General features: G+C 68.2%; 58 protein-coding genes (1 of these 58 only partly in view). 32 read left to right on the forward strand and 26 right to left on the reverse strand.

Annotation, left to right across the window (positions count from 1 at the left end):
• Positions 1 to 203: 203 nt before the first annotated feature.
• Both N536_RS0130815 and N536_RS0130820 read left to right on the forward strand, forming a co-directional pair.
• A complete protein-coding gene (locus tag N536_RS0130815) occupies positions 204 to 686 on the forward strand; it encodes an NADPH-dependent FMN reductase (protein ID WP_029117134.1) in 483 nt (160 codons plus the stop codon).
• A complete protein-coding gene (locus N536_RS0130820) occupies positions 683 to 1,183 on the forward strand; it encodes a flavin reductase family protein (protein WP_036438230.1) in 501 nt (166 codons plus the stop codon). The genes N536_RS0130815 and N536_RS0130820 overlap by 4 nt, the downstream gene beginning before the upstream one ends.
• Here the strand turns inward: N536_RS0130820 and N536_RS0130825 are convergent.
• Positions 1,180 to 2,814 carry an ABC transporter substrate-binding protein gene (locus tag N536_RS0130825; protein WP_029117136.1) on the reverse strand — a complete coding sequence of 545 codons (1,635 nt, stop codon included), beginning with the start codon at positions 2,812 to 2,814 and terminating at the stop codon, positions 1,180 to 1,182. The genes N536_RS0130820 and N536_RS0130825 overlap by 4 nt on opposite strands.
• A gap of 133 nt (positions 2,815 to 2,947) precedes the next feature.
• Positions 2,948 to 4,261 carry an NtaA/DmoA family FMN-dependent monooxygenase gene (locus N536_RS0130830; RefSeq protein ID WP_029117137.1) on the reverse strand — a complete coding sequence of 438 codons (1,314 nt, stop codon included), beginning with the start codon at positions 4,259 to 4,261 and terminating at the stop codon, positions 2,948 to 2,950.
• 133 nt (positions 4,262 to 4,394) lie between these two features.
• Here N536_RS0130830 and N536_RS0130835 point away from each other — a divergent pair, with 133 nt between their 5' ends.
• A complete protein-coding gene (locus N536_RS0130835; protein ID WP_029117138.1) occupies positions 4,395 to 5,606 on the forward strand; it encodes a hypothetical protein in 1,212 nt (403 codons plus the stop codon).
• A gap of 10 nt (positions 5,607 to 5,616) precedes the next feature.
• Here N536_RS0130835 and N536_RS0130840 read toward each other — a convergent pair whose 3' ends face one another.
• Complete coding sequence (locus tag N536_RS0130840) at positions 5,617 to 6,564, reverse strand: sigma-70 family RNA polymerase sigma factor (protein WP_029117139.1); 948 nt, start codon at positions 6,562 to 6,564, stop codon at positions 5,617 to 5,619.
• 122 nt (positions 6,565 to 6,686) lie between these two features.
• Here N536_RS0130840 and N536_RS0130845 point away from each other — a divergent pair, with 122 nt between their 5' ends.
• From N536_RS0130845 to N536_RS39930, 5 genes are all read left to right on the forward strand, one after another.
• The gene (locus N536_RS0130845) at positions 6,687 to 7,451 is read left to right on the forward strand and encodes an SDR family oxidoreductase (protein ID WP_029117140.1); all 765 of its coding nucleotides are present in this window, start codon (positions 6,687 to 6,689) and stop codon (positions 7,449 to 7,451) included.
• Between the two features lie 28 nt (positions 7,452 to 7,479).
• Positions 7,480 to 8,217: a DUF899 domain-containing protein gene (locus N536_RS0130850; protein ID WP_036438232.1), complete on the forward strand. Its 738-nt coding sequence runs from the start codon at positions 7,480 to 7,482 to the stop codon at positions 8,215 to 8,217.
• Positions 8,214 to 8,630 carry a hypothetical protein gene (locus tag N536_RS39925; RefSeq protein ID WP_036438234.1) on the forward strand — a complete coding sequence of 139 codons (417 nt, stop codon included), beginning with the start codon at positions 8,214 to 8,216 and terminating at the stop codon, positions 8,628 to 8,630. Before N536_RS0130850 ends, N536_RS39925 begins: the two co-directional genes overlap by 4 nt.
• 45 nt (positions 8,631 to 8,675) lie before the next feature.
• Positions 8,676 to 8,975, forward strand: coding sequence for a hypothetical protein (locus tag N536_RS0130860; protein ID WP_051574879.1), 300 nt, complete (start codon positions 8,676 to 8,678; stop codon positions 8,973 to 8,975).
• Between the two features lie 132 nt (positions 8,976 to 9,107).
• Entirely contained in the window at positions 9,108 to 9,800 is a 693-nt protein-coding gene (locus tag N536_RS39930) for a cutinase family protein (protein WP_051574880.1), read from the forward strand.
• Between the two features lie 6 nt (positions 9,801 to 9,806).
• Here N536_RS39930 and N536_RS0130870 read toward each other — a convergent pair whose 3' ends face one another.
• The 6 genes from N536_RS0130870 to N536_RS0130895 are packed head-to-tail and all read right to left on the reverse strand — an operon-like array spanning position 9,807 to position 14,014.
• Positions 9,807 to 10,073, reverse strand: a complete 267-nt coding sequence (locus tag N536_RS0130870) for a hypothetical protein (protein WP_029117143.1) — start codon at positions 10,071 to 10,073, stop codon at positions 9,807 to 9,809.
• A complete protein-coding gene (locus tag N536_RS0130875) occupies positions 10,070 to 11,614 on the reverse strand; it encodes a radical SAM protein (protein ID WP_029117144.1) in 1,545 nt (514 codons plus the stop codon). The genes N536_RS0130870 and N536_RS0130875 overlap by 4 nt, the downstream gene beginning before the upstream one ends.
• Positions 11,615 to 11,619: 5 nt before the next feature.
• The gene (locus N536_RS43200) at positions 11,620 to 12,072 is read right to left on the reverse strand and encodes a hypothetical protein (protein WP_231514686.1); all 453 of its coding nucleotides are present in this window, start codon (positions 12,070 to 12,072) and stop codon (positions 11,620 to 11,622) included.
• Positions 12,069 to 12,854 (reverse strand): prolipoprotein diacylglyceryl transferase, encoded by a 786-nt coding sequence (locus tag N536_RS0130885; RefSeq protein WP_029117146.1) that lies wholly within the window; start codon positions 12,852 to 12,854, stop codon positions 12,069 to 12,071. Before N536_RS0130885 ends, N536_RS43200 begins: the two co-directional genes overlap by 4 nt.
• A 9-nt stretch (positions 12,855 to 12,863) precedes the next feature.
• The gene (locus N536_RS39935) at positions 12,864 to 13,331 is read right to left on the reverse strand and encodes an anthrone oxygenase family protein (RefSeq protein ID WP_081809461.1); all 468 of its coding nucleotides are present in this window, start codon (positions 13,329 to 13,331) and stop codon (positions 12,864 to 12,866) included.
• Positions 13,328 to 14,014, reverse strand: coding sequence for an NAD(P)-dependent oxidoreductase (locus N536_RS0130895; protein ID WP_029117147.1), 687 nt, complete (start codon positions 14,012 to 14,014; stop codon positions 13,328 to 13,330). The genes N536_RS39935 and N536_RS0130895 overlap by 4 nt, the downstream gene beginning before the upstream one ends.
• A gap of 76 nt (positions 14,015 to 14,090) precedes the next feature.
• On the opposite strand from N536_RS0130895, the gene N536_RS39940 reads away from it, so the two are divergent.
• Positions 14,091 to 14,603 carry a MarR family winged helix-turn-helix transcriptional regulator gene (locus tag N536_RS39940; protein WP_051574881.1) on the forward strand — a complete coding sequence of 171 codons (513 nt, stop codon included), beginning with the start codon at positions 14,091 to 14,093 and terminating at the stop codon, positions 14,601 to 14,603.
• Between the two features lie 37 nt (positions 14,604 to 14,640).
• Positions 14,641 to 14,967 (forward strand): hypothetical protein, encoded by a 327-nt coding sequence (locus N536_RS0130905; protein ID WP_029117148.1) that lies wholly within the window; start codon positions 14,641 to 14,643, stop codon positions 14,965 to 14,967.
• On the opposite strand, the gene N536_RS0130910 is transcribed toward N536_RS0130905, so the two are convergent.
• Positions 14,955 to 15,446 (reverse strand): MarR family winged helix-turn-helix transcriptional regulator, encoded by a 492-nt coding sequence (locus tag N536_RS0130910; RefSeq protein ID WP_029117149.1) that lies wholly within the window; start codon positions 15,444 to 15,446, stop codon positions 14,955 to 14,957. The genes N536_RS0130905 and N536_RS0130910 overlap by 13 nt on opposite strands.
• 135 nt (positions 15,447 to 15,581) lie before the next feature.
• On the opposite strand from N536_RS0130910, the gene N536_RS0130915 reads away from it, so the two are divergent.
• Together N536_RS0130915 and N536_RS0130920 are read left to right on the forward strand one after the other, a co-directional pair.
• Positions 15,582 to 16,514 carry an NADP-dependent oxidoreductase gene (locus N536_RS0130915; RefSeq protein ID WP_029117150.1) on the forward strand — a complete coding sequence of 311 codons (933 nt, stop codon included), beginning with the start codon at positions 15,582 to 15,584 and terminating at the stop codon, positions 16,512 to 16,514.
• A 98-nt stretch (positions 16,515 to 16,612) separates the two neighbouring features.
• Complete coding sequence (locus tag N536_RS0130920) at positions 16,613 to 16,975, forward strand: nuclear transport factor 2 family protein (protein WP_036438236.1); 363 nt, start codon at positions 16,613 to 16,615, stop codon at positions 16,973 to 16,975.
• 30 nt (positions 16,976 to 17,005) lie between these two features.
• Here N536_RS0130920 and sigJ read toward each other — a convergent pair whose 3' ends face one another.
• Positions 17,006 to 17,941 carry an RNA polymerase sigma factor SigJ gene (gene sigJ, locus N536_RS0130925; RefSeq protein ID WP_029117152.1) on the reverse strand — a complete coding sequence of 312 codons (936 nt, stop codon included), beginning with the start codon at positions 17,939 to 17,941 and terminating at the stop codon, positions 17,006 to 17,008.
• Positions 17,942 to 18,071: 130 nt separating this feature from the next.
• Here sigJ and N536_RS0130930 point away from each other — a divergent pair, with 130 nt between their 5' ends.
• From N536_RS0130930 to N536_RS0130950, 5 genes are read left to right on the forward strand one after another with little or no spacing between them, the layout of a single operon-like run.
• A complete protein-coding gene (locus N536_RS0130930; RefSeq protein WP_029117153.1) occupies positions 18,072 to 18,539 on the forward strand; it encodes a carboxymuconolactone decarboxylase family protein in 468 nt (155 codons plus the stop codon).
• 41 nt (positions 18,540 to 18,580) lie between these two features.
• Positions 18,581 to 18,796, forward strand: coding sequence for a hypothetical protein (locus N536_RS0130935; RefSeq protein WP_036438238.1), 216 nt, complete (start codon positions 18,581 to 18,583; stop codon positions 18,794 to 18,796).
• A complete protein-coding gene (locus N536_RS0130940) occupies positions 18,793 to 19,548 on the forward strand; it encodes a beta-phosphoglucomutase family hydrolase (RefSeq protein ID WP_029117155.1) in 756 nt (251 codons plus the stop codon). The genes N536_RS0130935 and N536_RS0130940 overlap by 4 nt, the downstream gene beginning before the upstream one ends.
• Positions 19,548 to 21,896, forward strand: coding sequence for a glycoside hydrolase family 65 protein (locus N536_RS0130945; protein WP_029117156.1), 2,349 nt, complete (start codon positions 19,548 to 19,550; stop codon positions 21,894 to 21,896). The genes N536_RS0130940 and N536_RS0130945 overlap by 1 nt, the downstream gene beginning before the upstream one ends.
• Before the next feature lie 24 nt (positions 21,897 to 21,920).
• Entirely contained in the window at positions 21,921 to 22,697 is a 777-nt protein-coding gene (locus tag N536_RS0130950) for a CDP-diacylglycerol diphosphatase (protein ID WP_029117157.1), read from the forward strand.
• Between the two features lie 6 nt (positions 22,698 to 22,703).
• Here the strand turns inward: N536_RS0130950 and N536_RS0130955 are convergent, their stop codons facing one another.
• Complete coding sequence (locus tag N536_RS0130955; protein WP_029117158.1) at positions 22,704 to 24,158, reverse strand: YdiU family protein; 1,455 nt, start codon at positions 24,156 to 24,158, stop codon at positions 22,704 to 22,706.
• 85 nt (positions 24,159 to 24,243) lie between these two features.
• Between N536_RS0130955 and N536_RS0130960 the strand changes: the two genes are divergently transcribed.
• From N536_RS0130960 to N536_RS39945, 5 genes are read left to right on the forward strand one after another with little or no spacing between them, the layout of a single operon-like run.
• On the forward strand, positions 24,244 to 24,804 hold the full coding sequence (locus N536_RS0130960) for a hemerythrin domain-containing protein (RefSeq protein ID WP_029117159.1): 561 nt from the start codon (positions 24,244 to 24,246) through the stop codon (positions 24,802 to 24,804).
• Between the two features lie 58 nt (positions 24,805 to 24,862).
• Positions 24,863 to 25,657, forward strand: coding sequence for an SDR family oxidoreductase (locus tag N536_RS0130965; protein WP_029117160.1), 795 nt, complete (start codon positions 24,863 to 24,865; stop codon positions 25,655 to 25,657).
• Positions 25,658 to 25,682: 25 nt separating this feature from the next.
• Positions 25,683 to 26,162 carry an SRPBCC family protein gene (locus N536_RS0130970; RefSeq protein WP_029117161.1) on the forward strand — a complete coding sequence of 160 codons (480 nt, stop codon included), beginning with the start codon at positions 25,683 to 25,685 and terminating at the stop codon, positions 26,160 to 26,162.
• A complete protein-coding gene (locus N536_RS0130975) occupies positions 26,149 to 27,762 on the forward strand; it encodes an NAD(P)/FAD-dependent oxidoreductase (protein ID WP_029117162.1) in 1,614 nt (537 codons plus the stop codon). The genes N536_RS0130970 and N536_RS0130975 overlap by 14 nt, the downstream gene beginning before the upstream one ends.
• 14 nt (positions 27,763 to 27,776) lie before the next feature.
• Positions 27,777 to 28,145, forward strand: a complete 369-nt coding sequence (locus N536_RS39945; RefSeq protein WP_051574882.1) for a DUF6766 family protein — start codon at positions 27,777 to 27,779, stop codon at positions 28,143 to 28,145.
• Between the two features lie 34 nt (positions 28,146 to 28,179).
• On the opposite strand, the gene N536_RS0130985 is transcribed toward N536_RS39945, so the two are convergent.
• Positions 28,180 to 28,467, reverse strand: a complete 288-nt coding sequence (locus tag N536_RS0130985) for a GlsB/YeaQ/YmgE family stress response membrane protein (RefSeq protein WP_029117163.1) — start codon at positions 28,465 to 28,467, stop codon at positions 28,180 to 28,182.
• 109 nt (positions 28,468 to 28,576) lie between these two features.
• Here N536_RS0130985 and N536_RS0130990 point away from each other — a divergent pair, with 109 nt between their 5' ends.
• Both N536_RS0130990 and N536_RS0130995 read left to right on the forward strand, forming a co-directional pair.
• Positions 28,577 to 30,217 (forward strand): ATP-dependent DNA helicase RecQ, encoded by a 1,641-nt coding sequence (locus tag N536_RS0130990; RefSeq protein WP_029117164.1) that lies wholly within the window; start codon positions 28,577 to 28,579, stop codon positions 30,215 to 30,217.
• 29 nt (positions 30,218 to 30,246) lie between these two features.
• The gene (locus N536_RS0130995; protein ID WP_029117165.1) at positions 30,247 to 31,590 is read left to right on the forward strand and encodes an APC family permease; all 1,344 of its coding nucleotides are present in this window, start codon (positions 30,247 to 30,249) and stop codon (positions 31,588 to 31,590) included.
• On the opposite strand, the gene N536_RS0131000 is transcribed toward N536_RS0130995, so the two are convergent.
• Both N536_RS0131000 and N536_RS0131005 read right to left on the reverse strand, forming a co-directional pair.
• The gene (locus tag N536_RS0131000) at positions 31,542 to 32,693 is read right to left on the reverse strand and encodes an acyl-CoA desaturase (protein ID WP_029117166.1); all 1,152 of its coding nucleotides are present in this window, start codon (positions 32,691 to 32,693) and stop codon (positions 31,542 to 31,544) included. The genes N536_RS0130995 and N536_RS0131000 overlap by 49 nt on opposite strands.
• A gap of 34 nt (positions 32,694 to 32,727) precedes the next feature.
• The gene (locus tag N536_RS0131005) at positions 32,728 to 33,801 is read right to left on the reverse strand and encodes a ferredoxin reductase (protein ID WP_029117167.1); all 1,074 of its coding nucleotides are present in this window, start codon (positions 33,799 to 33,801) and stop codon (positions 32,728 to 32,730) included.
• Between the two features lie 120 nt (positions 33,802 to 33,921).
• On the opposite strand from N536_RS0131005, the gene N536_RS0131010 reads away from it, so the two are divergent.
• Complete coding sequence (locus tag N536_RS0131010) at positions 33,922 to 35,139, forward strand: CdaR family transcriptional regulator (protein ID WP_231514687.1); 1,218 nt, start codon at positions 33,922 to 33,924, stop codon at positions 35,137 to 35,139.
• Positions 35,140 to 35,241: 102 nt separating this feature from the next.
• Here the strand turns inward: N536_RS0131010 and N536_RS39950 are convergent, their stop codons facing one another.
• The gene (locus tag N536_RS39950) at positions 35,242 to 36,093 is read right to left on the reverse strand and encodes a maleylpyruvate isomerase family mycothiol-dependent enzyme (protein WP_155948814.1); all 852 of its coding nucleotides are present in this window, start codon (positions 36,091 to 36,093) and stop codon (positions 35,242 to 35,244) included.
• 171 nt (positions 36,094 to 36,264) lie between these two features.
• On the opposite strand from N536_RS39950, the gene N536_RS0131020 reads away from it, so the two are divergent.
• From N536_RS0131020 to N536_RS0131030, 3 genes are all read left to right on the forward strand, one after another.
• Complete coding sequence (locus tag N536_RS0131020) at positions 36,265 to 39,561, forward strand: LuxR C-terminal-related transcriptional regulator (protein WP_369798488.1); 3,297 nt, start codon at positions 36,265 to 36,267, stop codon at positions 39,559 to 39,561.
• 364 nt (positions 39,562 to 39,925) lie between these two features.
• Positions 39,926 to 40,144 carry a hypothetical protein gene (locus N536_RS42435; RefSeq protein ID WP_155948815.1) on the forward strand — a complete coding sequence of 73 codons (219 nt, stop codon included), beginning with the start codon at positions 39,926 to 39,928 and terminating at the stop codon, positions 40,142 to 40,144.
• A gap of 430 nt (positions 40,145 to 40,574) precedes the next feature.
• Positions 40,575 to 41,852 carry a wax ester/triacylglycerol synthase domain-containing protein gene (locus N536_RS0131030; protein ID WP_029117172.1) on the forward strand — a complete coding sequence of 426 codons (1,278 nt, stop codon included), beginning with the start codon at positions 40,575 to 40,577 and terminating at the stop codon, positions 41,850 to 41,852.
• 2 nt (positions 41,853 to 41,854) lie between these two features.
• Here N536_RS0131030 and N536_RS0131035 read toward each other — a convergent pair whose 3' ends face one another.
• A complete protein-coding gene (locus tag N536_RS0131035; RefSeq protein ID WP_036438241.1) occupies positions 41,855 to 43,018 on the reverse strand; it encodes a hypothetical protein in 1,164 nt (387 codons plus the stop codon).
• A gap of 51 nt (positions 43,019 to 43,069) precedes the next feature.
• Positions 43,070 to 44,005 (reverse strand): NAD(P)/FAD-dependent oxidoreductase, encoded by a 936-nt coding sequence (locus N536_RS0131040; RefSeq protein ID WP_029117174.1) that lies wholly within the window; start codon positions 44,003 to 44,005, stop codon positions 43,070 to 43,072.
• Positions 44,006 to 44,082: 77 nt separating this feature from the next.
• On the opposite strand from N536_RS0131040, the gene hrpA reads away from it, so the two are divergent.
• Genes hrpA through N536_RS0131055 form a run of 3 tightly spaced genes read left to right on the forward strand, consistent with a single transcriptional unit; the run spans position 44,083 to position 48,968 of the window.
• Positions 44,083 to 47,979 (forward strand): ATP-dependent RNA helicase HrpA, encoded by a 3,897-nt coding sequence (gene hrpA / locus N536_RS0131045; protein ID WP_029117175.1) that lies wholly within the window; start codon positions 44,083 to 44,085, stop codon positions 47,977 to 47,979.
• A 3-nt stretch (positions 47,980 to 47,982) separates the two neighbouring features.
• Positions 47,983 to 48,207: a hypothetical protein gene (locus tag N536_RS0131050; RefSeq protein ID WP_029117176.1), complete on the forward strand. Its 225-nt coding sequence runs from the start codon at positions 47,983 to 47,985 to the stop codon at positions 48,205 to 48,207.
• Positions 48,204 to 48,968, forward strand: coding sequence for a hypothetical protein (locus N536_RS0131055; RefSeq protein ID WP_029117177.1), 765 nt, complete (start codon positions 48,204 to 48,206; stop codon positions 48,966 to 48,968). The genes N536_RS0131050 and N536_RS0131055 overlap by 4 nt, the downstream gene beginning before the upstream one ends.
• Here N536_RS0131055 and N536_RS0131060 read toward each other — a convergent pair.
• From N536_RS0131060 to N536_RS0131095, 8 genes are all read right to left on the reverse strand, one after another.
• Entirely contained in the window at positions 48,965 to 49,231 is a 267-nt protein-coding gene (locus N536_RS0131060; RefSeq protein WP_231514688.1) for a long chain fatty acid-CoA synthetase, read from the reverse strand. The genes N536_RS0131055 and N536_RS0131060 overlap by 4 nt on opposite strands.
• A 104-nt stretch (positions 49,232 to 49,335) precedes the next feature.
• Entirely contained in the window at positions 49,336 to 50,043 is a 708-nt protein-coding gene (locus tag N536_RS0131065; protein ID WP_029117179.1) for a hypothetical protein, read from the reverse strand.
• Positions 50,040 to 51,038 carry a peptidase gene (locus N536_RS0131070; protein ID WP_369798489.1) on the reverse strand — a complete coding sequence of 333 codons (999 nt, stop codon included), beginning with the start codon at positions 51,036 to 51,038 and terminating at the stop codon, positions 50,040 to 50,042. The genes N536_RS0131065 and N536_RS0131070 overlap by 4 nt, the downstream gene beginning before the upstream one ends.
• Positions 51,014 to 51,988 (reverse strand): hypothetical protein, encoded by a 975-nt coding sequence (locus tag N536_RS0131075; RefSeq protein WP_029117181.1) that lies wholly within the window; start codon positions 51,986 to 51,988, stop codon positions 51,014 to 51,016. The genes N536_RS0131070 and N536_RS0131075 overlap by 25 nt, the downstream gene beginning before the upstream one ends.
• Positions 51,979 to 52,452 (reverse strand): hypothetical protein, encoded by a 474-nt coding sequence (locus tag N536_RS0131080; RefSeq protein WP_029117182.1) that lies wholly within the window; start codon positions 52,450 to 52,452, stop codon positions 51,979 to 51,981. The genes N536_RS0131075 and N536_RS0131080 overlap by 10 nt, the downstream gene beginning before the upstream one ends.
• Positions 52,442 to 53,314 carry a DUF58 domain-containing protein gene (locus N536_RS0131085; protein WP_029117183.1) on the reverse strand — a complete coding sequence of 291 codons (873 nt, stop codon included), beginning with the start codon at positions 53,312 to 53,314 and terminating at the stop codon, positions 52,442 to 52,444. Before N536_RS0131085 ends, N536_RS0131080 begins: the two co-directional genes overlap by 11 nt.
• Before the next feature lie 22 nt (positions 53,315 to 53,336).
• Complete coding sequence (locus tag N536_RS0131090) at positions 53,337 to 54,338, reverse strand: MoxR family ATPase (protein WP_029117184.1); 1,002 nt, start codon at positions 54,336 to 54,338, stop codon at positions 53,337 to 53,339.
• 94 nt (positions 54,339 to 54,432) lie between these two features.
• Entirely contained in the window at positions 54,433 to 54,840 is a 408-nt protein-coding gene (locus N536_RS0131095) for a RidA family protein (protein ID WP_029117185.1), read from the reverse strand.
• A 54-nt stretch (positions 54,841 to 54,894) separates the two neighbouring features.
• Here N536_RS0131095 and N536_RS0131100 point away from each other — a divergent pair, with 54 nt between their 5' ends.
• Positions 54,895 to 55,056 carry the beginning of a GAP family protein gene (locus tag N536_RS0131100; RefSeq protein ID WP_029117186.1) on the forward strand. It continues 525 nt past the right edge of the window, so only the first 162 of its 687 coding nucleotides appear in the window; the start codon lies at positions 54,895 to 54,897; its stop codon lies off the right edge, out of view.

A 55,056-nucleotide genomic window follows, 5' to 3' on the forward strand; every position in this document is an offset into this window, starting at 1 on the left:
CGCCGGGGCGGCGTGTTGCGTACGACACCGCACGGTCGGGGAGGGAGGGGAGGGGGGGGGGGGGGGGGGGGGGGGGGGAGGGGGGGGGGGGGGGGGGGGGGGGGGGCCAGGCAGGGGCCAGGCCCGGGTAGCCGAGCCGCGGCGCAATACAAGCTTTACCCTCCGGTGTAGAGGTTGTCGCCGGTCGGATGGAGGATTCGGACATGTCTGTCGTAGTGGTAGGAAATCCCAAGCCGATGTCGCGGACGCGTGCCGCTGCAGAATTGGTCGCCGAGAAGCTGACCGGCGTTGCGCCGCAACACGTCATCGACGTCGTCGACCTCGGCCCAGCGCTACTCGGCTGGGGCGATCCGAAGGTGGCGGAGGCGAAGGAAATCGTCAAGTCCGCCGACTTCCTGGTGGTCGCCTCCCCGACGTTCAAGGCCACCTACACGGGCCTGCTGAAGCTGTTCCTCGACCAGTTCGGCCAAGGTGAACTCGGTCAGACCACGACGTTCCCCCTCATGCTCGGCGGTTCGTACCACCACGCGCTCGCTCCCGAATTGACGCTGCGCCCAGTGCTCGTCGAGATCGGCGCGAGCTGCCCGGCACCGAGTCTGTATCTGCTCGACTCCGAGTACGACACGTCGCCGGACCTCGAGAAGTGGCTCGAAGTCGCCCGTCGCTTCGTCACGGTGTCGTCATGATTACGGCGGTCGACGACCAGTTCGACCAGGCGCTGCTGCGCCAGGCGTTCGGCTGCTTCCCCAGTGGCGTGACGGCGTTCTGTGGTCTCGTCGACGGCGTCGCCGAGGGGATGGCCGCGAGCTCCTTCACCTCCGTCTCGCTCGACCCGGCCCTCGTGTCGGTGTGCGTCGCCAATACGTCGGCCACCTGGCCGAAGTTGGCCACGCTCACGCGACTTGGGCTCAGCGTGCTGGCCGGCGATCACGCCCCCATTGCGCGGTCGCTGGCGGCGAAGACCGGCAACCGGTTCGACGAGGTCGACTGGATGGCCACCGACAGCGGCGCCGTGTTCGTGCACGGGGCGACGCTATGGCTGGAATGCGCGCCGTTCAAGCGCATCGAGGCAGGCGACCACGAGATCGTCGTGCTGCAGATCGTCGCCTTGGCGATGAACCCAGACGTCATCCCGATGGTGTTCCACCGCAGCAAGTTTCACGGACTGGCCCAAGCGGGCTAGGCCCGCTTGAGGGACTGCGGCCAGAAGATCGGAGGGTAGAACGAGTTGTCCTCTACCCCCGTCACGTAGCTCTGCGCGATCGTCGAGTTCGGCGGAATGCACAGCGGGATCCAGATCGCCTCGTCGAGAATGATCTGGCTGCAACGCTGGTAGATCGCCTGCGCATCCTCCGTCGTCGGCTTCTTCACGGCCTCGTCCATCAACGCGTCGAGTTGCGGGTTCGAGTACTGGAAGAAGTTCAACGGCTTGGCGTCGGTGCGCAGCAGGATCCGGAACGTGGTGTCGAGGTGCAGCGCGTCGCCACCGAGGAATGACACCAGCATGTCCGGCCGCTTCTCCGCAGGCTGGTTGGCCAGGTCGAACTCCTCCGCGACGGGCATCGTACGCACCGTGACGTCGAACCCGAACGCCGCCAGTTGATTCTGCAACAGCTCAGCCATCTGTTGGCGCGGCGCCCCGCCGTCCGCACTCCACGCCAGGTCGATCTTCTTCGACGCCAGTCCCGGCACCATCGCCTTGACCGGCCCCGCGTCCACCGCGGACGGGAACGGGGCCAACGCGGCGGCAAAGGTGTTCTCCGGCCACATCCCCTCCTGCACCTTCGTCAGGCCACCCCACGAGGTGTCGACGACGGCCTTGCGGTCCAAGGCCGTCAGGACTGCTTTGCGCAGCGCCTTGTCGGCGAAGATGCCCGAGTTCGGGTTGAGCCAGATCGCCTCGCCAACACCACCGAAGGAGTTGACGACGGTGAACTTCGAATTCTTCTGGTACTGCAGCACATCCGGGATGGCGAACCCCTTCGTCACCATGTCGAACGCACCGGAGTCGAGCTGCAGCTTCTGGGTCGAGATGCTCGGCGTGATGTCGATGCGGATGGTCTTGAACACCGGCTTCTCGCCCCAATAGTCCTCGAACGCCTCCAGCGTGTAGTGGCTACCGGGGACGATCTCCTTGAACGTGTACGGCCCGGTTCCTGCGTCATTGGTCGTCAGCCACTCCTGGGCGAGGTCGTCGCCCTTCGCGTACTTCGCCACCGTCGTCGGGCTCACCGCGAACGGCTGCCACGGACATGCCATGTAGTGCATGAAGGCGTTGTTGGGTTCCTTGAGCGTGACGACGAACGTCGTCGGGCTTGGCGCCGCGGTCTTGGCCACGCCGGTCACCATGTACGCCGGCCCCTGGTTGACCTTCCCGCGCCGCTCGAAGCTCTTCATCCACGCGTCGGCGTCGGCGATCGTTCCGTCGTGGAACTTCACGTTCGGCTGCAACTCGAACGTGTACGTCAGCTGATCGTCGGACACCGTCCACGACTTCGCCAGGCTGGGCAGGAACGTCGACGTGCCCGGCTTGTAACGGACGAGGCCCTCGTAGGCCGCCTCCATGACCTGAACGCCCTCGCCCTCGTACATGATGTCCGGATCGGGCACCTGCATGTCGGCGAGGAACGGCAGCCGCAAATTCAGTGTGCCGTTGGACGATCCACCACCACTGCCGGCGCCACCACACGCCGCGATCAGGGATGCGAGTCCGATGCCGCCGACCGTGAGGCCACCTGCCTTCAGGAAGGAACGGCGGTTCCATCCGGCCGGAGGGGTGGACGGGTTGCTGAGTGGGTGCGCCTTGTCGAACACGAATGCCTCCTGCTTGGGGTTCAAACCCTTGATCGGGGAGCACGGCACTCGCTGGCGTGCTTGGAATGAAACGATTGAATCGGCGTCGCGTGACGCATCCGCTTCGCGTCAGTGCCTCTGGTATTACGCCGGTTCAGAATTCGAGGAGGTTCTCCCGGAACGTGCTGTGGTTGTAGCCGTCTCGGATGAGGCCGCGCTTGCGCAACGCCGGGGCGAGACCGTCGGCGATCTCGGCGATGTTGCGGCGGGTGACGGTCGGCGACAGCAGGAAGCCGTCACCGCCGACCTCTTCCATCGCCTCGCCCATCTTGGCGGCCACGGTGTCCGGTGATCCGACGAACGCCAGCCCGGCGTGGGTGTCGACGGTGGCGATCGCCTCGCGCAGCGTCTTGCCGCGGGCGCCTTCGACGAAGGTGCGCAGTGTGCTCGTCTCGCCGTTGCCCCACACGTCGGGGACTTCTTCGTCGAGATCGAAGGTGGAGAAGTCGAATTCGCCTCCGGAGGTGTAACTCAGCCCCCACAAAGCCCTTTCGATGGCCTGATCGCTCCAGCGTGCGGCCTTCATGTCCTCCTCACGGGCCTGCGCGACGCGGTCGCTGTCGCCGAGGATCGGATCGATGAGGAAGAGGATCTTCAGCGTGCTCGGGTCGCGCCCGTACTCCTTCATCCGGCGGTGCATGTCGAGCCGGAAGGCCTTCATACCCTCGATACTGGTGCCGTGCGCGAGCATCGATTCGGCGTACTTGGCAGCCAGGTCGCGGCCTGCGGGGGACGCTCCCGCCTGCACGATGACGGGCCGACGCTGCGGACCGGGAATGGTGTTGAGCGGCCCCCGCGTACGGAAGTACTTCCCCTCGAAGTCTATCGGGTGCACCTTCGTGTGATCGGCATAGCGGGGAGTTTCCTGGTCCACGAGGACGGCGCCGTCCTCCCATGAATCCCACAGCGCCTCAACCGCTTCCATCCACTCCTTGGCCATCTCGTACCGTTCGCCGTGCAGCATCAGCGCGTCGTAGCCGTACTGTTGCGCCGCCCGTGACGAGCTCCCGGTGACGACGTTGAGACCGACCCGGCCTTCGGTGAGGTGGTCGAGTGTCGTCATCGTCCGAGCGGCCATGAAGGGGTGGTAGAAGCTCGTCGACAGCGTCACCGCGATGCCGATGTGCTTGGTGCGCTGCGTCAGCAGCGGAATCAGCGGGACGGGATCGCACTTCGGTGCCAGCAGCCCGTACTTGAGCGTTGTTTCCATGGAGCGGCCGTAGGCGTCCTCGACCATGCTGGTGTCCTCGACCAACAGGTAGTCGAAGCGGGCGCGCTCCAGCGACGCAGCCAGGTCGACGAACAAGTCGCCCCGCATCCAGTCGTGGCCCGTGTTGCCCGCCCAGGGGTCCTGCGCCCACGTCTGCACGCTGAAGCCACTGCCCATGAACCAACCCAGATGAAACATCCACACCTCCGTAGGGTGCGACCAATGTGTCGTGCGGTTGTTTCGGCGCAACGGATGAACGATTCCGCCAGCATTACGCTGCCCAGGGCCAGCGCCCACTAGGTTGGACGCCGGATCGACGACAGGAGACACGATGCGCCTTGGTGTGAAGTTCGCTGCCCTCGTTGGCTGTGCGTTGACGGTGGTCGCGTGCACCAAGACCGGGAGCACCGATGCCACCAGCGCGGCCCCCGCCACCACGACCTCGCCGCCCGCGGCACCAGCCATCGTGAGCCCCAAGCTCCTCGACTTTGGTAGTTACCCGATCACGCCCCGGGCGCCGCTCGGCACCGCGGGCAATCCCACACGGGGGTTGGCCGTCGACGCGCAGCACTTGGCGGACTTCGTCATCGGGCCGTGGGAGGTCGACCCCAGTCTGGTGAACCCCTACCTGAACAGCTTCTACGTCCTCACCGCCACCAACGCCATGCAACAACTCGGCCCGGAGGGGATTGCGGCGGCGGCAGACCGGCACGGCATGGTCAACGGATTCGCCTCGGCCCGCGACGCACCCGACAAGGCCGCGATGATCAACGCCGTGCTGCGCTTCCCAAGTCCGGAAGACGCAGCGGCCGCCAGCCCCGAGATGGGCGACGCCGTCGTGCAGCAGCCGATCCAGGGTGTCACCCCGAAGGCCGTGGCGATTCCGGGCCATCCCGACGCGGTCGCCTTCACGTACCCGTTCACCAAGCACGGCTCCGACAAGACCGCGGCGGCCATCCGGTCCTTCACACCGCACGGCCCCTACGTGCTCATGCAGTTCGCCCAGTCGATCGACGGCGTCGACGCCGCGGCAGGCATGGTCGCCAAGGCGATCGACGCGCAGGGTCCCCTGATCGACCAGTTCAAGGCGACGGATCCCGCCGCACTCGAGACCGTTCCGCTGGATCCCACCGGCCTGCTCGCTCGGACGCTGCCCGCGACGTCGGGTTCGTCCACCGCGAAGAACGCCGTCTACGACCGGCGCGGGGCCATGCACCTGCAGAGCAATCCGGTCGCGTCGGGCAAGTTGTTCGACGAGGCCGGGATATCCGCCGTGGCGATGGCGGGGACCAACGTCTACGAGACGAAGGATCCGCAGGCAGCGGTGACGGTCGTCGACGCGTTCGGCAAGGAGGTGGGTGCCGAGGGCACGAAACCCGCCGACGCGGTGCCCGCCCTTCCTGCGAGCCTCTGCATGTCGTTCACCAGCGGCTTCTACTGCGTCGCACCGGCAGGCCGGTACGCGATCGAGGCAAGAGGCGAGCAGCTGCGTGACGCACAGCAGCGGCTGGCCGCCCAGTACATCATCCTGACGGCGCAGTGACCTAGCACGCCTATCGGGTGGCCGGCATGCCGAACGCCGCGAACAGCGTCGGCTCGAGAAAGACGGTGATGGCGCTGATACCGCCTGCGCCCGTGGTGATCACGTGGATGGAATGGGCGGCGAGGACGCCGTCGCCATCGCGGCGATACTCGGCGACGGCGGGCTGTGCGTTGGCGGCCGTCGGAATGAGCAGTAGCTCACCTGGTTTCGCGAAGGCGCGCTTCTCGAGGAACCGAGTCACCGCATCGCGACCGGTGAACCACACTGGCATGGGCGGCATTTCGAGCCGGACGTCGGTGCGGAGCAGTTCGGTCAGCGCGTTGAGGTCGGCGTTTTCGAACGCCGCGCAGTAACGGTCCAGCAGTTCGCTTCGCGCGGCGTCCTCGGGCTCGCTGGCGAGTTCTTCGGTCGGGGCGACCTCGTCGAGGTGGGCACGCGCCCGCTGCAGCGCGCTGTTGACCGCGGCCGGTGTGGTTTCGAGGAGCTCGGCAACCTCGGCGGCGCTGAACTGCACCACATCCCGCAGGATCAACACCGCTCGCTGACGGGCAGGCAGTTCCTGCATGGCCGTGACGACCGCCAGCCGGATGCTCTGGCGCGCGATGAGTGCGGTTTCCGGGGTGAAGGTATCGGGCAGCGGCTCCACCCACTGGTAGGCGTTGGCGTCACCGTCGAGACCCGTATCCGGGTCGACGGAACCCTCGCCGAGCCCCGCGGGCAGCACGCGGCGGGCGCGGCTCTCCAAGGCACGCAGGCACGCGTTCGTCGCGATGCGATACAGCCAGGTCCGCAGCGCCGCACGTTCCTCGAACGCCTCGTAGCTGCGCCACCCGCGCAGGTAGGTCTCCTGAACGAGATCCTCGGCGTCGTGCACTGACCCCAGCATTCGGTAGCAGTGCGCGATGAGTTCTGCGCGAAACGGCGCCGCCTGCTCGATGAACTCTTCCTGGACCGGCACGGTGGTCTCCTCTGTCGAGATGCGGGGCGGAAAACCCCACGTCAATGCAGATACGTCCGGTGGACGAAATTCATCGGCGGCCGCACCGATGACTTCCGGCGATCCAACGTATCTCAATTGGTATGGATGAAATAGCGAAGGCCGACGGCCTTGTCGGCACCACCGCGATCGTCACCGGCGCGAGCCGTGGCTTCGGTCGCGCCATCACCGCGGCACTGGTCGCAGCCGGTGCGAACGTCGTCGGAGTCGCCCGCACCAGGGAACGTCTCGACGAACTCCGCGACGAACTGGGCGACGCTTTCACGCCGGTCGCGGCCGATGCCGCCGATCCGCTGATCGCAGAACGGCTCGTCGACGAATACCTGCCGCGGACGGTCGTGCTGTGCGCCGGCGCAGCTCCCAGAATGAGCCCGCTGCAGGAGCAGACGTGGGAGAGCTTCAGCGCCAACTGGAACGTCGACGTGTCACAGGCGTTCCACTGGACCCGGCAAGCGCTGCTGCGCCCGCTGGCGCCCGGCAGTTCGGTGATCGCGATCTCCAGCGGCGCGGCCGTCAATGGCTCGCCGTTGAGCGGTGGCTACGCGGGAGCGAAGGCCACGGTGAAATTCATTACCGGCTATGCCGCCCTGGAGTCGGAACGGGCCGAGCTGGGGATCAACTTCGTGTCGATCCTGCCGCAGTTGACCCCGTCCACCGACCTCGGCGCCGCGGGCGTGCGGGCCTATGCCGAGCGACAGGGCGTCGACGTCGACGCCTTCGTCCAGTCCATGGGTCCCGCGCTCACCCCGCAACAGGTGGGCAAGTCCGTCGTCGACGTCGCGAGCGGCGCGCAGCGCTACCACCGAGCGAACACGCTCACATCAGCCGGCCTCGCACCGCTGGCCTGAACGCATCACCAACCGAAGGGAAAACACCATGAAGACACCACCAATCGTGTCGCCGCAGGACTGGGAAGCCGCCCGCCAGAAGCTGCTCGTCAAGGAGAAGGAAGTGCTGCGCGCGCACGACGCCCTCGCGGCCGAGCGTCGCCGGATGCCCTGGCTGGCCGTCGAGAAGTCGTACGCATTCGAGGGGCCGCAGGGCAAGGTTGGCCTACTCGACCTGTTCGAGGGTCGCAGACAGCTCATCTTCTACCGCGCCTTCTTCGAACCCGGCGTGCACGGCTGGCCCGACCACGCCTGCCCCGGCTGTTCGATGATCGCCGACCATCTCCCGCACGTTGCGCATCTGAACGCCCGCGGCACCACCCTCGTCTACTGCTCGCGCGCACCGCAGCCGGACATCGCGCGGTTGAAGGAGCGGATGGGCTGGGACGTGCCCTGGTACACGATGACCGACGACTTCGACGCCGACTTCGGGGTGGATGAGTGGCACGGCACCAATGCGTTCATACGGGAAGGAGACCGCGTGTTCCGCACCTACTTCATCAACAACCGCGGTGACGAAGCCTTGGGAACGACCTGGAGCTACCTCGACATGACCGCACTCGGCCGCCAGGAGAACTGGGAGGACTCGCCGGAGGGTTATCCGCAGACCGCGCCCTATGAGTGGTGGGCATGGCACGACGGATACGACGCGTCCGCCGAGGTTCAGGAGGAGTGGAAGGCCCGGTCGGCGGCGGCCCTGGAACTGCTGCGGGGTGACGCCGGGTGAGGGTCCGCGCCGGTGTCTACGGGCGGCGGGCAGCCGCGATGCTCGCCGCGGGTTCGGCCGTCCTGCACGGAATTTCGGTCGGACATGCGGGCACCGTCGTGGCCGCGGGCCTGATGCTGGTGATGGCAGCGGCGTGCCTGTACTGCGCGGGCGAGCTCTGGATGCGCGGGAAACTGCGGGCCTGGACAGTGGTTGCGGTGATGAACCTCGCGATGATCGCCATTCACATGCCGGCGTCGGCGGGGCACCACCACGGTGGCGGTGTCACCGCAGTGGCGTCGATGCACCCGTCGACCGCCATGAGCGTTGCCACCACGCTCGCGGCGGTCGAGGCCGCCGTCGCCACGGTGGTGCTGCTGTACAGCTCACAACGCCGTCGACCGCAGTGTGAACAGGTTGTGACAACCTGGTGAATCGCGGGCCTCGTCCGGGCAACAACCGGTGCTTAGCGTCTGCGCATGCACAGCACCGGCGCGGCCAGGGTGGTTGGTCCAGCCTCCCATGCCCGGCATGCCGATCTGCAGCAGGCGGAGTACTACCAGAACCTGCTCGACGAGATGCGGGCCGAGGTCAACGCGGAGTTGGCCGCGCATCGCGCTTCACGGGCCAGGCGTGAGCACGATGGCGACGTGTTCGGAATAAGTCGCCTGCACCGGATCATCCGGTTGAAGGAAACCGAACTCGTGTCGATCAATCAACTCGCTGACGCGCTCAGCATCAGGTTTCCGACGTCGCAGACCTACCAGCCCGAATTCTGACGCCCTTCCGGCTACCCGGCTGAGAAAGGTCGGGTTAGCCCCCATGGTCTACCTCGTTGTCGTGGTGTGGAATTCAAATCGCCACCGTGACGTTTGAGCCAGTGGCTGCCACAGACGACCAAGGAGATAGTCATGACCGGACGGGTATTGACCACGGTGAGCGGCAGCCTGTTGGCCGCAGCGAGCCTGATCGGACTCGCGCCGGCCGCATCAGCGGCGCCCTCTTGCCCTGACGTGCAGGTGGTGTTCGCCCGCGGCACCGGCGAACCCGACGGTGTCGGTCGGGTGGGTCAGGCGTTCGTCGACGCCCTCCAGCAGGACCTCAAGGGCAAGACCGTTAACGTGTACGCGGTGAATTATCCTGCGTCGTACGACTTCTTGAAGGCAGCGGACGGCGCGAACGATGCGAGCGCCTACGTTCAGGCCACGACGGTCAGCTGCCCAGACACGAGCATTGTGCTCGGCGGGTACTCGCAGGGAGCGGCCGTCATGGACTTCATCACCGCGGCGCCCGGTCCGATACTGGGATTCGACAATCTCATGCCTCCCAACGTCGCCGACCACGTGGCCGCCGTCGCGGTGTTCGGCAATCCCTCCGACCGGATCGGCCGCCCACTCACGTCGCTGAGCCCGCTCTACGGTGCCAAGACCATCGACCTGTGCAACGGCGCCGACCCGGTGTGCTCCGACGGTGACGACCGCGCTGCACACAGCCTCTACGTGCAGTCCGGATTGGCCAGCCAGGCAGCATCTTTCGTGGCAGATCGGCTCGCCGGTCACGCCACCCCGCCGGTGGCCGCGATCGACGTCGCCTCCGGCGGGTAGAACGGCTCACCGAATGATGGGCCAGAAGCCGTTGACGATCGACACGGCGGCGACGACCGCAATGATGCCGAGATAGCCGATCACCAAGCGGGTGTCACGCAGCGCGCATTTGCTGTGCAGCAGTCCCGCTCGGCGGGCGCGAACGTAACCGATCAGGCCGAGCATCGCGAAGGCCGCAACCGCCCACGCGCCGAGCAGCCAGGCGAGCAGTGCCACCGTCGCGTAGACGCACAGCCGCAGCGGATCGTACGGCGTGTTCGCCTGCTGACTCATCGAACCGCGGTCAGCGGCAAGGCTTGTCGCGCCGCGATCGACAGCCTCTGTCTGCCGAGTTCGGGCCACGCCTGCACCGCGCAGAACGGTGCGCACTGATCCTGGTCGGCCCGGGTTCCGACGTGTACGCAGCATTGCAATAGCCGTTCCTCGATCATCGTGGACATGTCCATGAAGGGTTTGACGGTGATCCGGACGACGCGCTCGCCGAGCAATCGCCGGATCTTGCGCCGCCGGCCGGGAAGTGCCGACGAGGCCAGGGTCAGCAGTGTCGACATGCCGAGATCGCAGTTCTCGCAAATGTTCTGCCAGACGTCGCCGATCTGCGGATGTGACAGCGACGACTGCTCCGAGAGCAGGCCGAGCAACGATTCCTTCACCGCCAGCCGCAACTGCTGCGGGATCTCGGCGTCGGCGATGCGGTTGGCCACCAGGCCGAGCTTGTCCTTGAGGCTGTCCGGGCCGATCAGTGAAACCAGCGACCGCCACTGACGGCCGTCGTCGCGGATCAGGTATCCAACCGAGCAGCAGTGCGGGTGTGAGCACGGCAACGCGGTGAGGTCACGCCACGTGACCATCCCGTCGGTCTGCGGCCCGAGCCGTTTCAGCACCCCGGTGTGGGTGAGTCGATGAAGGGGATCGATGTGCCCCGACCGTCCTGAGCCGAACTGTGGCTGGATCGTGAGTCCGCCGACGTACGGAGTCTCGAGGGCGAGCCGAACCATGTCTCCGATCTCGCCGTCGTTGACGCCGAGCGCGACCGTCATGACGAGGGTGGTGAAGATCTCGCGCTGCGACAAACGTTGCAGCGCATGCGTCTTCGTACGGCTCAGATCGCCACCGCGGTGGAAGCGGTGCGCCGTTGCCGACAGACCGTCGTACTGCAGGTAGACCTCGACGCGCTCCCGATGTTCGGTGAGCAGGTCCAGCAGCTCGTCGTCGCCGGCGATGCGTACGCCGTTGCTGTTGATCAGGATCCGGGTGATCGGCCGGGCCGTCAGCTCGGTCAGCAGCTCGCGGAGGTGGGGATGTAGCGTCGGTTCGCCACCGCTGAGCATCAGCACGTCGAGCCTGCCGTTCTCGCGGGCCAGCCGCTGGTCCACGTTGGCGAGCACATCGGCTACCGGGACCACGTTGCGCAGATCGGGGGAGGAGTCGGTGAAACAGGTGGGGCAGCGCAGATTGCAGGTCTCTGCGATGTCTTCGAGCAGGATGCAGGTGTGCTGCGTCTGCATCTCCGGCAGCCCGCGCAGATAGGCGGAAGGAACCGGATCGAAGTTGCCCGCCACGTCGGGGGTGTGGGCCTTGGTGGGTGCCGTCCACTCCTCGAGGTAGGCCAGGATCTCGGGATCCTCGTCGTACAGTGTGCGCACCAATCCATGTGTGGCACAGCCCCGTTCGAGCCATACGCGGCCCTCGTGCTCGGTGAGCCGGCCGCTCAGCCGCATGACGTCGGTCAGCGGCCGCTCGGGTGCTTCGTCGTGGCAGCGTGGGCAGAACGCCGTGACGTAGCGCAGCAGCCGGTCGCCCCGCAGGGCCATCCCGGTCATATCCCGGAGTAGATCGCGGGGTTGAGGCCGGTGCAGATCCCCACGGTGAACACCGACGTGAGCGCCCAGCCGATCATCAAGCCCAGGCCCAAGCCCTTCGCGAAGGGACTGCGCACCGCGAGTAGGCCACCGCCGCCACCGAACGCGATGAGGGCGAGTAGCACGGCGGTGCCGATGAGGATGCCGGTGGCGTCGCCGCTCGTCGACGTCCCGGCAACGGCGAACGCCGCAAATCCGACGACGAAGTTGACGGTGAAGTAGATGGCCACACCGGCGAACACCATGCCGATGTGGATCCGAGACTTGGGCTGAGGTGGCGGTCCACCGTACGGGTATCCCGGGGGCGGTCCCGGGTAGTACGGGTACCCGGGCGGCGGTGGATATCCCGGTGGTGGGCCGTCGTTGCCGGGGGTCTCGCCGTTCGGCGGCTCTGAAGGTGGCTGCGTCATACCCGCACTTCCTGATCGCGGACGGGGTGGCGATAGTATCCGTGCCGGTTGCCGTACCACATCCGAATGCCCAGGATCGCCAGCGAGGGCAGCAGAAACCATTGCGGCCGAGTCAGATCCAGCCACACCGTCTCGTTCGCCCGGACGAACTCCACGAAGAACCGGAACACCGCGTAGCTCGCGATGTAGATGACGAACAGCTCGCCGGGTCGGGAGATCCTGTTCCGCAGCCAGAGCAGGACGGCGAAGGCCAGGAGTTGGAAGGCGATCTCGTAGAGGAACGACGGGTGCATCGCCTGGCCCGCAAGACATCCCGGGCACTCCGGCGTCGTGGCCGGTGCGTGGACGCCCCACGGCAGCGTGGTGGGACGGCCCGGCGCCTCGGTGAGGTGACAGCCGATCCGTCCGATCGCCATGCCCAGTGCCACCGCCGGCGCGAAGAGGTCACCGGTCTTGCCCCGGTAGCCGCCGATCCGCTTGGCGATCAGTACGCCCAGATACGCCCCGACGAGCCCGCCGAGAATGCTGCGCGAGCCGAACGCCCATGCCTGCGCCAGGCTGGGATTGGAGCTGAAGTCGAGGTGCTGCGCCCAGCCCGACAGGCGCATCCCGATGGCTCCGCCGACGAGTGCGCCGGTGACCGCGACGACCGACTGCTCGTTGACCGCGCCGCGGCGCCGGGCCTCGATCACGAACACGACCATCGCCGCCGAAACGCCGAGCGCAACGAACAACCCGTGTACCGGCACTGCGATGGGCCCGACGTGCCACGCGGGATCCATTCGCGAAACCTAGCGGCTGAATCGCACCACCCGCAATGCCGCGGTCAGCAGCGCGAAGGCCAGCGTACTGGTGCTGGTACGGACGACATGGGCCAGTTGCCAGCGGTCGCGCACGCTCGACCAGTCCCTCGGCGGGGACGCGACGGACCAGCCGGCTTGGACGGTGTTGATGGGAACGCTGATCGACACACTGATCACGACGGTCACCACCAACAGGAGGACCGCCGTCAGCACGAGCCATCGGCCCTCGTCACGACCGCGGAGCACGGTCAGCGCGAGGACGGCCGCGGCGACGAGGGCAGGTATCAGCAGGGCAGTGGCCAGGTCGTCGAGGTGCTCGAGTTCGACGAGGCGCACCTGGGTGTAGACGGCGGCCCCGAAACCCCGCAGCGTGGCCTCGAATACCAGGACGGTGAGGAGGAATCCGGCGAACAGCCCGCTGAACAGGACGGCCGTGACCGCTGCCGCCTTCGTCACGATGCCGCCTCGCGCCGGATCATCTCCCACAGGCTCGGCGTGCTCTCGGTGGTCGAGACCACGACCGTGCGGCGCGCGGTCGACGGGTCGGCTGCCAGCGACACCAGATAGTCGGCAAGGTCGATGCGCGCGGTGAACGCGCCGACGGCGTCGACCTCGCCTGCCACGTAGCCCGTGGGCTCGGGCAGGTCGAACAAGCCCGACGGGCGCACGATCGTCCAATCCAGACCGCTGTCCCGCACCAGGTCCTCCATGCGGCGCATGTCGTCGTACACCGTCTTGCCGATCGTCTTCGTGATGATCGGCTCGACGACCCGCAGCATCAGCGGAACGCGGGTTCGGTGGGTGGGGTACGCGGCCGACGAGCTGACCACCACCAGCCGCCGGGTACCGGCCGCGCGCATGCCGGCCACGATGTTGGCCGTGCCCACCGAGTAGACGTCGACCGGCTCGCGGGTGAACGTGCCACCGAGCGTCGAGACCACGGCGTCGGCCGATGCGACGACCGCGGCGACGGCCGGTGCGTCGCGGGCGTCGGCCTCGGCGACCGTCAATCCCGGCCCGCTGAGCGGGAACTCGCGCGGCCGACGGGTGACCGCCACGACTTCGTGGCCCGCATCCAGGGCTATCGCAGTAGCCAGACGGCCGGTCGGACCGTTGGCGCCGAATATCGCCAGCTTCATGGCACCTCCAAATAATCATCACTGATAGTGATCATCACCATACGTGACAATCACGTGGAGTGCTAGTGTGCGGTGCATGAAGGATCGGCCGACCGGCATCGCGGCGCTCGATGAACGCATTCCGTTCCTGCTGTCGCAGCTCGGTGCCCACCTCGCGAGCGAGTTCCACCGCCGGATGAGTGGTGTCGGCGTCGAGCCCAGGCACTACGCAGTGCTGATGGCCTTGGCCACCGAGGACGGCCAGTCTCAGCGCCAGCTCTCGGCCCGGCTCGGGATCCACCGCAACGCGATGGTGGCCGTCGTCGACGCCCTCGAAGCCGACGGCTTGGTCAAACGACGGGCACACCCCGACGACCGGCGCGCCTTCGCAATCACCCTCACCGCGAAGGCCCGCAACCTGTTGCCCGACCTCGACAAGGCGGGCAGCGCACTCGAGGACGCGATCACCGCGCCACTGTCGGCAGCTGAGCGAAACACCTTGCGCGACTTGCTGCAACGGATCGCCGGCGGCGCGGGCCTCATCCCGGGCGTTCACCCCGGCCTGGCCGACGGTGCGATGAACCTCGTGCGCGAGGGCGCGAATCGCTAAGGTTCGTGGCGACAGCCGTTACGAAGTGGGGTCATGCATGAACCGTCCAGACATCTTCGATCGCATCCCAGCCGACCTCGTCACCATGGGCGTCTACGGCGAGCCGATGCAAGTCGATGGAGCCACCGTCATTCCCGTCGCCAGAGTCGGGAGGCGGTTCGGGGCGACGCCGGTCGGTGTGTTCGTCATCCGAGACGGTGACGTCACGTGGAGTCCGGCCGTTGACAACAACCGCGTCGCGCTGATCGGCGTGATCACCGGACTGGCGGCGGCGGTGATAGCCACCCTGGCTGTACTGCGCCGCCCGCCGTGGCCGGATCTCGTTCTGACGGGCCCACTTCCGGATCGGTTCTACCGGCGCTGAGCCTTCTTGCGCGGGGCGGCCGAGCGGGGTGGTTGGTCACGCATGTGGTCGCGGACGCGACTCATGAGGTCGTCGAGGACGTGCACGTCCTGATCGGATAGCGCGCCGTACAGGAGTTCGCGCACGACCTCGATGTGGCCGGGCAGCACCTTGGTGACACGCGCGCGGCCCGTCTTCGTGATGTCGACGACGGTGGCGCGCTGGTCGTGCGGACTGGCGTCGCGGGTGATGAGGCCCGCCTTCTCCAGTAGACCGGCCTGATGGGTGAGGCCGCTGCGGCTGTAGACCACACCGTCGGCCAGCTCGGTCATCGTGAGGGGCCGCTCGGCGTCGACCAATTTGGCCAAGATCTCGAATTGCACGTAGCTGAGGCCGCCCTCGGCCTGCAGTTGCTGCTGCACCGAGTACTGAAGCAAGCTCGCGGCCTCGGTGAAGGCGAAGTAGGCGCGCATCTGCGCGGGCTTCAGGGGTTTGGCCACGTCACGAGCATAATGCTTCGATCTCGAAGCAACGTGGCGACCATCACACCGAGCGTCGGAATTGCTTCGACCTCGAAGCAAGTTACTCCTGGTGCAACTGCTTCGACATCGAAGCAACCGACTAAGGAGAAGATCATGAAGGCTGTTCAGTATCACCGTTACGGCGACAGCGACGTTCTGCAGTACGAAGACGTGCAACGGCCCGCGCCGGGTGCCGGACAGGTACTCGTGAAGGTCGCCGCGACCTCGTTCAACCCGGTCGATGCGGGTATCCGCGGCGGGTACCTGTCCCAGGTGTACGCGATCGCCTTCCCACACGTGCCGGGCGTCGACGTCGCGGGCACCATCGCCGAAGTTGGTGAGGGAGTGGCGGATTGGAACGTGGGCGATGCCGTCGTGGGAATGCTGCCGTTGGACGGCGACGGGGCAGCCGCGGAGTACGTCATCGCGCCGGCCGAGGTGTTGACCGCTGCGCCGAAGTCGGTGCCATTGGCCGATGCCGCTGCGCTGCCCACCGTCGGGTTGACGGCGTGGCAGGCACTGTTCGAGGTCGCCGGGTTGCAGGCCGGCCAGACGATCCTGATCAACGGCGCGGGTGGAGCGGTCGGTGGCTACGCCGTCCAGCTCGCCAAGCAAGCCGGCGCCCTCGTCACCGCGACCGCATCGCCGCGCAGCGCGGACCGGCTGCGCCGCTACGGAGCCGATCGGATCATCGACTACATCGACTTCGCGGCCACCCCGATCGTCGTCGACGGAGCGCCGTTCGACCTCGTGCTCAACCTGGTGAGCACCTCACCGGAGGAGACCGAGGCACTCGTCGGCCTCGCCGCGGACGGTGGATTCCACGTCGGCACCATGACGGCGGGAGAGGATCCCGAGCAGCGCGTCCGTACGCAGCGCGTGTTCGTGCGCAGCGACGCCGCGCAGCTGGCCGAACTGGTCAACCGCGTCGACGCCGGACAGTTGGCGATCGACGTCGCCGACCGCCGCCCGCTGACCGATGTCGCTGCCGTGCACGACGCCTCCGACGCCAACCGCCTGCCCGGCAAGACCATCCTCGTTCCATAAGCGCAGCTTCTGGTTTGTAGAAGAACAATCTCTTGGACTTCTGGTTGTGACGTGGGCACGCTGGAGTCGTGGAACGAAATCGAGACGAGAGGACGATCATGACCAACCGTGAGAAGGCTATGCGGCCCGAGGATTTGACTCGCCTGTTCGTCGAGCGCTCCAACGCCGGCGACGCAGAGAGTGTCGCTCTGCTCTACGAGGAGGACGCGGTGCTGGCCTACCCGCCGGGTGGCCAGACCGTGGGCAGGGCCGCGATTCAGGCCCTGTGGGAGAAGGTTCTCGAGAGCCGGCCCCACTTCGAGCAGGAACCGCCGCTGCCGACCTTGGTGTCGGGTGACATCGCTCTGACGTCGACCCCGCCCAAGGACAAGGCGGGCGCCCGCGCGCAGGTGGTGCGCAGGCAGGCCGATGGCAGTTGGCTGCGGGTACTGGATCAGCCCGAGTTCAACCCGGTCGGCTGACGCTTCGCGAGATTGGACCCACGCAACTAGTCACTCGCACTTTTGTTGCGTGGCTTCAATCTCGCGGACGGGGTCGGTCCAGGTGCGCAGCTTCTCGGGATTGCGCATGGCCCAGATGCGGGTGATCCGGCCGTCGGCGACGTCGAAGGCGAACACCGTCGCGGTGACTCCGTTCAGCTGGGCCACCAGACCGGGCTGGCCGTTGACCGTGCACTCCAGCAGCGTCAGCTGGGGCTCGCGGCCGGCGAAGTCGACGTAGGCGCGGGCGATCTGCTCGCCGCCCTCGATCGGCAGCAGGTGAGCCTTGACCAGGCCGCCGCTGTCGGCGATCGCCGTGGCCTCGGGGTCGAGCAGCCCGACGAGGGCGTTGATGTCCTTGGCTTCCCACGCCTGCTTGAAGTCCTTGACGATGTCGGCACGCTGGGCCGTCGGAGTAGACGATGCCGTGCCGATGCGACGGCGGGCGGAGGAGGCCAGCTGGCGGCAGGCCGCCGGGGTGCGGCCGACGACCTCGGCCACTTCGGCGAACGGGTAGCGGAAGACGTCGTGAAGGATGAACGCGACGCGTTCGGCCGGGGTCATCGACTCGAGCACGACGAGGAACGCCATGCTGATCGACTCGTCGAGCGTCACCCGATCCGCCGGGTCGGCGTCGTCGCCCGTCCGCCCGCCGATCCACTCCGTCGACGCGGGCACCGGCTCAGGAATCCACTCGCCGACGTAGCGCTCCCGTCGTGCGCGCGCGGAACCGAGCAGGTCGAGGCAGATGCGGCTGGCCACCGTCGTCAGCCAGCCGCCGGGTGATTCGATGGCTTGCTGCTGCTGGGCAGACATGGCGTACCACCGGGTGTAGGTCTCTTGGACGACGTCCTCGGCGTCGGCCACCGACCCGAGCAGCCGGTAGGTGAGGTTGAGCAGCTGGCGCCGCTCGCTCACCACGTCACTCAACCTCGGATCGTCGCTCATGTCTTCAACCTTCCCTCGTCTATCAGTACGACGAAATAGGCCGTTGAACCGTGAGGTTCGTGCCTCGCCTGACATTTCGCGGGGCTGCGTCGTCGGACGAGTAAGAACCCACATAGCGAAGGAGAACATCATGGAAGCTCGACTCGACATCTTCGCCAACGGCCCGGCGATGAAGGCCGTCAAGCACCTGGTCTCGGCGGGCAAGGCGTCGGCCAGCCCCCTGCCGGAGGCAACCCAGGAGCTGGTGAAGATCCGGGCCAGCCAGATCAACGGCTGCGGATTCTGCCTCGACATGCACACCAAGGACGCCGCGGCGGCGGGGGAGACGTCGGTGCGGCTGAATCTGGTCGCGGCATGGCGGGAGGCCAACGTCTTCACCGAGGCGGAGCGGGCCGCGCTCGAACTCACCGAGCAGGGCACCAGGATCGCCGACGGCGGTGGCGTCACCGACGATGCATGGGCGAACGCCGCCAAGTACTTCGACGACGACCAGCTCGGGGCACTCGTCGCCCAGATCGCCGTCATCAACGCGTTCAACCGACTCAACGTCATCACCCAGCAGCCCGCCGGCGACTATCGACCCGGGCAGTTCGACTGATCATGAAGATTCAGTTCGTCGCCGGTGGGTAATCACACCGCATGGTTGTGCAGGAAAGGACCGAAGAGGTACCGGCGACGGAGATCACCAAGGGTGACGAGATCGCCGACGAGTTGGGCAAGCGGTGGCTGAAGGTGTCCCAGGTCCAGGTGGCGTCGGCCGCCCACGACGGCGTGTTTTGCTTCTACGGGGACGGTCCCGACGACCGCGCCACGTTCGAGGGCCACGAGCGGGTGCGCCGCAAGGCGAAGGCGTGAGCGAGGCGCCCTCGCTCGGTCTGCCCGACCACGTTCGTGCATGCCTGTTCGACCTCGACGGGGTCCTCACTGACACGGCCAGCGTGCACCGCAAGGCCTGGAAGTCGATGTTCGACGACTATCTGCGCGTACGGGCCGAGCGTGACGGCGAGCCGTTTGTGCCCTTCGACGTCGACGCCGACTACCGGTCCTACGTCGACGGCAAGAAGCGCGAGGACGGGGTGCGGTCGTTCCTCGCCAGCCGCGGCATCACGCTGCCGGAGGGCGACCTCGACGACGGTCCGGACGCCGAAACGGTGAGCGGGCTTGGCAACCGCAAGAACGCGAAGTTCCAAGAGGTCCTGCACGGCGACGGCATCACGGTGTTCGAGGGTTCGCGGCGGTATCTCGAAGCGGTGTGCGGGAAGGGGCTCGCGGTCGCGGTGGTGTCGTCGAGCGCCAACACCCGCGAGGTGCTGGAGGTCACCGGTCTGGACCGGTTCGTGCAACAGCGCGTGGACGGGGTCACCATGCGCGAGGAGCACATCGAGGGCAAGCCCGCACCCGACTCCTTCCTGCGCGGCGCACAGCTGCTCGACGTTCCCCCGGCGGCGGCGGCCGTCTTCGAGGATGCGATTGCCGGCGTACAGGCTGGCCACGCCGGGCACTTCGGCGTGGTGATCGGCGTCGATCGCGTCGGTCACGCGGAAGCGTTGCGCCACAACGGGGCTGACGTCGTCGTCGCCGATCTCGCGGAACTGATCACCCGGTGATGATCGACGACGACGCCTACCCCGTCGAACCGTGGCACGTGCGGGAGACCGCGCTGAACCTCGACCTGATCGCCCAATCCGAGTCGGTGTTCGCGCTGTCCAACGGCCACATCGGCCTGCGGGGCAACCTCGACGAGGGGGAACCGCACGGCCTGCCCGGCACGTACCTCAACTCGTTCTACGAGACGCGGCCGCTGCCGTACGCCGAAGCGGGCTACAGCTACCCGGAGGACGGGCAATCGCTGATCGACGTGACCAACGGCAAGGTGCTGCGCCTACTGGTCGACGATGAACCCTTCGACGTGCGCTACGGCGAACTCGTCGAGCACGAGCGCGTGCTCGACTTGCGTGCGGGCACGCTCGGGAGGGTGGCGCGCTGGCGCTCACCCGCGGGCAAGCAGGTGCTGATGCGCTCGACCCGACTGGTGTCACTGACGCAGCGCGGCGTCGCGGCCATCGAGTACGTGGTGGAAGCGGTCGACGAATTCACCAGGGTCACAGTGCAATCCGAGCTCGTCGCCAACGAGGCGCAACCGCGGCCGTCGGCCGACCCCCGGGTGGCGGCGATACTGCTCAACCCGCTGGAACCGGTAGCCTACGAGACCGCCGATCGGGGTGCGCTGCTGATCCACCGCACCAGGGGCAGCGGCCTCATGATGGCCGCGGCGATGGACCACCTGGTCGAGGTCCCCGGCCGCGTCGAGGTGGACACCGACGCCGGAGACGACTGGGCGCGCACCACGGTGATCTGCGGGCTGCGCCCCGGGCAGCAGTTGCGGATCGTGAAGTACCTGGCCTACGGCTGGTCGAGCCTGCGGTCACAGCCCGCACTGCGCGACCAGGTGGCCGGCGGCATCGCCGGTGCCCGCTACACCGGTTGGCAGGGCCTCCTCGACGCGCAACGCGCGTACCTCGACGACTTCTGGGACAGTGCCGACGTCGAGGTGGAGGGTGACGCGGATTGCCAACAGGCGGTGCGGTTCGGCCTCTTTCACGTGTTGCAGGCCAGCGCACGCGCGGAGCGGCGCGCGATCCCCGGCAAGGGGCTGACGGGCACCGGCTACGACGGGCACGCGTTCTGGGACACCGAGGGCTACGTCCTGCCGCTGCTGACCTACACCGCTCCGAAGGCCGCGGCCGATGCCCTCCGATGGCGGGCGTCGACGCTGGATCTGGCGCGTGAACGGGCCACCGAACTGGACCTCGCAGGCGCCACGTTCCCGTGGCGCACCATCCGCGGTCAGGAATGCTCGGCGTACTGGCCGGCGGGCACCGCGGCGTGGCACGTCAACGCGGACATCGCGATGGCGCTGGAGCGCTACCGCGTGGTGACCGGCGACGACTCGCTGGAATCGGAGTGCGGACTGGCCGTTCTGGTCGAAACCGCAAGGCTCTGGCAGTCATTGGGCCACCACGACCGCCACGGCGTCTGGCACCTCGATGGGGTGACCGGTCCCGACGAGTACACCGCGGTGGTGCGCGACAACGTCTTCACCAACCTGATGGCGGCCCAGAATCTCCGCGTCGCGGCCGAGGCGTGCCGGCGCCATCCCACGGCGGCCCAGGAACTCGGCGTGACCAACGAGGAAACCGCCGCGTGGCGCGATGCCGCTGACGCCGCACACATTCCGTACGACGACGAGCTCGGGGTGCACGAGCAGTGCGCCGGATTCACCACGTTGCGGGAGTGGAACTTCGCCGAGAACACCGTGTATCCGTTGCTGCTGAACGAGCCGTACGTGCGGCTGTACCCGTCGCAGGTGATCAAGCAGGCAGACCTGGTCCTGGCGATGCACTGGCAGGGCCACGCATTCACCGCGGAGCAGAAGGCCCGCAACGTCGACTACTACGAACGGCGCACCACACGGGACTCGTCGCTGTCGGCGTGCACGCAGGCGGTCCTGTGCGCGGAGGTAGGACATCTCGAGCTCGCGCACGACTACACGTACGAGGCGGCGGTCATCGATCTGCGCGACCTGCACCACAACACCCGCGACGGCCTGCACATGGCATCGCTGGCGGGCGCGTGGATCGCCCTGGTCGCCGGCTTCGGCGGCCTCCGCGACGACGAGGGCGTGCTGACGCTGAATCCGCAACTGCCGCGCGGTATCTCGTGTCTTCGGTTTCGACTGCGCTGGAGGGACTTTCGGCTCATCGTCGACGTCAACCACGATGAGGTGCGCTACGTCCTGCGGGACGGGCCGGACGGCATCCTGACCATCCGCCACGGCGACGAGGACGTCGAGCTCACTACGCGCGCCCCGACGACCGTCCCCCTGCATCCGCGCACCCCGCTGCTGGACCCGCCACCGCAGCCGCCTGGGCGGGCGCCGATTTCGCGCCGCTGAGGGTGCCAATGCGAAGATCGACCGATGGCCAACCGCTGGACCAAGGCACTCCTGGCAGTGACACTGATCGTGGCGGCGTCGACCGCTTGGCCCAGCGCGGCGGGCGCCGATCCCAATGCGCTGTGGAACATCGTCGACGGCAGCTGCGTGCCCGACCAGGAGCAGCGCGGCGACCCCGCCCCGTGTGCGCAGATCCAACCGGGTGAATACGCCGTCCTCAAGGACCTCGTTGGTCGGACGCAGTTCCTGCTCATCCCGACCGAGCGCATCGACGGCATCGAGAGCCCTCAGCTGTTGGCTCCGGATGCGCCGAACTACTTCGCGGCGGCCTGGCACGCGCGTTCGTTCGTCGACGAGCGGGCCGGGATGGCCGTCCCGCGCGACTGGATGAGCCTGGCGATCAACTCCGCCCAGGGCCGGTCACAGAATCAACTGCACATCCACATCGATTGCGTCCGCGCCGACGTGTACGAGGCGCTGGCCGACCACCAAGCGCAGATCGGTCCCGGCTGGGCGCCGTTCCCCGTGCCGTTGGCCGGACACACCTACGACGCGATCTCCGTCAGTGGCGAGGATCTAGGCGTCAACCCGTTCACGCTGCTGGCCGACGGGCTCCCCGGCGCGCGCTCGCACATGGGCGACGAGACGCTCGTCGTCGTCGGCACGGTCGGCGCCGACGGACGGCCGGGTTTCGTCGTCCTCGCCAACGAGGCAGACCCGGCGACGGGTGACTTGGCCAGCGGCGAGGAACTGCAGGATCACGAGTCCTGCCCGCCGCGCGCGCTGGTCAACGGCAAGTGAGAGTGCTCAGGTGCCGCAGAAGGTCCGGTACTTGCCGAAGTCCTCGGGTGCGGGTTCGGCATACCGCTCCAGACCGGGCCGCTCGTCGTACGGCGCGGTGACGGCGGCCAAGAGCCCGTCGAGCGGGCCCGGATCGCCATCGGTGGCGGCATTGAGGGCCTCCTCCACCAGGTGGTTGCGCGGGATGTAGACGGGGTTCACCCGGTCCATCGCGTCGGCGTCCGGGCCCAGTGCGCGCCAGCGGGCCAGCCACTCGTCGAACCCGGCGAGGTCGATGAACAACCCCCGCGCGGGCTCGGTGTCGCCGCGCGCCGCCCGGCCGAGATGACGGAAGAATGAGGTGTAGTCGACGTGGCTTTCCCGAAGTAGCGCAAGCAGGTTGCCCACCAGCTCCTCGGCGTCGACGTTCTCGGGCAGGCCGAGCTTCGCCTGCATCCCGGCCCACCAGGCCGCGTCGTAGCGGGTGCGGAAACCGCCGAGTGACTCCGTCGCGAGTGCCACGGCCTCTTCGCCGTCGGCGGCGAGGAGCGGAAGCAGCGTCTCGGCGAACCGCGCGAGGTTCCACTCGGCCACCGCCGGCTGATTGCCGTACGCGTATCGGCCGGCGTAGTCGATCGAACTGAAGACCGTCACGGGGTCGAAGGCCTCCATGAACGCGCACGGCCCGTAATCGATGGTCTCGCCCGAGATCGTCATGTTGTCGGTGTTCATCACCCCGTGCACGAACCCGACCAGCATCCACCGTGCCACCAGCGACGCCTGAGCGGCGAGGACGGCTTCGAACAGTGCCAGGTAGCGGTTTTCGGCGTCCGCGGCACCGGGATGGTGCCGGGCGATCGCGAAGTCGGCGAGGCGCCGCAACAACTCGAAGTCCCCGCTGTTCGCGGCGAACTGGAAGCTCCCGACGCGCAGATGGCTGCTTGCGACGCGGGCGAGCACGGCACCGGGCAACGGCGACTCCCGCTGCACCGTGCGACCGGTCGCCACCACGGCAAGCGACCGAGTGGTCGGGATGGCCAGTGCGTGCATGGCCTCGCTGACCACGTACTCGCGCAGCATCGGTCCGACCGCGGCGAGGCCGTCACCACCGCGCGCAAACGGCGTCCGGCCGGATCCCTTCAGGTGTAGGTCGCGGCGCCGGCCGTCGGCACCGGCGAGCTCGCCAAGCAGCAGCGCGCGTCCATCGCCAAGCCGAGGGACGAAGCCGCCGAACTGATGCCCGGCGTAGGCCTGCGCGACGGGCGTGGCGCCGCTGGGAACGTGCGTGCCGACCAGCAGGCCCAGCCCGTCGGGACTGCGCAGCCAGGCCGCGTCGAGACCGAGCTCCGCGGCCAGCGCCTCGTTGAGCGCGAGCAGCCGCGGCTGCGGTGCGCCCTCGGCCTGCCAGCGGACCGCCATCTCCGGCAACTCGCGGGCGAAGTGGTCGTCGAGCACGACGGGGGTGGTGGATGTGACGCTCACCCCGTCCAGACTACGGAGCCGCGACGTCTAGTTTCGGCTCGAGCGGCGCGGGTAATCCGGGCGGATCCGCACCGAGGAGGACGTCATGGCCGCAGCCGAGCATCGCAGCATCATCGACGAGATCCTGGAGGATCACCGCGAAGTCGAGGAGTACTTCAGCCAGATCGAGGACAACGGCGATCCGCGCCTACGCGGTGCGCTCGTCGAACGCGTCATCACCGAGTTGGTGCGCCACTCCGTAGGCGAAGAGCAGTACGTCTACCCAGCCGCGCGCAAGATGCTGCCCAACGGCGAGGAACTGACCGAGCACGAGATCGAGGAGCATGCCGAAGCTGAGGAGGTGATGCGGAAGCTCGAGGGCACCGATGCGGACGATCCCGCCTTCGACGGGTTGGTCCAACAGCTGATCAAGGACGTCCGCCACCACATCGAGGACGAGGAGAAAGACCTGCTGCCGCAATTGGCCGAGGCGTGCGACGCCGCCGAACTCGGGGAATTGGGCGCGAAGTTCGCCCACGCGAAGAGCATCGCGCCCACCCGGCCGCATCCTTCGGCGCCCGACCGGCCACCGGCCAACCGGATCCTGGATCCCGGCGTTGGGCTCATCGACCGCATGCGCGACGCGCTCACGGGGCGCAACACCTGATCGGACGGCGTTTGACGCAGTGCCGTTTGACGCAGTGCCCTCGGGGTAGCCCGCACCCATGGTCGACAGCAAGCTCGCCCTGATCACGGGCGCCTCCAGCGGGATCGGATTCGAACTCGCCCGCCTCTTCGCCGACGACGGCTACGACCTCGTGGTGGCGGCCGACGAACCCGAGATCACCGATGCGGCCGTCGAGTTGACCGCGGCGACCGGGGTCGACGTCCGGCCGGTGCAGGTGGATCTGCGCTACCCCGAGGACGTGGTGCGCCTCTACGACACCGCCACCAGCGGCGGTCGCGCATTGGATGCGGCGGCGCTCAACGCCGGAACGGGCAGGGCCGGCCGGTTCGTCGACGACGACCTCGAAACCGACCTGGGCATAGTCGATTTGAACGTGAGGTCGGCGGTGCAGTTGGCCAAGCTGGTGCTGCGCGACATGGCGGCCCGCGGTTCGGGCAAGGTGCTGTTCACTTCATCGCTGGTGGCCATGATGCCGGGTTCGCATCAGACGATCTACAACGCGTCCAAGTCGTTCATCCAGTCGTTCGCCGAAGCGCTGCATGACGAGTTCCGGGACACCGGGGTGACGGTGACGGCCTTGATGCCGGGACCGACCGACACGTGGTTCTTTCACCGCTCCGACATGCTCGACACCGTGTTGGGTTGGATGCCGTTCAAGGACGACCCCGCCGACGTCGCCAAGCAGGGCTACGACGCCCTGATGCGGGGCGATCGCAAGGTCGTCGCCTCCTCCATCAACAGCAAGGTGATGGGCGTGGCAGGCCGGGTGCTGCCGGATTCGGTGAAGGCAGTTGCCAACCGATTGATCGTTGCTCCGATGGGGCGCCGCTGACGTGACGAATCCGAGAGGAGTTGGGATGACACTTCCCGAAGAGGCTGAAAGCTCGTTGACCGTGAAGCGTGACACCACCGCCACGCGGCAACAGGTGTGGAACGTGATCGCGGACGGCTGGACCTACTCCCAGTGGGTGGTTGGCAACAGCAGGATGCGGGCCGTCGACCCACAGTGGCCCGCGCCGGGCAGCACGATCCGGCACTCCATCGGTATCTGGCCGCTGGTGATCGACGACCTGACCGTGTCGGAGGCGTGCAAGCCGCTCGAGGAACTGGTGATGCTCGCCAAGGGCCGACCGTTCGGTGCGGCGCGAATCACCATGCGCCTGTTCGACATCGAGGGCGGCGGCTGCCGCATCGAGATGGCGGAAGTTCCGGTGAGCCCACCCTTCAGTTGGTTGCCCAAGCGCGTCGCGCTGGCCGCTGCCGTGCCGCGCAACCGCGAATGCACCTGGCGGTTGGCGGCGCTGGCCGAACGTCGGCGGCCCGATGACGTCGAATAACGACGCCGTCGACGCCGTCGTGATCGGCGCCGGCCACAACGGACTGGTGGCCGCGGCGCTGCTCGCCGACGCGGGGTGGGACGTGCTGGTGCTCGAAGCGCACGACGAACCCGGCGGCGCGGTCAAGAGCGCCGAGCTGGTGCCCGGCTACGTCAGCGACCTGTACAGCGCGTTCTATCCGCTGTCGGTGGCCTCACCCGCGCTTCGTGACCTCGGGCTTGAAGATCACGGCCTGCGGTGGACGCACGCACCCGCCGTCGTCGGGCACGCACGCGACGCGACCGACGAAGACGCCCCCGTCATCTACCGCGACATCGACCGCACCGCAGCACAACTCGATGACTTTCAGCCCGGCGACGGGCGACGCTGGTGTGACCTGTTCGAGCAGTGGCAACGCATCAAGGAACCCCTGCTGGCGACGCTGTTCGCGCCGTTCCCGCCCGTGCGCGGCCCGGTCGGGCTGCTGCGCAAGCTCGGTACCGCCGACGCGCTGCGCCTGGCGCACCAGCTGCTCTTGCCTGCGGGCGTGATGGGTGAGCAGCTCTTCGACGGCGAGGCAGCGCGATTGCTGTTGCTGGGCAACGCAATGCACGCCGACGTTCCCATCGACGCGCCCGGCAGCGGCGTGATGGGCTACCTGCTGATCATGATGGCGCAGGACGGTGGGTTCCCCGTGCCCGTCGGTGGGGCGGGACAACTGGCCGCGGCACTGGTTCGTCGCGCCGAGTCGGCTGGTGCCCGTATCGAGTGCGGCCGACAGGTCACGTCGATCGAGGTCCGCGGCGACCGGGCGGACGCCGTGCGCACCGCCGACGGAGCAGAGGTGAAGTGCCGCAGAGCCGTCATCGCCGACACGTCCGCGCCGCAGCTGTACCGGAATCTCTTGCCGGCCCACACCGTACCGTCGACCTTGCTGCGCGACTTGGAGCACTTCGTCTGGGACACACCGGTACTCAAGATCAACTATGCGCTCGACGAACGCATCCCCTGGCGGTCGAAGAGTCTGTCCGACGCAGGAACCGTCCACCTCGGCGCCGATCACGACGGCCTCATCCGGTGGATGGCCGACCTCAACACGGCCACGTTGCCGCAGCGCCCGTTCATGCTGTTCGGCCAGATGACGACCGCAGACGCCAGCCGCTCGCCGGCCGGCACCGAAAGTGCCTGGGCCTACACGCATCTGCCGCGGGGACTGGCCGACGACGACTCCGCCGAGCAGCTCGCGGAGTCGGTCGACCGGGTACTCGAGGAGCACGCGCCCGGTTTCGCCGACCACGTGATCGGCAAGACCGTCCAACGCCCGTCCGACTTGGAAGCCAGCGACGCCAACCTGCACACCGGTGCCGTCAACGGCGGCACCTCGCAGCTGTATCAGCAGTTGATCTTCCGGCCCACTCCCGGATTCGGCAGGGCGGAGACGCCGGTGCGCAACGTGTTCCTCGGCAGCGCCGGCGCGAGTCCCGGCGGCGGCGTGCACGGCGTCTGCGGGCGCAACGCTGCCCGGGCTGCCCTGGCAGCAGACGGCGTACGAGGCTGGCCGCGTCGGCGGATCAATCGCGCGGTGTCAAAGCTTTTCACCCCGGCACGTGGCGAGGAATGACGAAAGGACGGTAAATGCGACACATTCGACGGTGGGGCGCGGTGTATGTCCTGCTACTGCTATTCTTCGGCTCCTGGCTGGGGCAGTTCCTCAGCCAGTTGAGTGAATTCCGTAGCGAACAAGCAATGCACGGTCAACCGTTCATGTGGTCGGAGTACTGGACCTCGTTCATGGCGAGCACGCTGGAGAACTGGCAGAGCGAATGGCTGCAGCTGGTCTTCCAGGCCATCCTGCTGCTGGGCGCCAAGCACTGGATCTTCAAGGTCGACGCCGAAGACATGGAGCGCCTCGAGGCGAAGATCGACAGGATTCAGGATCGGCTCGGGCTCGAGACGCCCCCGCCGGGTCAGGAGCAGGAGGCAGTGGCGACAGCGCATAGGTGATGCCGCCGCTGCGCTCCATGACCTACCTGATGACCTACCTTGGCGCGCGCGTGGTGGCGCCTCGGCGTCCCGTGATGCCGAGGTAGCCGGCAATCAGCAGGATGGCGAAGATGATTCCCACCAGGAAAGGAATGATCTTGAATCCGCCGTTCTGGTTGGAGTAACCCAGCTTGTAGGAAACCCACGTACCCAGGAACGAACCGACCGCACCGAGCACGATCGTCATGATCACGCCGATGTTCTGCTTGCCCGGCATGACGAGGCGCGCCAGTGCACCGACGATGAGACCGACGATGATGGCGCTGATGATGGTTCCGATCATTTTGACTCCTTGAGCTGAAGTTCCCGTCCCGCGCTCGGGATTACCCAGCCGGCACGCCTTGAATCCGGGAATCGGTTGGCCGCGCGCCAACCGGGTATGAGCGGCACCGATGACACGACATGCCGAACTGGAGAAAGTGGCCGAGCGGCTGTTCGGCTGGCAGCAGCTACGCCCCGAACAGCTCGACGCGATGGAGGCGGTGCTGCGCGGCCGTGACGTGCTCGCCGTGATGCCGACCGGCTCGGGCAAGTCAGCGATCTACCAGGTGCCCGCCGTGCTGATCGACGGCCTCACGTTGGTGGTGTCGCCGCTGATCGCGCTGCAGTGGGATCAGCTCACCGCGCTGAACGATGCAGGTGCGCCACAGGCCGTCGCGATCAACTCTCGACAAGGCGCGGCCGAGAACCAGCGCAGCTGGGAAGCGGTGCGCGCCAAGGAAGTCGAGTACGTCTTCCTGGCGCCTGAGCAGCTGACCAAGGATGACGTCATCGAAGAGCTGCGCGACGCCGGCGTCGGCCTGATCGTCGTCGACGAGGCGCATTGCGTCTCGGCGTGGGGTCACGACTTCCGGCCCAGCTACCTGCGCCTCGCCGACGCCTTCCGCAGGCTGGGCGCCGAGTCGCTGCCCGTCGTGGCACTCACGGCCACGGCCTCGCCGGTGGTGCGCCGCGAGATCGTCGACCACCTCGGACTGCGCGATCCGGCCGTGATCGCCACTGGGTTCGACAGACCCAACATCCGGCTGGAGGTCGAGCACCACGTCGACGATCACGACAAGCGGCGCGCGGTACTCGACGCGGTGGCGAGCCTTCAAGGCCCGGGCCTGCTTTACACGGCAACCCGAAGGGACGCCGAGGAATACGCGCGTCAGTTGTCCGAGCGTGGCGTCGCGGCCGCCGCCTATCACGCGGGCTTGAAGGCAGCCGAGCGAGACCGCGTGCACGCCGCCTTTCACGACGACGACGTCACCGTCGTCGCGGCCACCTCGGCGTTCGGCATGGGCATCGACAAACCTGGCGTCCGGTTCGTGGTGCACGCGTCGGTGCCGGATTCAGTGGACAGCTACTACCAGCAGATCGGTCGTGGCGGCCGGGACTGCGGGGAATGTGTGGCCCGGCTGTTCTACCGACCGGAGGATCTGTCGCTCGCGCGGTTCTTCGCCAATCACACCGCTGACGAGCAACTGCTTGCCGAGGTGCTCGGCGCGTTGTCGGGTTCGAAGCCGAAGCGTCTCAAGCAGTTACGCGAGGAGTTGGGGACCGGAGGCCGCGCGCTCACCCAAGCGGTCAACCTACTGGAGCAGGCGGCGGCGATCACGGCGAGCCGCACCGGCTTCCGTGCCGTCGACGACGACGACGACGACGTGGCTGGCGCGGTGCGCCGGGCCGTCGGCATCGCCGACGCAGCGGAACGGGTGGACCGCACCCGCGTCGAGATGATGCGCGGCTATGCCGAAACCCGCGATTGTCGACGGGCGTTCCTGCTCGGCTACTTCGGCGAGACATTGGCCGAGCCGTGCGGAAACTGCGACCGGTGCGACGAGAACGACGACGGGACGGTGGCGCCCGCGCGCGTCGACGAGCCCGCGGTGCCGGTCGACACCCCCGTGCAACACCGCGAGTGGGGTCCCGGCGTGGTGATCAGCGGGGATGCCGACCGCATCACCGTGCTGTTCGACGAGTACGGGTACCGCACGCTGGCCATGTCAGCGGTCCGCGACGGCGACATCCTCGCGATCGGAACGCATTGAACGCCCGCGAACCGGGTAAAGGGTCAGCCATGACGGCCGAAACCGGATCCGAAACCCGCACCGACGAGCACGCGCCGTCGAAGCTCGCGCGCCGGATCACCGGTCCGCTGCTGTATCTGTTCGTCCTCGGCGACGTCCTCGGGGCGGGCGTCTACGCACTGATGGGTGTGCTCGCGAAGGACGTGGGCGGCGCGCTGTGGGCGCCGCTGGTGGCCGCACTGCTGCTGGCGTTGCTGACCGCGGGCTCGTACGCCGAGCTCGTCACCAAGTATCCGAAGGCGGGCGGCGCCGCGGTCTACGCCAAGCGGGCGTTCAAGATGCCCGTGGTGTCGTTCCTCATCGGCTTCTGCATGCTGGCTGCGGGCGTGACGAGCGCGGCGGGTCTGGCGCTGGCGTTCTCCGGCGACTACCTGACCACGTTCGTCGACGTGTCCGCGGTGCCTGCCGCCGTCGTGTTCCTCGCCCTGGTGGCCTGCCTGAATGCGCGGGGCATCAGCGAATCGGTCAAGAGCAACGTCGTCATGACGGTCATCGAACTCAGCGGCCTGATCCTGGTGGTCGTGTGCGTGGCCATCATGGTCGGCGGGGGTTCGGGCGAGCTCGGCCGGGTGGGCCAGTTTCCGCCGGGATCCCAACCAGCACTGGCCATTCTGGGCGGTGCGATCGTCGCCTACTACTCGTTCGTCGGGTTCGAGACCTCTGCCAACGTGGCCGAGGAGATCCGCCACCCCAGCACGGTCTATCCGCGGGCGCTGTTCGGCGCGCTGGTGACGGCAGGCGTGGTGTACGCCCTCGTCGGCATCGCGGCGGCCATCGCGTTGCCCGCCGACCAGCTGTCGCGGTCGTCGGGCCCGCTGTTGGACGTCGTCGCGGCGTCCGGTGTCGCGGTGCCGAACTGGTTGTTCAGCCTGATCGCCTTGGTGGCGGTGGCGAACGGCGCGCTGCTGACGATGATCATGGCGAGCCGCCTGGCCTTCGGCATGGCCGAACACGGGCTGCTCCCAGGCGGTTTGGCGGCAACGCTGCCCAACCGCCGGACACCGTGGGCGGCCATCGTGGCGACCACCGCGGTCGCCATGGTGCTCACCCTGGTCGGCGACCTGTCCACGCTCGCCGAGACCGTCGTGCTGCTCCTGCTGGTGGTCTTCATCTCCACCAACGTCGCCGTTCTGGTGTTGCGCCGGGAAAGCGTTGCGCACGAACACTTCCGGGTATGGACGTTCGTGCCCGTACTGGGCGTGGCGTCGTGTGTGCTGCTGCTGACCCAGCAGAGCGGCAAGGTGTGGCTCTTCGCGGGCGTGTTGCTCGTCGTCGGCGCGGTGCTCTACGCGGCGGCGCGCTGGGTGCGCGGCCGCAACGGCGTCGCCGACTGACTCGGACGCTTGCCGAAGTCGTTGGGCAGCGACAACCGGATCACCTTGCGCCACGCGGACGCGACCTGCTTGACCAGAGGTCCGGTCGTGTACACGAGGCCGTAACGATCGAACACGTCCTTCACCTGAGGGGCGATCTCGCCGTACCGGTTGCTCGGCAGGTCGGGGAACAGGTGGTGCTCGATCTGGTAGGAAAGATTGCCGCTCATCAGGTGCAACAAGCGGCTACCGCTGATGTTGGCCGACCCCAGCATCTGACGCAGGTACCACTCACCGCGTGTCTCGCCGTCGATACTGGTCTTCGTGAACGTCTGCACGCCTTCGGGGAAGTGCCCGCACATGATCACCGAGTGCGTCCATACGTTGCGCACCACGTTGGCGGTGAGGTTGGCCGTGAGCGTCGTGATGGCGCTGGGCCCCGACAGCAGGGGATGCACGACGTAGTCGCGCAGACCCTGCTTGCCGATCTTGCGCAACGTCGACTTCACCCTGGCCCGGAACTCCGGGTTCGCGCGGCGCTCAGCAGTTTTCAGGTTCTTGCCGAGCTTGAGGTCGTAGGCGGCGATGCCGTACTGGAACATCATCGCGTTGATCGCGTTCCACAACGGCTGGCCGAGGTGGAACGGGGCCCAGCGCTGGTCCTCGTCGACGCGCATGATGCCGTAGCCGAGGTCACCGTCCTTGCCGAGCACGTTGGTGTAGGTGTGGTGATCCTCGTTGTGGGAGTGCTTCCACTGCTCGGCCGTCGACGCGTTGTCCCACTCCCAGGTGGTCGAGTGAATCTTGGGGTCGCGCATCCAGTCCCACTGGCCGTGCATGACGTTGTGGCCGATCTCCATGTTCTCCAGGATCTTGGCCGCGGACAATCCGGCGGTGCCGAGCCACCACGCGGGCGGGAAGAGCGAGAACAGCAGGACGGCGCGGCTGCCCGCCTCGAGGCCGCGTTGGGTCTTGATGACCTTGCGGATGTAGCGGGCGTCGGCTTCGCCGCGGGTGTCGAGCACACCTTGGCGGATGGCGTCCAGTTCGATGCCGAGGCGCTCGACGTCGTCGGAGCTCAGGTGCGCGATGGGGCTGATGGTCTTGTTCTGCAGGGCAGTCATGTGGATGTCCTTCGATGAATGTGGTTGTCGTGGTTCAGATGTCGATTTCGCACGAACCGGCGGCGGTGGAGATGCAGGTCTGCACCAGCACGCCGGCGTCGGGCGCGCCGATGGTGACGGCACCGTTGCGCACGTCGCGGACGGCTCCGTTGCGCAGGGGAAGGACGCAGCCGAAGCACACGCCCATCCGGCAGCCGGACGGCATCAGCACACCGGCGTTCTCACCGGCTTCGAGAAGCGTTGTCGTAGATGACGTGTCGACCGTGGAGCCGGTCTTGGTGAAGCTGACGGGACCACCCTCGCCACCACCGACGGCCGGGGCAGTGAACCGCTCGGTGTGCAGGCGGTCCGACGCGCCGTGCCGCGCCCAGTGCGCCTCGAGGTCGTCGAGCAGCGCGGCGGGTCCGCAGGCCCAGGTCTCCCGGTCGGCCCAGTCCGGCACCAAGGCGTCCAGATCGGCGGCCGTGATGCGCGGCGAAGTGGCGGTGTGATGTTCGTGCAGGCGGATGGAGCCGGACTCGGCGAGGCTGCGGAGTTCGCTGCCGAAGACCACGTCGTCGTCCGTCGGGGCGCTGTGCACCAGGACGGCGTCGGCGAGTTCGCCCGAGTGGCTGCGCAGCATGCACATGACGGGGGTGATGCCGCTGCCCGCCGTGACGAACAATGCCTTGGCCGGCCGGCGCGCCGGCAGCGTGAAGTCGCCGGTGGCCTGGCTGAGGTGCACCAGGGTGCCGGGCTTGGCCTGGCGGACGAGGTAGCCGGACACCACGCCGTCCCGAACCGCCTTGACGGTGATGGTGATGTGGCGGGTGGCCGCTGCCGGTGACGTGATCGAGTACGTGCGCCACTGCCGCACGCCCTCGACGTCGACACCGACGCGGACGTACTGGCCGGCGCGGTGCCCCTGCCAACCGCGGCCCACCCGGATGCGGACGGTCACCGCATCGGCCGTTTCCCGGTCGACGGCATCGATGCGGCCGCGAAGGTCACGGCCGCTGCTGAGCGGTGTGATCAGGTCGAGGAAGTCGCGCGGCACCAGGGGCGTCGCGACCATTTCGGCGATGGACCGCAGCGGACGGCGCGCGGTTCCAGCGAGAAGCGAAGTCATGTCTATATCGTGATTGTCGACGCGGACTATTTCTCGACACGAACGTGTGAAAAATATCCGCCGTTTTGTTCGAGGAGGACAAAGAGCCGACGAACCGCGAGGTAGAGGGGTGGATTGAACTTGGAAGACGGTCAAGACGACGGTCGAACGCTGTGGGCACCGCTGCCCGATGACGTCCTGACCGCGATGTGGTCGGTCCTGCCGTCCGTGGCCGAGCGCACCGTGGCCGCCGTGGTCGAGGACGTGCCCAGTTATGCCGACGCCTTCGGTGGTCGGATGGGCCAGGTCATCGAACAGGCCGTGGAACAGTCGCTGGCCGCCTTTCTGCGGCTGACGGCCGAGGGCGACGACCCCGATACGTCGCCCAACGTGCGGCCCGCTCTCGACGGAGCCTTCGCGCTGGGAAAGGGGGAGGCGCGCCAGGGCCGCTCGACCGACGTGCTGCTGGCGGCCTTCCGCGTCGGCGCGCGGACGGCGTGGCGCGAGTGGAGCGCCGTCGCGGTGACCCACCAGCTCCCCGGTGATCAGCTCGCCGTGTTCGCCGAGCGGATGTTCGCCTACATCGATCGGCTGTCGGCCTCCAGCGTGGCGGGCCACGCCGACGAACTGGCCAAGACGGGTCTTGCGCGGCAGCGGCACCGGGAAACCCTTGCGCGCCAACTCTTTGCAATGGCGCCCACCGAGCAGCTACTGGCCACCGCGGAGCGCGCCGAGTGGCCGCCGCCACGGACGCTGACCGCGGTGGCGGTGCCCCGTGGAGACGAACGCCGGATCATCTCGACGCTGGGCGCAAACAGCCTCGAGATCCCCGACGACGCACTGTCGCCGTCGGCGCGGTCGGTCACCGTGCTGCTCGTCGCCGACGTCGGTGGCCCCGCTCGCGCGACACTCCTGCGGGCGATCGGAATCGCCGGCGCGGTCGTCGGACCGGAACGGCCGTGGACACAGGCGCGTCGCTCCGTCGACCGTGCTCTGCGCGCAGGCGAATTGTTCGGTGGCAGCGGCGATCCGATCGACACCGAGCAGTACCTGACCGAGCTCGTCCTCAACGCCGATGGTGATGCGCTCGCCGACCTGCGCGCCAGAGTGCTCGCGCCGCTGGACGCCGTCCGCCCCGCCGTAAGGGACAAGTTGGTGGAGACGCTGCGGGCGTGGCTGCTGCACCACGGCCGTCGCGACGACGTCGCCGCGGCACTGTTCGTCCACCCGCAGACCGTGCGCTACCGGATGGGTCAGCTGCGCGAGTTGTTCGGCGAGGATCTGCTGAATCCGCGCGTGGTGGAGGACCTGACGGTGGCATTGGCGGCGAGTCGGCTACCGCGCGACGGCGATTCATAGATTCGTGTGCGAGCGGTGAAGGAGCACCGTTCCCGCTGTTGTCGACGACGTCTCGCCGCATCCTTCCTCGGCGGCTATCGCGCGCCAGCGCGCATTTCGGGGTCACGGGTTGAAGAACAGGTTCTTGAAGCGCAGGCCGAGCCACGGACGGCGGCCCTTCGCGAAGATCCCGCCGCGTAGCAGCGCCCGGGCGAGCGGCATCCGCCCGTAAACCACCAGCAGGTAGGTCACCGGGTCCGCGGAGATCACACAATCCACCGGCCCGCCCACTGCTCGCACCGCCGCCGTGCCGTCGGCGACTCGGATGACGTAGCGCGGGCCGTTACCGCGCAGCCGGACCTCATACGTCAACGGTGCGCCGCGGCCCGCGTTGGGCCGCACCACCAGTGGGGACATCTCCGGGCAGACCGTGCCCACGATGAGGGTGGCGTCCTCGGCGGGGATGGGCCATGGCCGGCCCGTCCCGGTCGCGATGTCATGCCCGTGCACGGTCAGTTCTCCTAGCGCCAGGGCGGTGAGGCAATCCGGGGTGCGCGTCCTGCCGGGGCCGTACCAGGGCGTCTCGCATTCCGTTTCCGGGTCGGCTGCCGATACGAGTGTCAGAAACCTCTGTGCCCCAGCAGTTATCGCCGCCGCTAGTTGCCGCGCGTCGGTGTGGTCGACCACCGCGATGGTGGCGGCGTTCGTGGCCGCCAGCCGGGTCGGGAAGTCCGCATCCACATACTGCTCCGGGGTCAGCGCTTGCCGCTCCCCGGAGATCGCCGCGCTGAACCCGCTGAGCACGACGGACACATGGGCCGCCGTCTCAGCGATCGTCCAGTCGGTGCACGGTACGGGGCGTCCGATGTCGTCGGCTTCCCGCAGCAGCTTGGTAAACCGCCCAGCAACCCCGCTGATCGCCGCTCGGGCTGCCTGTCGGTCTAACGTCCCCACCGGCGTGGTGCGCATCGTCATGGTCGTCTCCTTGAATTGGTTCACGTCGATGATCCGATGTCGGCGGCGCGAGATCGTCGGGCCGCACGCGTAAATCGGCGGGGCGCGGCGTCGTAGGTCCGAACCGCGGGGCCGGCAATCTACGCGGTTGCGCTGATGTTCGCAGTACGCGGAGGCCGCATGCTGGCTAGCATGAGCGAACCCGAGGCGGACACGCCGCTGAACTGGAGCGACCTGGGTGTGAGCGAGCTTCCGACAGGAACGGTGACGTTGCTGCTGGCCGATGTCGAGGGCTCGACGCGGCTGTGGCAGACCCAGCCCGAGGAGATGACGGCCGCCGTCGCGCGGCTCGACCGAACCGTGTGCGAGCTCGTCGCGGCCCATGAGGGTGTGCAGCCTGTCGAGCAGGGTGAAGGCGACAGCTTCGTGGTCGCGTTCGCGCGCGCCAGCGATGCCGTGGCATGTGCGCTGAAGTTGCAGGGGGCGCCGCTGGCGCCGATCCGGCTGCGCATCGGGGTGCATACCGGAGAGGTGCAGCTGCGCAACGAGGGCAACTACATCGGGCCGACCGTCAACCGGGCCGCGCGCCTGCGCGATTTGGCCCACGGCGGGCAGACGGTGCTGTCGGGTACAGCCGAAGATCTGGTTTTCGACCGGCTGCCGGTCGACGCCTGGCTGACCGACCTTGGTACGCACCAGCTGCGCGATCTCCCCCGTCCGGAACGGGTAGTGCAGCTGTGCCATGCCGACCTGCGCAAGGACTTCCCGCCGTTGCGCACCCGCGAAACCGTTGTCGCCGCGCATCTTCCGGGGCAGTTCACGAGTTTCGTGGGACGCGAAGCCGAAATGAATGCCGTCCAGCAGATCCTGGCCGACAACTCGGTCGTGACGCTCACCGGGGCGGGCGGAGTCGGTAAGACGCGCCTGGCAGTGCAGGTGGCTGCGGCGGTCGCGGGTGGATTCGGCGGCGGGGTCTGGTGTGTCGATTTGGCGCCAATCACCGATCCCGGTCTCGTGGCAGTCGCGGTGATGCGCGCGCTGGGCCTGCCCGATCAGCAGGGCAGCTCCACGATGGACATGCTGCTGCGGTTCGTCGGCGACCGCCGGATGCTGTTGGTGCTGGACAACTGTGAGCATCTGCTGGACGCGTGTGCCGAGCTGATTGTCGGCCTGCGGGCCGGCTGCCCTGTGGTGACGCTCATGGCGACGAGTCGTGAGCCGATCGGCGTGGCGGGCGAGGTCAGTTGGCGGGTGCCGTCGCTTTCGCTGGCCGACGAGGCGATCGAGTTGTTCGGCGACCGCGCGCGACTGGTCCGCTCCGATTTCCGCCTCACCGACGAGACCGCCGGCACGGTGGCCGAGATCTGCCGGCGTCTCGACGGCGTGCCGCTGGCGATCGAGCTGGCGGCGGCGCGGGTGCGCGTCCTGTCATTGATCGAGATCCGTGACGGTCTGCATGATCGCTTCCGTCTGCTGACCGGCGGTGCCCGCACCGCGGTGCGCCGTCAGCAGACGTTGCGTGCGTCGGTGGACTGGTCGCACGCGCTACTGACAGAGCCCGAACGCATCTTGTTCGCGCGGCTGGCGGTGTTCATGGGCGGCTTCGATCTCGACGCCGCAGAGGCGGTTGCCGGCGGCGCCGACGTTAAACGCTTCCAGGTCCTCGATCTGCTCACGTTGCTGGTCGACAAATCCCTAGTGGTGGCCGAAAACCGAAATGGTGCAATGCGATACCGATTTCTGGAGACGGTGCGCCAGTACGCTCTGGAAAAACTCGGCGAGTCAAGCCAAGCCGACGCAGTGCGTGCCCGTCACCGCGACTACTACACGGCTCTGGCGGCGATGCTCGACATTCCGACATCCACCGGCCATGAGCAACTGCTCGAGCAGGCTGACATCGAGATCGACAATCTGCGAGCGGCTTTCACCTGGAGCCGCGAAAACTCCGATATTGGTCTCGCCTCGCAACTGGTCTCGTCGCTGCAGGAGCTGTGGCTCGGACGGGGCCGGGTCCTGGATGGACTGGCCTGGTTCGACGCGGTACTCGCCGACCAAGATGCACGGCCCGGCGAGGTAGCGCCCGCAGTGCGCGCGGCGGTGCTCGCCGACAGGGCCATGCTCGACGCCTTCATGGGTGCCAACAGCGACATGGAGCACGTTCTTGAGGCCCTGGCGATCGCGCGGGAAGTCGACGACCCGGCCCTGTTGCTCCGGGCCTTGACCGCCTGCGGTTGCATCGCCGTCTACGACCCCGACGTGGCCCGCCCCTACTTCGCCGAGGCGATCGGCCTGGCCCGCTCGACAGGCGACGAGTGGAGGCTCAGCCAGATTCTGAGCTGGCAGGCGGTCGGGGCGGTAATGGAGGGCGATCCGGTCGCGGTTCGCGCGGTCGCCGAAGAAGGACGTGAGGTCGCCGACGCCAATGGTTACGGGCACGCCTCCCGTGGATGCCGGTGGAGTCTCGCTACGGCGCAAGGGATGGCCGGTGACCCGGTTGGGGCCATCGCGAAGTTGAGTGAGGTGGTCGCCGACGCCGATGCTGCTCACGACCGGTACTGGGGATGCAACGCGCTTTTCATGCAGGCGCTCATGCTGGCGTATCACGGGGAGCTGAGTGCGGCCAGGGGCTCCGCCACCGCGGCCGTCGCCGCCGCCGCGGATCTCGGCGGATTCTTCCCGGGCCTCGCCTATGTGGGGATGACCGCGGCGACCCTCGCTGCGGGCGACGTTGCCGCGGCGGACGAGGCGATTGCGGCAGGCTTGCCCTATCTCGGCATTCAGCCCAAGCAGGCGGCGATCTGGATTGCCTACGCGGCCCAGGCCGCGATGGCGCGCGGAGACCTGGCCGGGGCTCGGCGTCTGTCCGATGACGCCGTCGCGGCGACGAACGGCTTTCACCTGTCGTTGGCGCTGACGACGCGCGCGGGCGTAGCGATCGCCCAGGGTGAGCCGGAGCAGGCTGACCGTGACGCGCACGACGCGCTGGCCGCATCCGCAAGCATTGGGGCGTATGGCGCCACCTCCGAAACTCTCGAGTGCCTTGCCGCACTTGCCGTCGGCGCCGGCAATCACCGCGAAGCGGCACGGCTCTTCGGCGCCGCAGATGCCCTCCGGAAGCGCGGCGGTTTCGTCCGTTTCAAGATCTTCGACGTGTTCGAATTCCCGATCGCGGCTGTTCGTGACGCGATGGGCCAGAAGGACTTTGAATCCGCCTGGGGCGAAGGCGCCGCACTGTCCACAGAGGAGGCGATCGCCTACGCCCAGCGCGGCCGCGGTAAGCGCAAACGCCCCACCAGTGGCTGGGCCGCACTGACCCCCGCCGAGCGCGACGTCGTCCGACTGGTGAGCGAAGGACTCGCCAACAACGACATCGCCACAAGGCTTTTCGTATCACCGCGCACCGTCCAAACCCACCTCACCCACGTCTACACAAAACTCGGACTGGCCTCCCGCGTGCAACTGGCCCAGGAAGCTGCCCGACACGCGTGAGCAGAAGGCAGCGACTGTGCGCTTGATCCACAGCAGTGCCCACTAGAGGCGATCCAGTTGCGCACGGACGTCCACGCTTTGATCGATCATGCGCACGCCAGTGTGCACGCGGCCAACATGAACCGCAGAACACGTGGGATATACCCCGCGCTGTAAGGACATACGGCGCTCGGCTCCCGTCCATACGCCCCCCGGCCCGCGGAGTTACGCGTTCTGACTGACGATCTGGGACCACCAACAACCCATCGTCGATTCATGACCAACGATTGCGACCGTGGAGGTAAGCGGCGAAATGTCGTCAACGACAAGGGGAACGGTCATGGCAGGGCTCAGATCACAGGCGAAGACAACGAGAGGCAACGAAATGAACAAAAGCGGGTTCGCGATGGCAGTGACGGTCGGACTGGCCAGCTTCGGCATGGGTGCCGGTGCCGGCACCGCAGCTGCCGATGGGCTGGACGTCTCGCCGCCAGCCGTCGTCGACGTGGATGGCTTCCAGAACTATGACACCTCGTCTTACCCGGCGGCCCCGTCTTACCCGGCGGCCTCGTCTTATCCCGGGGCGTCATCTTGGCCGGGATAGTGGTGGTGCTTGTCCTTGCTTATCGCGACGGCGGTGGTCCTCGACCTCGTAAATGGCTCGACCGCTTGGGCACGCACTCGCACCTTCGAACCACTGGACTGGACGGAGTGGCTGCCGCGATTCACTCTGTGCCCGCGTGGTTTGACCGAAAGTCGCATCGCGCCGAGCACTGTCGACGTCGAAATGCCATACAGTTGCGGCCACGATGATGGGACCGTGGTGGTGTCGCCTACGAGGACACAGAATAGAGCGCACGGAAAGGCGCGGGGTGGAGACCACCCAAAAGACGGCCGCCTGTCTAACCTGCGGACGACGGTGGGACACCAGCCCACCGAGCGGCTTCCAAGACTAGGGCTGGCGCTGTAGGGAAGCCTGCCGGCATTGCGCCGTATCTGCAGCTCGCCACAGCGTGAGTTCGTAGACTGAGCCGATGTCCCGGCAGGACGATCCCGATGCGCTCGCGCCGGACGATGCGCGGATCCTCGCCATGGAATCGGCGGCGATCACCGGCCATACCCTGAAGTTGAACGTCCTCGAGCCGGGCACCGGCCCGCTCGACCTCGACGCACTGAGAGTTGCGGTGGCACAGCGGCTTCCGAGCCAACCGCGGGCCACTCAACGCGTCGACACGTCGGGACCGCAACCGCGTTGGGTGCAGGCGACCGACTTCGACATCCGCGATCACGTCCGGAGACAGCCGACGTCGTGCGTCTCCCGGGCCGACCTCTGGCGGATCGTGAGCGCGCTGATGTCCGAGCACCTCGACCGCAGCCGGCCGCTGTGGACGTTCGACGTCATCGGACCGCTCGCCGACGGTCGCGAGGCCATCGCGGTTCGCATCCACCACGCGATGTGCGACGGGATCGCCGCCGTCCGATTCCTGCACGCCGTGCTGTGGGACGCACACGACGACCCGCCGGCCAGGGCGACCGCTGCAGGGGTCCACCAGCCCAGCGGTTTCGCGGAGACCCTGCGGATGCCCGGCGCCGTCCTGCGCGAACTCGGTCACCCCGGTTCGCGATCGCCCTTCGACCGCCCGATCACCAACGCCCGCGAACTCGCGTTCACGGTCGCGCCGCTGACCGAGGTGAAGGCGATCGGCGCCAGCAGGCCCACCCGCGCCACGGTCAACGACGTCCTGCTCGCGATCATCACCGGCGGCCTGCGGACCTGGCTCGGCCAGTCGACGGGCCTCGCGCATCACCTGCACGCCCAGGTGCCCGTCAGCCTGCATCACCGTGATGAGGGAGCCGCCGAGCTGGGCAATCGGGACTCGTTCATGAACGTCGACCTGCCGCTGCGCGAGGCCGATCCCCTGGTGCGGCTCGACCGGATCAGCGCAGAGACCGGTGAGCGCAAACGCCTCGACGACGCCGGGGAGATGTACGACCTGCTGCACGCCCTTGGCCGGATGAAGCACGTCGGCCACGCTGCCCAGCGGGTCTCGAGGAGTGCGCGCGAGTTCAGCGTGGCGATCTCGAACGTGCCAGGCCCACGCGTGCCCGTCGGCGTCGCGGGACGCCGTGTGCAGCACCTGTTTTCATCTTCGGAACCGGCCGCCCACCACGCGCTGCGCATCTCGGCGATCTCCTGTGCCGGCGACCTCGGCATCGGGTTGTGCACCGACCCGCAGGCGCTGCCCGACATCGCGCGCCTTGCCGACGCGATCGAAGCCTCCTACGCCGAGCTGGTGACCGCGACGGGCTGACGTCACCCCGTGGCGGGCGCGGGGATGACGTCGATCGCGTCGACGTCCGGCTTGACCGGGAACCGGCGCTCGCTGTCCTCGATGACCAACGTCCCCGACGCCTCGGGCTCGGGGTTGCCCCGCGGAATGATGAGCGCCCGCTGACCCGGGTAGACCTCGGCCGCCTGCAATGCCACCGTCGGCGGGTCGCCCTGGACGAGACGATCGGGGGCGAGGTCCCATATCCGCGGCGAATAGGAACTGGGCGGGTCGCATCCCCAGGTCGCGAGCGACAGCGACATCGGCTGGGCCTGCTGCCACCACATCCGCAGCACCTGTGAGCCCGTCGCCGGCCCCGGTGCCGCGACGTCGAACGTCTGCTGGGATCCGTCCGCGTTGGACACCACGACGGCGGCGGTGCCGCAGTTGTTGCTCGAGGGCCGGTACAGCGCGTACACCAGGCTCGCACCGTCGGGACTGAGCACGGCGTCGGCCACCGGCGCGTTGGCGTCGGCGGTGCCCAGCGGCGTCGGTGGCGCATTGCCGCGTATGGCGTACAACGTGTCCGGCCCGCCGAACGACGTCGGCGTGGACTCGACGCGCGCGACGATGGCGGTGCCGTCGCGCGCGGTGAGCAACTTGGGTTCCGGCGGTGGCGACACCCCGTAGACGGGCGGAAGGTCGGCGGTCTGGCGCAGCGTCGGCTGGGCGGAGGCGTTGGCGAGGTCGAGCTGCATCAGCCGGTTCGGCTGCTCCCACCACACGACCGTGCTGCCTCCCGCGGTGCCCAACCGGGCGGCCTGCGGCAGCGGGATCACGCGGGTGGCCTTGCTGCGCACGTCGAGGGTCACCAGGTTGCCGTCCGCGGAGCCCGCGAAGACGAACCGGCCGTCTTCGGTGACCAGCGGCTCACTGGAGGGCGAGAAGTTGCCCGACGCCTTGGCGTAGATCTCCGTGCCGTCCACCACGCCGATCTCGGTCGACGCGCGGTACGCCACCAGGGGACCCGTCGGTGCCGCCGGCTCGGACGTCTTCGTCGGCGCGGTCGTGAATGCAGGCAACGTCGGGGGCGTGGCCGGGGTCCCACCGGGTGGGGTGGTGCAGCCCGACACCAGGCCCGCGCTCAGTGCCAACAGCAGCACCAATCGGAAACAGGCACTCGGGATTCGGGAACTCACCGTGTCCATCAAAGCCGACAACGCGGCGGGATGCACGAGCCAGCCGCGGGCTCGGCGGCGTCAGGAGGGCGGATACGGCAGGCCGAATTCGTCCGCAAGCAGGCTCTGCACGACGATCATGGCGGCTTGCGAACCCGCCGCGATTGCGCCCGCGACGTAGGGCTGCTCGGTGCAGACGTCGCCTGCCGCGAAGGCGGTGGGCACGCTGGTCCGGTGCAGGGAATCGACGTCGATCGCGTCCGGCGCCAGGGGGCCCTGTGCGCAGGTGACGCCCAACTTCTCGGCCAATCGCGAGCGTTGCCGAAGCGGCGCCTCGACCAGCAACCCGTCGCGCTCCATGCGGTCACCGTCGGCGAAGGCGACGTGAGTGAGCCGACGATCCTTGCCGATCACTTCGACGACGCGCCGCTCGTCGACGGTGACGCCCGCCGTGTCCAGCAGCCGTCGTTGCCTGGCATCGAGCTGGGAGGCCCCGTCGGTCAGCACCGCCACGTCGTCGCTCCAGCCGCGCAGCATCAGCGCCCCGTGGACTGCCTCGTCGCCGGCTGCGAGGACCGCGAGCCGCTTGTCGCGCATCTCCCAGCCGTGGCAGAACGGGCACTGGAACACCGAATCGCCCCAGAGCTCGTCGACCCCCGGCAGGTCCGGTGGGCAGTACCGCATGCCCGTTGCCAGCACCACCCGCCGAGTGCGTACCTCCTCGCCGTCGTCGAGCTCCAGCGCGAAGCCACCGTCGACGGGTGCGCCGCTGACCACCTCGCCTGCGCGGTACTCGACGGTCGGGTAGACCGACAGCTCGCGGCGGCCGGTGGCATACAGCTCGGCGGGGGGCCGTTGGTCGTAGCCGAGCACGCCTCCCATGACCGTCGCGGCACGGTTGCTCTGCTCGTTGGCGTCGACCACCAGCGTCCGCCTGCGGGCGCGGCCCAGGACGAGCGCCGCGCTCAACCCGGCCGCGCCACCGCCGACGACCACGCACTCCCACTCGTTTGCCATGCCCGCGAGATTTGCCGACGACGCGTCATCCAAACCTCGGACGTCACGACGTTCGACACCCACCTAGGCTTGCCGGAGTGTCCGCGCCATCCATCCCCGACCTTCGTGCGCGGCTGGACGGCCTCACGATCCGCGACGCCGATCGGCTGCGGCGCCGCCTGAAGGGTCTGCGCGGCAGCAACCCGGCGGCCGTCGCCAAGATCGCCGAGCAGTTCGCCGCCGCCGAAGGCCTGATCGCCACCCGCACGGCCGCGGTCCCGGTGATCGGCTACCCGGACCTGCCGGTGAGCGACCGGCGCGACGACATCGCCAAGGCGATCACCGAGAACCAGGTGATCGTCGTGGCCGGCGAAACCGGTTCGGGCAAGACCACCCAGTTGCCCAAGATCTGCCTCGAACTCGGTCGCGGGATCCGCGGCACCATCGGGCACACCCAGCCGCGGCGACTGGCCGCGCGCACCGTCGCGCAGCGCATCGCCGACGAACTCGGGGTGTCGCTGGGCGATGCCATCGGCTACACCGTGCGGTTCACCGATCAGGCCAGCGACCGCACGCTGGTCAGGTTGATGACCGACGGCATCTTGCTCGCAGAGATGCAACGCGACCGGCGGCTGTTGCGGTACGACACGTTGATCCTCGACGAGGCGCACGAACGCAGCCTCAACATCGACTTCCTGCTCGGCTACCTCCGCGAGCTGCTGCCCCGCCGGCCGGACCTGAAGGTGATCGTCACGTCGGCGACCATCGAGCCGGAACGGTTCGCTGCGCACTTCGGCGGGGCACCGATCGTGGAGGTCTCGGGCCGCACCTATCCGGTCGAGATCCGGTACCGCCCCCTCGAGGTGCTCGCACCCGCGGACGACGGTGACGATCCTGACGACCCGGACCACGAGGTCGTCCGCACGGAGATGCGCGATCAGACCGAGGCCATCGTCGACGCCGTGCGCGAACTCGAGAGCGAACCCCCGGGCGACGTCCTGGTGTTCCTGTCCGGCGAGCGCGAGATCCGTGACACCGCAGAAGCTTTGCGCGGTGCCGTCAAGCACACCGAGGTGCTCCCGCTGTACGCCCGGTTGCCGACCGCGGACCAGCAGAAGGTGTTCGCGGCCCATACGGGCAGGCGAGTCGTGTTGGCCACCAACGTCGCCGAGACGTCGCTGACCGTGCCCGGCGTGCGCTACGTCGTCGACCCCGGCACCGCGCGCATCTCGCGCTACAGCAGGCGGACCAAGGTGCAACGGCTGCCCATCGAGCCGATCTCGCAGGCGTCGGCCGCGCAGCGGGCAGGCCGGTCCGGACGCGTCGCGCCCGGTATCTGCATCCGGCTGTACTCCGAACAGGACTTCGAGTCCCGGCCGCGCTACACCGATCCGGAGATCCTGCGCACCAACCTCGCCGCGGTGATCCTGCAGATGGCGGCGCTCGGCCTCGGCGACATCGAGGCCTTCCCGTTCCTCGACCCGCCCGACCGGCGCAGCATCCGCGACGGCGTGCAGCTGCTCCAGGAACTCGGCGCGTTCGATGCGGGCGGCGCGATCACCGACCTGGGTCGACGGCTGGCCCGGCTGCCGTTGGATCCCAGGATCGGCCGAATGATCCTGCAGGCCGACACCGAGGGCTGCGTGCGGGAGGTGCTGGTGCTGGCGGCGGCCCTGTCGATCCCCGATCCGCGCGAACGGCCCACCGACCGCGAAGACGCCGCCCGCCAGAAACACGCCCGCTTCGCCGACGAGCACTCCGACTTCGTGTCCTTCCTGAACCTCTGGAGTTATCTACGTGAACAGCGGAAGGAGCGGTCCGGCAACGCCTTTCGGCGGATGTGCCGCGACGAGTTCCTGCACTACCTGCGCATCCGGGAGTGGCAAGACCTGGTCGGTCAGCTGCGCAGCATCGCGAAGGACATCGGCATCGTGGAGGCGGGTGACGCCGAGCCCGCGGACCCCGCGCGCGTACACGCCGCGCTGACCGCGGGGCTGCTGTCGCACATCGGCCTTCGCGAGGGCGAGACCGGGGAGTACGCCGGCGCCCGCAACTCGAAGTTCGTCCTGGCGCCCGGGTCGGTGCTCACCAAGCGGCCGCCGCGCTGGATCGTGGTGGCGGACCTGGTCGAAACGAGCAGGCTGTACGGCCGGATCGCCGCGCGCATCGAACCCGAAGCCGTCGAACGCATCGCGGGCGACCTGGTCCAGCGCACCTACAGCGAGCCGCATTGGGGCGCACGGCGCGGCGAGGTGATGGCCTTCGAGCGGGTCACGCTCTACGGCCTGCCGCTGGTGGCGCAACGCCGGGTCGGGTACGCCCGCATCGATCCGGTACTGGCCCGCGAGTTGTTCATCCGGCACGCACTGGTCGAGGGCGATTGGCAGACCCGCCACCACTTCCTGCGCGACAACGCCCGGCTGCGTGAGGAATTGGAGGAGATGGAGGAGCGGGTGCGCCGCCGCGACCTGCTCGTCGGCGACGACGAGATCTACGCGTTCTACGACGCGCGCGTGCCTGCCGACGTGGTCTCGGCCCGGCACTTCGACGCGTGGTGGAAGAAGCAGCGCCACCGCACGCCCGAACTCTTGACGTTCACCCGTGCCGATCTGCTGCGCACCGACGTCGACGCCGATCGGCCGGACAGGTGGCAGGCGGGTGACCTGTCGCTGCCCATCACCTACCGCTTCGAGCCGGGCGCCGAGGACGACGGCATCACCGTGCACGTGCCCGTGGAGGTGCTGGCACGCCTCGGCGGCGACGAGTTCGCCTGGCATGTACCGGCGTTGCGCGAAGAGTTGATCACCGAACTGATCCGCTCCCTACCGAAGGACCTGCGCCGCAACTTCGTTCCCGCTCCCGACACCGCCCGCGCGCTGCTCACCACCCTCGACCCAGGATCCGAGCCGCTGTTGCAGGCGCTGCAACACGAATTGCGCAGGCGCACCGGCATATTGGTGCCCATCGATGCGTTCGACCTCTCCAAGATCCCGGCACACCTGCGGGTGACGTTCGCCGTCGAATCCGCCGACGGCACCGAGGTGGCCCGCGGCAAGGATCTCGACGCGTTGCAGGACACGCTGGCCGCTCCGGTGCGGCAGGCCGTCGCCGGCGCGGTCGCCGGCGGCTTGGAGCGCTCCGGGCTGCGGGCGTGGCCGGACGACCTGGACGAGTTGCCGCGCGTGGTGGAAAGCACCCGCGGCGGGCACACGGTGCGCGGCTACCCGGCGTTGGTCGACGGGGGGACCGCCGTGGACGTGCGCGTGTTCGCCACCCAGGCCGAACAGGGCGCCGCGATGCGGCCGGGCACCCGTCGGCTGCTGCGCCTGTCCTCCCCGGCTCCGGCCAAAGCGGTTGAGCGGGCGCTCAATCCACGCACGCGGCTGCAGTTGGGAGTCAATCCGGACGGCTCGCTGGCCGCGCTGCTCGACGACTGTGCCGACGCCGCCGTCGATCTCCTGGCGACCGCACCGGCGTGGACGCGAACCGAGTTCGCCGCATTGCGGGACCGCGTCGCCGCCGCCCTGGTACCGACCACACTGGACGTCGTCGGCCGCGTCGAGAAGGTGCTGGCCGCGTGGAACGACGTGCAGGTCGCGCTGCCCGACAAACCGCCGCCCGCACAGGCCGACGCCGTCGCCGACGTCCGGACCCAGCTGGCCGACCTCGTCCCCCGGGGTTTCGTCACCGCCACCGGGGTCGCCCACCTTGCGGACCTGGCCCGGTACCTCACCGCCATCGGCCGTCGCCTCGAGCGCCTGCCTCACGGCCTCGCCGCCGACCGGGAGCGTATGCAGCGGGTGCACGCCGTGCAGGACGCCTACGACGACCTGGTCCGCGCGCTGTCGCCGGCGCGTGCCGCGGCCGACGACGTGCGCGACATCGCGCGGATGATCGAGGAGCTGCGGGTGAGCCTGTGGGCGCAGCAGCTCGGCACGCCACGACCGGTCAGCGAGCAGCGCATTTACCGGGCCATCGACGCCGTCCTAGGGTGACGCGTGGCCCTCTATCGCATCAGCGCATGGTTCGTCTGCCACGACGTGCGGTATTCGGGGCACGTCGAGTGCGTGGTCGAGCGTGACGCGGCGCCGACCGCGGCCGAGGCCGAACCGAACCTGTGGCCGCTCGCCGACGCCCAGCTGGACGCGATGTTCCCGGGCGAGAGCGGCTCGGGGTGGCGGAACGACTTCACCAGCGTCACGGTGACGACGCTCACCTCATGACGGGTGTATGGGAGGTCATCGCGCTGGCGCTCGGTGTGCTGGTCGCCGTCGTGCTTGCATTCTTCCTGAATCCCGTTGCGGGGCAAGGTGATCCGGACATGGCGTGGGAGGGCCGGGTCGCGGCGGGTTTCGCGGCGCTGATTCCCGGCGGTGTGCTGTGGATCGGGCAGGCGGCGGCGACGTTGCTTGCGACGGTGACCGACGGTGGTGTGCGGCCGGCATGGCTGTGGGGTTGGCTGGTGGCGGCGCCACTTCTTGGTGCTTCGCCCCCGGCCACCGCGCTGGCGCGACGGGTGCGAAACGATTCCGCCGGCGCCGATCCGAACCGACGTGTCGCCGCGGTTCAGTACGAGGCGAACCTCGCCTGGGCCGATACCGTCGCCGAGCCGGGTTGGGAATTGCGTCGCACACCAGCGCTTCCGATCCGCTGGCCACCACCGCCGAACGGGTCAGCGGTGTGGCTCTGCTACGCCGAAAGGCCGGGTGCCGCTGGGTCAATCGAGCTTGCCGGCCCGTGGGCGCGGATCACGCTGCCCGCGGATGGCTCTGCGGCGCCCACCGTCGAGCGGTTGTCCGAGGCGGTGGAACCAATCGGGCTTCAGCAGGAGCCCGCGTCTGCGGCGTCGCAGGCGCGGCTGGTCGACGTCATCCGTCGTGGTGACCCCAACGGCGTGTTGGCCCGAGCCTTGGCCGGCTGGCGCGCGCACAACCCGGTGATCGCGGCTCACCCGACGGTTGCGCCGCATCTGCCTCCGGCTTAGTCGCTGACGAGAACCGAGACGTAGCCGATCGGGATACCGGTGCGGGCGGCGATGCACTTGCGGGCGGCCAGTTCGACGGCCGCGCGGCGAGTGGCGTGGGTGACGCCGTCGATCTCGGGGATCCGGATCAGCCAGCCGCTGACGTCACGGCTCGCTTCGACGTCGAAGCACTGACCAACGGTCGCAACGGGGATGGGGCGGCCGGCGCGAAGCCTGCGATTGCGGAGGGCTGACGCGCGTCGCGTGGTGGGCTGAATTGCCATTGCCTTCATTCCTGAATCGACGGAGAACCGTCGGCAAGCGTAGGGGCTGCGAAACCGGAAACCTAATCGCGGCGGGCACTGTTCAGGCCGTGGTCGCAGACCGTTCAACCGCGCCCCGCGGCATCGTGCAGGATCTGCTGCAGCCGTTCCAGCGGATCACCCGTCTCGGGGTGCAGCCGAAGCTGGGTGTCCGGTTCGACCGGCGCCGTTCCCACCGGAGGCGGTGGTGGAGGCGGCGGTGGCGGTTCGGCGACCGGTGGCGGCGGAGGTGGCGGTGCCACCCGCGCCGCGTCGATCTTGGCGTGCAGCCGGCCGGCCGCCTCCTCGCGAACGGCGCGGCGCTCCTCGTCGGAATCGGTGTTGCCCGTGAAGCATCCGGCAGGCGCCTCCTCGACGACCGCCAGCGCGCTGAGATACCTGGCAACCGCCTGCTCGCCGTCGAGGACGCTTGCTGCCCGGTCGCCGAGCGTCTCCCTGACGAGTTCCAGATTCACCCTGGCAGGACAGGACTCGGCAGGCGCACTGCGCGCCAGCGCCGCGGAGAACTCCCTGTCGGCGTCGTCGAGACGATTGTCGAGGACGGCTAGGCCGCCCGCGGCGAAGGAGACCTTCGCGGGCTCGACGACGTTGAGCACGTTGAGCATTGCGACATTGCCACGAAGCGCACCGGTGTCGCGCTCCGCGAAGTTTGAGGCAGCCAAGCCACCGGCGATCACGACGGACGACAGCTTCAGAATCGCGACGACCATCACGACCGCGATCGGTGCGGAGAACACCAGCAGCCGCCGCCGCAGGCGCGATCGTCGGTTCATACGACCACGTCCGCGTTGGCCAGCCGGGTGCGGCGGAACTCGCGCAGCACCAGGTACAGCTCGATGAGGATGAGGATCGCTGCGCCGACGGCGGGAACCCAGTACAGCTCGGTGCGGCCGGCAGGGGCGGCCGCGACGTCGGCGCTGGTGGTTTGCTCGGCCGGCTGGGGAAGTGCTGCGGTCAGTGATTCGGTTGCGTCGCGGGGAACGTAGGGGACGCCGATCTGATCGGCGACGCCACGCAGCGCGGCCTCGTCGACGGCCGACCGGGCGTCCGTTCCCGGGATCGGCCCGCCCGCCGCGGTGCCGTAGCCGAGCACGGCTCCTCCGTCGACGGTTCCCGCGGGAAGGTCGAATTCGCGCTGTGGCGCTTGGGCTCCTGCGGCGCCGGCACCGAAGTAGAACACCAGGTTCTGCGCCCGCGGGTACTGCTGCGACGCGCCGATCAGCTGATAGCGCAGCACGTTTCCCGCCGCACCGGGGTTCGCCTGGTCGATCGCATCCGGCGTCGCGGCGTACGGCGTGACAGCGGCCATGACGGGGCGCAGGCTCCAGGTATCCGCCGAGAGCGGCCAGTCCAGGGACGGCCGCGACGAGAACGTGATCACGGCGAACCGGGCGTCGGGATAGCGGTCCATCAGCGCGGCAATGTCATCACGCACGCCGGCCATCCGGGCCCGGTCGCCGTCCCAGTCCTCGACGCGCATGTCGGGGGAGCGGTCGACGACGAGGAACACGTTCGGTTCGGTGTCCCCTGCGACGCGGGTCGGGCCCTGCTCCTCGGTGCCGACCATCGGGCGGGCGGCCGCCGCGACCAGCAGGAGCGCCGCCAGCGTCAACCCGGCCCACCGCCAGAGCACCGTCCGGGTTCGACTAGTCGGTGCCATTCTGCGCAGGACGACGACGCGCGCCGCGACGATGGCCGCCGCGACGGCAAGAAGCAGCAGCATCGGCAGCACCGGCTCGAAGGTCATCGCCGCATCACCACCGGCCACGCCGCCAACGCCACCGCTGCCAACAGGGCCAACCCCAACGGAACGTCGGGCGACTCGGTCGGCTTGGTGCGCGCGGCCTCTGCCGTCGCCGTCGCCGCGGGTGGATGGGTCCGGATGTCCGCGAGACCCGTGGTCACGTCGGCGTCCGCGGAGACGGACCGGCCACCGGTGTCACGGGCGACGGCGGTCAGCTTCTGCGAATCGGCGCCGGTGACGAGCACGTTGACCTGAATGCCTGCCGTTCTCGCCATGTCCCGCACCCGGTCCGCGGTGAACAGTGCCGGTCGTGTCTCGTCGGGTGCACGCAGCGCGTCGGGGCCGACGTAGATGATCGAACGGCGTTGCGCGGCCTTCTCGTCGAACGACGGAAACCCGGCAAGGCACAACGCCAGGACGTCCTCGACGCCCTGGGCGTAGTCGGAGTAGGACACCGACGGCGCGAAGCCCGCGGCCTGGGCGGCACCCCGTGGTTGCGCATAGGCGGCGAATTGGCCTGCCGCGTACTGGTAGTCGCGGGTCAGCGGGATGACCCTCCGGTTCGGCGACGTCAGCCCGACGCGTTCGGTGGTGAACGTCTTCACCTCCCTCGCGACGTCGCTCAGCACCGCGCTGACGGCGGGATCGGTCACCGGTCCGCCGACGCAGACCATGATGTCCTGGGGCTGGCCGACCGCGGATGCCCGTGCCGCGGTGGGCAATCCGGTGGGCCGGGCAGCGGCGACGACCGTCGTGGCGAACATGACGACCAGCAGCGCGATGGTGACGGCCGTGGCGATCGACCGCATGCGGGCGGCGCGGACGTACTCGGGAAGCCGGGCCAGACGGCCGACGTTGGCGAGTGGCAGCAGCCGCCGGCGTTCGGCCGCCATGCGAAGCATCAGGACCGCGACGATGCAGATCGCCAGACCCACACAGCCGGCGATCGCCACGGGCCACCACGTCAGGTCCACGATCGGATCAACTCCTCCGCGTCTTCGCTGACCTGGCCGACGTCCACGTCTGAGGCCGCGTTGAACTGCGCGTCGTTCAGACTCTCCAAAAGAGGTGCAACGGAGGCGACTTCACTGGCGGCGATGTCCTCGAGCTGCATGTACTGCACGCGGATGCCGGTCGCCTGCTGCAGGAATCCGCGCAGTGCACCGCTGATGAGGGCGCCGGCAGGGGCGGGGGCCAGTTCGCCTGCCCGGTACCGATCTCCGGCCTCGCGGACCGTCGAGGCGAAGCGACGCTTGAGCATCTTGTCGCGCGCGACACCGATCACCGGGAGATCGTGCAGCCGCTTCTCGGGCATGGTGGCGACGAAAACACCCGCGTACCAGAGGATGAGGACGAGCAACAGCAGTATCGCGATCCACAACCACCAGGACGAGTAGGGCGTCGGACCGATGACGTGACGGAGCAGGTCATCCGGCACGGGCGAACACCCCGGTCATCTCGATCAGTGCGGCCCTGATCTCACCGCTACCCGCAATCAGTGCGTGTGGCACGCCCTGCAGCGTCATGAACTCCGAAAGTTCTTCCCGCCGTTCGGCTTCGGCCTTGCGATACGCGGCGATGACCCGCGGCCCCACCGCGGCGCCACTCAACACGAACCGGCCGGTGGTCACGTCGTAACCGTCATGCTCGTCCTCGACCGATCCGACCGCGGGCAGGTCGGACACCATCGCCCACATGACGTCGTGCCGACCGGTGAGCCGGCTGAGAACCTCACCGAGCCGGGCGTCGACGTCGGGCTCGTCGGACACCACGAACAGCAGCAGCGGACGACGGTAATGGCTTGCCACCCACTCCAATTGAGTGACGATGTTGCTGCGCGCCGGGTGCTTCGTCGTTTGATCGTGGAACCGGTGCAACAAGTATTCGATGTGCGTTTCGCCGCGCCGCAGCCGGATGTCGAGGCACCCGCGGGCGTCGCCGAACACCATGCCGACCTCGTCGGAACGACGCAGGGTGATCAATCCCATCGCGCCGATGACGTTGGCGGCGACGTCGGCCTTCGTCTCACCGGAGGGTGCGAGCGCGGTGGTGTTCCGGCCGGCGTCGGCCACCACCAGGATCTTGTGATGCTTCTCGGAGACGAAGCGCTTGATCAGCACATGGCCCGAGCGGGCCGACGCCTTCCAGTCGATGTCGCGGACGTCGTCCCCAGGCACGTAGGGCCGCAGGTCGTCGAACTCGAGGCTGCGGGTGTGCACCAGCGCGTAGCGCCCGCCCTCCAGCAGTCCGCTGGTGTCGCGGCCGAAGTACTTCTTGGCACGATCGAGGTGCTTGCCCACGGTGCTCGTCTACCTCATGACCTCACGGCACCCGGACGGCCTGCAGCACCGCGTCGACCACGGCGTCGGGCGTCACCCGGGCGCTGGCCGCCTCGAAACCGAGGATCAGGCGGTGCCGCAGGACCCGGTGCGCCAGCCGGGCGATGTCGTCGGGCACGACGTGGCCGCGTCCGCGCAGCAGGGCCAGGGCGCGCGCCGTCCGGCAGAACGCGATCGTGGCGCGCGGGCTGGCGCCGTATTCGATGAGCCGCGCGGTGCTCGCAGGCAGGTGCTGCTCGGGCTCGCGGGTGACGCCGACCAGGCGGCTGGCGTAGTGGATGAGGGCGCGGTCCATGTGCACGGCCCGGACGAGTTCCTGTACGCGGCGGATGTCGTCGGACCCGACGACGGGCGCGGTCCGGTGGTCCTTGTCGTAGAGGCCCGCGTCCATCCGCGAGATGACCTCGACCTCGTCGTCCGTCGACGGGTACTGCACGATCTCCTTGAGCATGAAGCGGTCGGTCTGCGCCTCCGAGAGTGGGTACGTGCCCTCCTGGTCCACCGGGTTCTGGGTCGCGATGACGAGGAACGGCTCGGGGATCGGATACTCGACGCCTGCGATCGTGGTCTGGCGTTCCTCCATGGCCTCGAGCATCGCGCTCTGCGTCTTGGCGCTGGAACGGTTGATCTCGTCGAGAAGCACGATGTTGGTGTGCACGGGCCCCAGCTGCGTGACGAACGAATTCGTCGACGCGTCGTAGACCTGGGTGCCGATGATGTCGCTGGGCAGCAGGTCGGGCGTGCACTGGATGCGGCGGAAGCCACCGTGAATGGATTCGGCGATGACGCGGGCCGCCAGGGTCTTGGCCAGTCCGGGGACGCTCTCGATGAGCAGATGGCCACCCGCCAGCAGGCCGATGAGCATCGATTCGCGGAGGTGGTTCTGCCCGACCACCTTCGCCGAGAACGCACCGGCTACGGCGCTCACGATGCGCTGGGCTTCGGCCATTTCTCGCTGGTCAAGCTGCGATCGTGCTGCGGTCATGGGTCCTTCCGTGGCGGGCGAAGTGCAGGGCAGGCATACCCCGACACGCCGATTTCATGCCCGGACGGCGCTCCCACAGGGTAGGTCGTCGGCGTCAGTCGATGACTGCGGTCGCCTCCACCTCGACGAGGAAGTCCGGCGCGGCGAGCGTGGCGACGCCGATTCCCGTCAGCGGTGCCATCGGCGTCACACCCAGCTTTGCGGCGGCTCGCGCGACGCCGTCGACGAACTGGGGCATCTTGTCGGGAGTCCAGTCGACGAGGTACACGGTGAGCTTCACCACGTCGTCGAAGGAGGCGCCGGCCTCGGCCAACGCGGTGGCGACGTTGAGGTAGCACTGCTCGACCTGAGCGGCGAAGTCGCCGACGCCGACCGTGTTCCCGTCTGCGTCCGAGGCGATCTGGCCTGCCATGAACACCAGCTTCGATCCGGTGGCAACGGACACCTGCTTGTAGATGTCGACCTTCGGCAGACCGGCGGAATTCATCAGGGTGATCGTCATACGTACTCCTCGTCGTGGGCGCGCTCGTGGCGGCTCCCGTAAGTTCGTGAGGTCATGCTCGCACTCCTCCTGCCTCTTCTGGGGTTCGCGCTTCTCGATTCGCTCAACGTCCTCAACCTCGGGGTGACGACGGCCGTCGTGTACGACAGCCGGCTGAGCCGCAAGTCTGCACTACCGGCGGGGTTGAGCTTCGTCGCCGGTGTGTTCGCTGCGACC

It is taken from the genome of Mycobacterium sp. URHB0044 (genome assembly GCF_000620625.1).
Classification (GTDB): Bacteria; Actinomycetota; Actinomycetes; order Mycobacteriales; family Mycobacteriaceae; genus Mycobacterium.

Excerpts from the sequence above, each read along its gene's own strand:
- N536_RS0130815 (WP_029117134.1), top strand. The coding sequence starts at position 204 with ATGTCTGTCGTAGTGGTAGGAAATCCCAAGCCGATGTCGCGGACGCGT.
- N536_RS0130820 (WP_036438230.1), top strand. The coding sequence starts at position 683 with ATGATTACGGCGGTCGACGACCAGTTCGACCAGGCGCTGCTGCGCCAG.
- N536_RS0130830 (WP_029117137.1), bottom strand. The coding sequence starts at position 4,261 with ATGTTTCATCTGGGTTGGTTCATGGGCAGTGGCTTCAGCGTGCAGACG.
- N536_RS0130835 (WP_029117138.1), top strand. The coding sequence starts at position 4,395 with ATGCGCCTTGGTGTGAAGTTCGCTGCCCTCGTTGGCTGTGCGTTGACG.
- N536_RS0130845 (WP_029117140.1), top strand. The coding sequence starts at position 6,687 with ATGGATGAAATAGCGAAGGCCGACGGCCTTGTCGGCACCACCGCGATC.
- N536_RS0130850 (WP_036438232.1), top strand. The coding sequence starts at position 7,480 with ATGAAGACACCACCAATCGTGTCGCCGCAGGACTGGGAAGCCGCCCGC.
- N536_RS0130860 (WP_051574879.1), top strand. The coding sequence starts at position 8,676 with ATGCACAGCACCGGCGCGGCCAGGGTGGTTGGTCCAGCCTCCCATGCC.
- N536_RS39930 (WP_051574880.1), top strand. The coding sequence starts at position 9,108 with ATGACCGGACGGGTATTGACCACGGTGAGCGGCAGCCTGTTGGCCGCA.
- N536_RS0130870 (WP_029117143.1), bottom strand. The coding sequence starts at position 10,073 with ATGAGTCAGCAGGCGAACACGCCGTACGATCCGCTGCGGCTGTGCGTC.
- N536_RS0130875 (WP_029117144.1), bottom strand. The coding sequence starts at position 11,614 with ATGGCCCTGCGGGGCGACCGGCTGCTGCGCTACGTCACGGCGTTCTGC.
- N536_RS43200 (WP_231514686.1), bottom strand. The coding sequence starts at position 12,072 with ATGACGCAGCCACCTTCAGAGCCGCCGAACGGCGAGACCCCCGGCAAC.
- N536_RS0130885 (WP_029117146.1), bottom strand. The coding sequence starts at position 12,854 with ATGGATCCCGCGTGGCACGTCGGGCCCATCGCAGTGCCGGTACACGGG.
- N536_RS0130895 (WP_029117147.1), bottom strand. The coding sequence starts at position 14,014 with ATGAAGCTGGCGATATTCGGCGCCAACGGTCCGACCGGCCGTCTGGCT.
- N536_RS39940 (WP_051574881.1), top strand. The coding sequence starts at position 14,091 with ATGAAGGATCGGCCGACCGGCATCGCGGCGCTCGATGAACGCATTCCG.
- N536_RS0130905 (WP_029117148.1), top strand. The coding sequence starts at position 14,641 with ATGAACCGTCCAGACATCTTCGATCGCATCCCAGCCGACCTCGTCACC.
- N536_RS0130915 (WP_029117150.1), top strand. The coding sequence starts at position 15,582 with ATGAAGGCTGTTCAGTATCACCGTTACGGCGACAGCGACGTTCTGCAG.
- N536_RS0130920 (WP_036438236.1), top strand. The coding sequence starts at position 16,613 with ATGACCAACCGTGAGAAGGCTATGCGGCCCGAGGATTTGACTCGCCTG.
- sigJ (WP_029117152.1), bottom strand. The coding sequence starts at position 17,941 with ATGAGCGACGATCCGAGGTTGAGTGACGTGGTGAGCGAGCGGCGCCAG.
- N536_RS0130930 (WP_029117153.1), top strand. The coding sequence starts at position 18,072 with ATGGAAGCTCGACTCGACATCTTCGCCAACGGCCCGGCGATGAAGGCC.
- N536_RS0130935 (WP_036438238.1), top strand. The coding sequence starts at position 18,581 with ATGGTTGTGCAGGAAAGGACCGAAGAGGTACCGGCGACGGAGATCACC.
- N536_RS0130945 (WP_029117156.1), top strand. The coding sequence starts at position 19,548 with ATGATCGACGACGACGCCTACCCCGTCGAACCGTGGCACGTGCGGGAG.
- N536_RS0130950 (WP_029117157.1), top strand. The coding sequence starts at position 21,921 with ATGGCCAACCGCTGGACCAAGGCACTCCTGGCAGTGACACTGATCGTG.
- N536_RS0130960 (WP_029117159.1), top strand. The coding sequence starts at position 24,244 with ATGGCCGCAGCCGAGCATCGCAGCATCATCGACGAGATCCTGGAGGAT.
- N536_RS0130965 (WP_029117160.1), top strand. The coding sequence starts at position 24,863 with ATGGTCGACAGCAAGCTCGCCCTGATCACGGGCGCCTCCAGCGGGATC.
- N536_RS0130970 (WP_029117161.1), top strand. The coding sequence starts at position 25,683 with ATGACACTTCCCGAAGAGGCTGAAAGCTCGTTGACCGTGAAGCGTGAC.
- N536_RS0130975 (WP_029117162.1), top strand. The coding sequence starts at position 26,149 with ATGACGTCGAATAACGACGCCGTCGACGCCGTCGTGATCGGCGCCGGC.
- N536_RS39945 (WP_051574882.1), top strand. The coding sequence starts at position 27,777 with ATGCGACACATTCGACGGTGGGGCGCGGTGTATGTCCTGCTACTGCTA.
- N536_RS0130985 (WP_029117163.1), bottom strand. The coding sequence starts at position 28,467 with ATGATCGGAACCATCATCAGCGCCATCATCGTCGGTCTCATCGTCGGT.
- N536_RS0130990 (WP_029117164.1), top strand. The coding sequence starts at position 28,577 with ATGACACGACATGCCGAACTGGAGAAAGTGGCCGAGCGGCTGTTCGGC.
- N536_RS0130995 (WP_029117165.1), top strand. The coding sequence starts at position 30,247 with ATGACGGCCGAAACCGGATCCGAAACCCGCACCGACGAGCACGCGCCG.
- N536_RS0131000 (WP_029117166.1), bottom strand. The coding sequence starts at position 32,693 with ATGACTGCCCTGCAGAACAAGACCATCAGCCCCATCGCGCACCTGAGC.
- N536_RS0131005 (WP_029117167.1), bottom strand. The coding sequence starts at position 33,801 with ATGACTTCGCTTCTCGCTGGAACCGCGCGCCGTCCGCTGCGGTCCATC.
- N536_RS39950 (WP_155948814.1), bottom strand. The coding sequence starts at position 36,093 with ATGACGATGCGCACCACGCCGGTGGGGACGTTAGACCGACAGGCAGCC.
- N536_RS0131020 (WP_369798488.1), top strand. The coding sequence starts at position 36,265 with ATGAGCGAACCCGAGGCGGACACGCCGCTGAACTGGAGCGACCTGGGT.
- N536_RS42435 (WP_155948815.1), top strand. The coding sequence starts at position 39,926 with ATGAACAAAAGCGGGTTCGCGATGGCAGTGACGGTCGGACTGGCCAGC.
- N536_RS0131030 (WP_029117172.1), top strand. The coding sequence starts at position 40,575 with ATGTCCCGGCAGGACGATCCCGATGCGCTCGCGCCGGACGATGCGCGG.
- N536_RS0131035 (WP_036438241.1), bottom strand. The coding sequence starts at position 43,018 with ATGGACACGGTGAGTTCCCGAATCCCGAGTGCCTGTTTCCGATTGGTG.
- N536_RS0131040 (WP_029117174.1), bottom strand. The coding sequence starts at position 44,005 with ATGGCAAACGAGTGGGAGTGCGTGGTCGTCGGCGGTGGCGCGGCCGGG.
- N536_RS0131055 (WP_029117177.1), top strand. The coding sequence starts at position 48,204 with ATGACGGGTGTATGGGAGGTCATCGCGCTGGCGCTCGGTGTGCTGGTC.
- N536_RS0131060 (WP_231514688.1), bottom strand. The coding sequence starts at position 49,231 with ATGGCAATTCAGCCCACCACGCGACGCGCGTCAGCCCTCCGCAATCGC.
- N536_RS0131065 (WP_029117179.1), bottom strand. The coding sequence starts at position 50,043 with ATGAACCGACGATCGCGCCTGCGGCGGCGGCTGCTGGTGTTCTCCGCA.
- N536_RS0131090 (WP_029117184.1), bottom strand. The coding sequence starts at position 54,338 with ATGACCGCAGCACGATCGCAGCTTGACCAGCGAGAAATGGCCGAAGCC.
- N536_RS0131095 (WP_029117185.1), bottom strand. The coding sequence starts at position 54,840 with ATGACGATCACCCTGATGAATTCCGCCGGTCTGCCGAAGGTCGACATC.